The sequence below is a fragment of the Shinella sp. NM-101 genome, from assembly GCF_021401195.1.
In the GTDB taxonomy this organism is placed as follows: Bacteria; Pseudomonadota; Alphaproteobacteria; order Rhizobiales; family Rhizobiaceae; genus Shinella.
This window is the reverse complement of the sequence record NZ_JACBFT010000001.1, coordinates 732,195-786,084: the sequence shown is the minus strand read 5'-3', so window position 1 is coordinate 786,084 and position 53,890 is coordinate 732,195. Positions and strand designations below refer to the sequence as shown.

59 protein-coding genes (2 of these 59 only partly in view) are annotated in these 53,890 nt (G+C 64.6%); 27 read left to right on the top strand and 32 right to left on the bottom strand.

The features are described from left to right. The 8 genes from L0976_RS03775 to L0976_RS03740 all read left to right on the top strand — a co-directional run. Positions 1 to 687 carry the end of an ABC transporter ATP-binding protein gene (locus L0976_RS03775; protein WP_234186171.1) on the top strand. It extends 1,167 nt beyond the left edge of the window, so the window shows 687 of its 1,854 coding nt (coding positions 1,168–1,854); its start codon lies off the left edge, out of view; the stop codon is at positions 685 to 687. A gap of 104 nt (positions 688 to 791) precedes the next feature. Beyond that, entirely contained in the window at positions 792 to 1,064 is a 273-nt protein-coding gene (locus tag L0976_RS03770; RefSeq protein ID WP_203319554.1) for a type II toxin-antitoxin system ParD family antitoxin, read from the top strand. Continuing rightward, on the top strand, positions 1,061 to 1,372 hold the full coding sequence (locus tag L0976_RS03765; RefSeq protein WP_234186170.1) for a type II toxin-antitoxin system RelE/ParE family toxin: 312 nt from the start codon (positions 1,061 to 1,063) through the stop codon (positions 1,370 to 1,372). The genes L0976_RS03770 and L0976_RS03765 overlap by 4 nt, the downstream gene beginning before the upstream one ends. A 63-nt stretch (positions 1,373 to 1,435) precedes the next feature. Beyond that, positions 1,436 to 3,304 carry an ABC transporter ATP-binding protein gene (locus tag L0976_RS03760; RefSeq protein ID WP_203319552.1) on the top strand — a complete coding sequence of 623 codons (1,869 nt, stop codon included), beginning with the start codon at positions 1,436 to 1,438 and terminating at the stop codon, positions 3,302 to 3,304. A 263-nt stretch (positions 3,305 to 3,567) separates the two neighbouring features. Further along, positions 3,568 to 4,146, top strand: a complete 579-nt coding sequence (gene petA, locus L0976_RS03755) for a ubiquinol-cytochrome c reductase iron-sulfur subunit (RefSeq protein WP_203319551.1) — start codon at positions 3,568 to 3,570, stop codon at positions 4,144 to 4,146. Between the two features lie 14 nt (positions 4,147 to 4,160). Continuing rightward, a complete protein-coding gene (locus L0976_RS03750; RefSeq protein WP_203319550.1) occupies positions 4,161 to 5,429 on the top strand; it encodes a cytochrome b N-terminal domain-containing protein in 1,269 nt (422 codons plus the stop codon). Positions 5,430 to 5,455: 26 nt separating this feature from the next. Beyond that, on the top strand, positions 5,456 to 6,337 hold the full coding sequence (locus tag L0976_RS03745; protein WP_203319549.1) for a cytochrome c1: 882 nt from the start codon (positions 5,456 to 5,458) through the stop codon (positions 6,335 to 6,337). 109 nt (positions 6,338 to 6,446) lie between these two features. After that, positions 6,447 to 6,989, top strand: a complete 543-nt coding sequence (locus tag L0976_RS03740) for an adenine phosphoribosyltransferase (protein ID WP_203319548.1) — start codon at positions 6,447 to 6,449, stop codon at positions 6,987 to 6,989. Positions 6,990 to 7,122: 133 nt separating this feature from the next. Here the strand turns inward: L0976_RS03740 and L0976_RS03735 are convergent, their stop codons facing one another. Next, positions 7,123 to 7,590 (bottom strand): MaoC family dehydratase, encoded by a 468-nt coding sequence (locus L0976_RS03735; RefSeq protein ID WP_234186169.1) that lies wholly within the window; start codon positions 7,588 to 7,590, stop codon positions 7,123 to 7,125. After that, complete coding sequence (locus L0976_RS03730) at positions 7,577 to 8,047, bottom strand: MaoC family dehydratase (protein WP_234186168.1); 471 nt, start codon at positions 8,045 to 8,047, stop codon at positions 7,577 to 7,579. Before L0976_RS03730 ends, L0976_RS03735 begins: the two co-directional genes overlap by 14 nt. Positions 8,048 to 8,163: 116 nt before the next feature. Here L0976_RS03730 and L0976_RS03725 point away from each other — a divergent pair, with 116 nt between their 5' ends. Then, on the top strand, positions 8,164 to 9,282 hold the full coding sequence (locus tag L0976_RS03725) for a hypothetical protein (protein ID WP_234186167.1): 1,119 nt from the start codon (positions 8,164 to 8,166) through the stop codon (positions 9,280 to 9,282). A 37-nt stretch (positions 9,283 to 9,319) separates the two neighbouring features. Here L0976_RS03725 and ychF read toward each other — a convergent pair whose 3' ends face one another. Continuing rightward, positions 9,320 to 10,423 carry a redox-regulated ATPase YchF gene (ychF, locus tag L0976_RS03720; protein WP_203319544.1) on the bottom strand — a complete coding sequence of 368 codons (1,104 nt, stop codon included), beginning with the start codon at positions 10,421 to 10,423 and terminating at the stop codon, positions 9,320 to 9,322. A gap of 158 nt (positions 10,424 to 10,581) precedes the next feature. Between ychF and clpS the strand changes: the two genes are divergently transcribed. Beyond that, positions 10,582 to 10,893 carry an ATP-dependent Clp protease adapter ClpS gene (gene clpS / locus L0976_RS03715; protein WP_203319543.1) on the top strand — a complete coding sequence of 104 codons (312 nt, stop codon included), beginning with the start codon at positions 10,582 to 10,584 and terminating at the stop codon, positions 10,891 to 10,893. 1 nt (position 10,894) lies between these two features. On the opposite strand, the gene pth is transcribed toward clpS, so the two are convergent. The 4 genes from pth to L0976_RS03695 all read right to left on the bottom strand — a co-directional run bounded on the left by pth (position 10,895) and on the right by L0976_RS03695 (position 15,675). After that, the gene (gene pth, locus L0976_RS03710; RefSeq protein ID WP_234186166.1) at positions 10,895 to 11,608 is read right to left on the bottom strand and encodes an aminoacyl-tRNA hydrolase; all 714 of its coding nucleotides are present in this window, start codon (positions 11,606 to 11,608) and stop codon (positions 10,895 to 10,897) included. 71 nt (positions 11,609 to 11,679) lie between these two features. Further along, complete coding sequence (locus L0976_RS03705) at positions 11,680 to 12,429, bottom strand: ABC transporter substrate-binding protein (RefSeq protein WP_234186165.1); 750 nt, start codon at positions 12,427 to 12,429, stop codon at positions 11,680 to 11,682. A 22-nt stretch (positions 12,430 to 12,451) separates the two neighbouring features. Beyond that, on the bottom strand, positions 12,452 to 14,833 hold the full coding sequence (locus L0976_RS03700) for a putative bifunctional diguanylate cyclase/phosphodiesterase (RefSeq protein WP_370643559.1): 2,382 nt from the start codon (positions 14,831 to 14,833) through the stop codon (positions 12,452 to 12,454). Positions 14,834 to 15,063: 230 nt separating this feature from the next. After that, the gene (locus tag L0976_RS03695; RefSeq protein WP_203319540.1) at positions 15,064 to 15,675 is read right to left on the bottom strand and encodes a 50S ribosomal protein L25/general stress protein Ctc; all 612 of its coding nucleotides are present in this window, start codon (positions 15,673 to 15,675) and stop codon (positions 15,064 to 15,066) included. A gap of 241 nt (positions 15,676 to 15,916) precedes the next feature. Between L0976_RS03695 and L0976_RS03690 the strand changes: the two genes are divergently transcribed. After that, positions 15,917 to 17,371 (top strand): hypothetical protein, encoded by a 1,455-nt coding sequence (locus tag L0976_RS03690; protein WP_234186164.1) that lies wholly within the window; start codon positions 15,917 to 15,919, stop codon positions 17,369 to 17,371. 2 nt (positions 17,372 to 17,373) lie between these two features. On the opposite strand, the gene L0976_RS03685 is transcribed toward L0976_RS03690, so the two are convergent. Next, complete coding sequence (locus L0976_RS03685; protein ID WP_234186163.1) at positions 17,374 to 18,558, bottom strand: benzoate/H(+) symporter BenE family transporter; 1,185 nt, start codon at positions 18,556 to 18,558, stop codon at positions 17,374 to 17,376. A 264-nt stretch (positions 18,559 to 18,822) separates the two neighbouring features. Between L0976_RS03685 and L0976_RS03680 the strand changes: the two genes are divergently transcribed. The 3 genes from L0976_RS03680 (at position 18,823) to L0976_RS03670 (ending at position 21,885) form a co-directional block, all read left to right on the top strand. Next, positions 18,823 to 19,782, top strand: a complete 960-nt coding sequence (locus tag L0976_RS03680; RefSeq protein WP_234186162.1) for a helix-turn-helix domain-containing protein — start codon at positions 18,823 to 18,825, stop codon at positions 19,780 to 19,782. A 150-nt stretch (positions 19,783 to 19,932) separates the two neighbouring features. Then, positions 19,933 to 21,441, top strand: a complete 1,509-nt coding sequence (gene adh / locus L0976_RS03675; protein ID WP_203319536.1) for an aldehyde dehydrogenase — start codon at positions 19,933 to 19,935, stop codon at positions 21,439 to 21,441. A 69-nt stretch (positions 21,442 to 21,510) separates the two neighbouring features. Next, on the top strand, positions 21,511 to 21,885 hold the full coding sequence (locus tag L0976_RS03670) for a DUF779 domain-containing protein (protein WP_234186161.1): 375 nt from the start codon (positions 21,511 to 21,513) through the stop codon (positions 21,883 to 21,885). Positions 21,886 to 21,942: 57 nt separating this feature from the next. On the opposite strand, the gene L0976_RS03665 is transcribed toward L0976_RS03670, so the two are convergent. From L0976_RS03665 to lgt, 7 genes are all read right to left on the bottom strand, one after another. Then, a complete protein-coding gene (locus L0976_RS03665; RefSeq protein ID WP_203319781.1) occupies positions 21,943 to 22,527 on the bottom strand; it encodes a Kazal-type serine protease inhibitor domain-containing protein in 585 nt (194 codons plus the stop codon). 151 nt (positions 22,528 to 22,678) lie between these two features. Then, on the bottom strand, positions 22,679 to 23,611 hold the full coding sequence (locus L0976_RS03660; RefSeq protein WP_203319534.1) for a ribose-phosphate pyrophosphokinase: 933 nt from the start codon (positions 23,609 to 23,611) through the stop codon (positions 22,679 to 22,681). Positions 23,612 to 23,727: 116 nt separating this feature from the next. Next, on the bottom strand, positions 23,728 to 24,513 hold the full coding sequence (locus L0976_RS03655; protein ID WP_234186212.1) for a hypothetical protein: 786 nt from the start codon (positions 24,511 to 24,513) through the stop codon (positions 23,728 to 23,730). A 108-nt stretch (positions 24,514 to 24,621) separates the two neighbouring features. After that, on the bottom strand, positions 24,622 to 25,773 hold the full coding sequence (locus L0976_RS03650) for a Xaa-Pro peptidase family protein (RefSeq protein WP_234186160.1): 1,152 nt from the start codon (positions 25,771 to 25,773) through the stop codon (positions 24,622 to 24,624). Between the two features lie 27 nt (positions 25,774 to 25,800). After that, complete coding sequence (gene pgeF, locus L0976_RS03645; RefSeq protein WP_234186159.1) at positions 25,801 to 26,592, bottom strand: peptidoglycan editing factor PgeF; 792 nt, start codon at positions 26,590 to 26,592, stop codon at positions 25,801 to 25,803. Between the two features lie 99 nt (positions 26,593 to 26,691). Then, the gene (locus L0976_RS03640) at positions 26,692 to 27,792 is read right to left on the bottom strand and encodes a class I SAM-dependent methyltransferase (protein ID WP_234186158.1); all 1,101 of its coding nucleotides are present in this window, start codon (positions 27,790 to 27,792) and stop codon (positions 26,692 to 26,694) included. A gap of 15 nt (positions 27,793 to 27,807) precedes the next feature. Further along, positions 27,808 to 28,620, bottom strand: coding sequence for a prolipoprotein diacylglyceryl transferase (lgt, locus tag L0976_RS03635; RefSeq protein WP_370643568.1), 813 nt, complete (start codon positions 28,618 to 28,620; stop codon positions 27,808 to 27,810). A 238-nt stretch (positions 28,621 to 28,858) separates the two neighbouring features. On the opposite strand from lgt, the gene L0976_RS03630 reads away from it, so the two are divergent. The 4 genes from L0976_RS03630 (at position 28,859) to L0976_RS03615 (ending at position 31,188) form a co-directional block, all read left to right on the top strand. After that, complete coding sequence (locus L0976_RS03630; protein WP_203319529.1) at positions 28,859 to 29,116, top strand: accessory factor UbiK family protein; 258 nt, start codon at positions 28,859 to 28,861, stop codon at positions 29,114 to 29,116. A gap of 391 nt (positions 29,117 to 29,507) precedes the next feature. Continuing rightward, complete coding sequence (locus L0976_RS03625) at positions 29,508 to 30,008, top strand: YbjN domain-containing protein (RefSeq protein WP_064330750.1); 501 nt, start codon at positions 29,508 to 29,510, stop codon at positions 30,006 to 30,008. Positions 30,009 to 30,010: 2 nt separating this feature from the next. Further along, positions 30,011 to 30,829: a pyrroline-5-carboxylate reductase gene (gene proC / locus L0976_RS03620; RefSeq protein ID WP_203319528.1), complete on the top strand. Its 819-nt coding sequence runs from the start codon at positions 30,011 to 30,013 to the stop codon at positions 30,827 to 30,829. Between the two features lie 17 nt (positions 30,830 to 30,846). After that, positions 30,847 to 31,188 (top strand): tRNA-binding protein, encoded by a 342-nt coding sequence (locus tag L0976_RS03615; RefSeq protein ID WP_203319527.1) that lies wholly within the window; start codon positions 30,847 to 30,849, stop codon positions 31,186 to 31,188. On the opposite strand, the gene L0976_RS03610 is transcribed toward L0976_RS03615, so the two are convergent. From L0976_RS03610 to L0976_RS03600, 3 genes are read right to left on the bottom strand one after another with little or no spacing between them, the layout of a single operon-like run. Beyond that, on the bottom strand, positions 31,189 to 32,571 hold the full coding sequence (locus L0976_RS03610; protein ID WP_234186156.1) for an ATP-binding protein: 1,383 nt from the start codon (positions 32,569 to 32,571) through the stop codon (positions 31,189 to 31,191). 31 nt (positions 32,572 to 32,602) lie between these two features. Then, positions 32,603 to 33,310: a response regulator gene (locus L0976_RS03605; protein WP_203319525.1), complete on the bottom strand. Its 708-nt coding sequence runs from the start codon at positions 33,308 to 33,310 to the stop codon at positions 32,603 to 32,605. Between the two features lie 24 nt (positions 33,311 to 33,334). Next, positions 33,335 to 33,811, bottom strand: a complete 477-nt coding sequence (locus tag L0976_RS03600; RefSeq protein ID WP_233290803.1) for a MarR family winged helix-turn-helix transcriptional regulator — start codon at positions 33,809 to 33,811, stop codon at positions 33,335 to 33,337. Between the two features lie 269 nt (positions 33,812 to 34,080). Here L0976_RS03600 and L0976_RS03595 point away from each other — a divergent pair, with 269 nt between their 5' ends. Then, entirely contained in the window at positions 34,081 to 34,971 is an 891-nt protein-coding gene (locus tag L0976_RS03595) for a branched-chain amino acid aminotransferase (RefSeq protein ID WP_234186155.1), read from the top strand. A 61-nt stretch (positions 34,972 to 35,032) separates the two neighbouring features. On the opposite strand, the gene L0976_RS03590 is transcribed toward L0976_RS03595, so the two are convergent. Both L0976_RS03590 and hppD read right to left on the bottom strand, forming a co-directional pair. Beyond that, on the bottom strand, positions 35,033 to 35,302 hold the full coding sequence (locus L0976_RS03590; protein WP_203319523.1) for a hypothetical protein: 270 nt from the start codon (positions 35,300 to 35,302) through the stop codon (positions 35,033 to 35,035). 245 nt (positions 35,303 to 35,547) lie between these two features. Next, positions 35,548 to 36,651: a 4-hydroxyphenylpyruvate dioxygenase gene (gene hppD / locus L0976_RS03585; protein WP_234186152.1), complete on the bottom strand. Its 1,104-nt coding sequence runs from the start codon at positions 36,649 to 36,651 to the stop codon at positions 35,548 to 35,550. Positions 36,652 to 36,738: 87 nt separating this feature from the next. Between hppD and L0976_RS03580 the strand changes: the two genes are divergently transcribed. From L0976_RS03580 to L0976_RS03570, 3 genes are all read left to right on the top strand, one after another. Beyond that, positions 36,739 to 37,239 carry an Lrp/AsnC family transcriptional regulator gene (locus L0976_RS03580; protein WP_234186150.1) on the top strand — a complete coding sequence of 167 codons (501 nt, stop codon included), beginning with the start codon at positions 36,739 to 36,741 and terminating at the stop codon, positions 37,237 to 37,239. A gap of 136 nt (positions 37,240 to 37,375) precedes the next feature. Further along, a complete protein-coding gene (locus L0976_RS03575; protein ID WP_203319520.1) occupies positions 37,376 to 37,540 on the top strand; it encodes a hypothetical protein in 165 nt (54 codons plus the stop codon). Between the two features lie 74 nt (positions 37,541 to 37,614). Beyond that, positions 37,615 to 38,256, top strand: a complete 642-nt coding sequence (locus tag L0976_RS03570; RefSeq protein WP_234186211.1) for an MBL fold metallo-hydrolase — start codon at positions 37,615 to 37,617, stop codon at positions 38,254 to 38,256. 84 nt (positions 38,257 to 38,340) lie between these two features. Here the strand turns inward: L0976_RS03570 and L0976_RS03565 are convergent, their stop codons facing one another. From L0976_RS03565 to L0976_RS03540, 6 genes are all read right to left on the bottom strand, one after another. Then, the gene (locus L0976_RS03565; protein ID WP_203319519.1) at positions 38,341 to 38,760 is read right to left on the bottom strand and encodes a BA14K family protein; all 420 of its coding nucleotides are present in this window, start codon (positions 38,758 to 38,760) and stop codon (positions 38,341 to 38,343) included. Positions 38,761 to 38,896: 136 nt separating this feature from the next. After that, positions 38,897 to 39,112 (bottom strand): cold-shock protein, encoded by a 216-nt coding sequence (locus L0976_RS03560; RefSeq protein ID WP_023515606.1) that lies wholly within the window; start codon positions 39,110 to 39,112, stop codon positions 38,897 to 38,899. A 414-nt stretch (positions 39,113 to 39,526) separates the two neighbouring features. Then, on the bottom strand, positions 39,527 to 40,429 hold the full coding sequence (locus tag L0976_RS03555) for a DMT family transporter (protein ID WP_234186148.1): 903 nt from the start codon (positions 40,427 to 40,429) through the stop codon (positions 39,527 to 39,529). Positions 40,430 to 40,514: 85 nt separating this feature from the next. Continuing rightward, on the bottom strand, positions 40,515 to 41,684 hold the full coding sequence (locus L0976_RS03550) for a PQQ-dependent sugar dehydrogenase (protein WP_234186140.1): 1,170 nt from the start codon (positions 41,682 to 41,684) through the stop codon (positions 40,515 to 40,517). A gap of 82 nt (positions 41,685 to 41,766) precedes the next feature. Further along, positions 41,767 to 41,967, bottom strand: coding sequence for a hypothetical protein (locus L0976_RS03545; RefSeq protein WP_234186138.1), 201 nt, complete (start codon positions 41,965 to 41,967; stop codon positions 41,767 to 41,769). Between the two features lie 175 nt (positions 41,968 to 42,142). Next, a complete protein-coding gene (locus L0976_RS03540; protein ID WP_203319515.1) occupies positions 42,143 to 43,051 on the bottom strand; it encodes an EAL domain-containing protein in 909 nt (302 codons plus the stop codon). A 328-nt stretch (positions 43,052 to 43,379) separates the two neighbouring features. On the opposite strand from L0976_RS03540, the gene L0976_RS03535 reads away from it, so the two are divergent. Next, positions 43,380 to 44,582, top strand: a complete 1,203-nt coding sequence (locus L0976_RS03535) for a pyridoxal phosphate-dependent aminotransferase (protein WP_234186136.1) — start codon at positions 43,380 to 43,382, stop codon at positions 44,580 to 44,582. 338 nt (positions 44,583 to 44,920) lie between these two features. Further along, positions 44,921 to 45,157, top strand: a complete 237-nt coding sequence (locus L0976_RS03530; protein ID WP_234186135.1) for a hypothetical protein — start codon at positions 44,921 to 44,923, stop codon at positions 45,155 to 45,157. Here L0976_RS03530 and L0976_RS03525 read toward each other — a convergent pair. The 5 genes from L0976_RS03525 to trxB form a co-directional block, all read right to left on the bottom strand. After that, the gene (locus tag L0976_RS03525) at positions 45,152 to 46,246 is read right to left on the bottom strand and encodes a calcium:proton antiporter (protein ID WP_234186133.1); all 1,095 of its coding nucleotides are present in this window, start codon (positions 46,244 to 46,246) and stop codon (positions 45,152 to 45,154) included. The two genes, L0976_RS03530 and L0976_RS03525, sit on opposite strands and share 6 nt — an antisense overlap. Positions 46,247 to 46,377: 131 nt before the next feature. Then, entirely contained in the window at positions 46,378 to 47,499 is a 1,122-nt protein-coding gene (locus L0976_RS03520; RefSeq protein WP_203319511.1) for an alkene reductase, read from the bottom strand. Positions 47,500 to 47,535: 36 nt separating this feature from the next. Beyond that, on the bottom strand, positions 47,536 to 47,841 hold the full coding sequence (locus tag L0976_RS03515; protein WP_234186131.1) for a helix-turn-helix transcriptional regulator: 306 nt from the start codon (positions 47,839 to 47,841) through the stop codon (positions 47,536 to 47,538). A 502-nt stretch (positions 47,842 to 48,343) separates the two neighbouring features. After that, positions 48,344 to 49,240 carry a LysR family transcriptional regulator VtlR gene (locus L0976_RS03510; RefSeq protein ID WP_203319509.1) on the bottom strand — a complete coding sequence of 299 codons (897 nt, stop codon included), beginning with the start codon at positions 49,238 to 49,240 and terminating at the stop codon, positions 48,344 to 48,346. Positions 49,241 to 49,356: 116 nt separating this feature from the next. Continuing rightward, a complete protein-coding gene (gene trxB / locus L0976_RS03505; protein WP_234186129.1) occupies positions 49,357 to 50,346 on the bottom strand; it encodes a thioredoxin-disulfide reductase in 990 nt (329 codons plus the stop codon). 250 nt (positions 50,347 to 50,596) lie between these two features. Between trxB and L0976_RS03500 the strand changes: the two genes are divergently transcribed. The 3 genes from L0976_RS03500 to L0976_RS03490 all read left to right on the top strand — a co-directional run bounded on the left by L0976_RS03500 (position 50,597) and on the right by L0976_RS03490 (position 53,148). Next, positions 50,597 to 51,064: an Lrp/AsnC family transcriptional regulator gene (locus tag L0976_RS03500; protein WP_234186128.1), complete on the top strand. Its 468-nt coding sequence runs from the start codon at positions 50,597 to 50,599 to the stop codon at positions 51,062 to 51,064. A 165-nt stretch (positions 51,065 to 51,229) separates the two neighbouring features. Next, entirely contained in the window at positions 51,230 to 52,033 is an 804-nt protein-coding gene (locus L0976_RS03495) for a hypothetical protein (RefSeq protein WP_234186126.1), read from the top strand. Further along, the gene (locus tag L0976_RS03490; protein WP_234186125.1) at positions 52,030 to 53,148 is read left to right on the top strand and encodes a glycosyltransferase; all 1,119 of its coding nucleotides are present in this window, start codon (positions 52,030 to 52,032) and stop codon (positions 53,146 to 53,148) included. Before L0976_RS03495 ends, L0976_RS03490 begins: the two co-directional genes overlap by 4 nt. On the opposite strand, the gene L0976_RS03485 is transcribed toward L0976_RS03490, so the two are convergent. Then, positions 53,102 to 53,890: the 3' portion of a glycosyltransferase family 25 protein gene (locus tag L0976_RS03485; RefSeq protein WP_234186123.1), read on the bottom strand. Its footprint extends 48 nt past the window's final position; only the last 789 of its 837 coding nucleotides appear in the window; its start codon lies off the right edge, out of view; its stop codon occupies positions 53,102 to 53,104. The genes L0976_RS03490 and L0976_RS03485 overlap by 47 nt on opposite strands.

Here is a 53,890-nt window from a genome sequence, read left to right as displayed (position 1 = left end):
GTGGGCCTCGTCGGCCGCTCCGGCGCCGGCAAGACGACGCTGATGAACGTGCTGCTGCGGTTCTACGACCTGGAATCCGGCCGGATCACCATCGACGGCAAGGACATCGCGACGGTCACGCAGGACAGCCTGCGCGGGCAGATCGGCGTGGTGACGCAGGACACCTCGCTGCTCCATCGCTCGATCCGCGAAAACATCGCCTACGGCAAGCCGGAGGCGAGCGACGCGGAGATCATCGAGGCGGCGAAGCGTGCGAATGCCTGGGACTTCATCGAGGCCCTTTCCGACCAGCAGGGCCGTTCCGGCCTCGATGCCCAGGTCGGCGAGCGCGGCGTGAAGCTCTCCGGCGGCCAGCGCCAGCGCATCGCGATCGCCCGCGTCTTCCTGAAGGACGCGCCGATCCTGGTGCTGGACGAGGCGACCTCGGCGCTCGATTCGGAAGTCGAGGCGGCGATCCAGGAAAACCTCTTCGCCCTCATGGAGGGCAAGACGGTGATCGCGATCGCCCACCGCCTCTCGACGCTGACGGAGATGGACCGCCTCGTCGTGCTCGACAAGGGCCATATCCACGAGACGGGCACCCATGCCGAGCTGGTCGCCAGGGGCGGCATCTACGCCGACCTGTGGACCCGCCAGTCCGGCGGCTTCATCGCCGACGACGCCGAGGCGGAAGCGGCGGCGGAATAAGGAAACGAAGGCGCCCCGCCCATGGCGGGGCGTTTTCATAGTTGTTCTTATCTATTGGTATGTTCGCTTGGGAATGCTAATCTTGCCGGCAAAGGAGCGTTCCAATGGCGACGATCACCATTTCCCTGCCTGACAGCTTGAAATCCTTTGTCGAAAGCCAGATTGAGGCGAAGGGATACGGCAATGTCAGCGAATATTTCCGCAGTCTCTTGCGCGATGCCCAGGAAAAAGAGAACGAAGCGCGGCTCGAAGTTCTCTTGCTGGAAGGGCTGGCTTCCGGCAACGGAAACGTGCCCGATGCTGCCTTCTGGTCGGACCTGAAGTCCGAAGCGGCTCAGCTTCTTGCTGCACGCCCCCGTAAAAGCGGTGCGCGTTGAAAACCACTGTCCTCCCGTCCGCTCGTGCCGATATTCTCAAGCAGATCGGGTATCTCATCGATCTCGGACTGAATCCGGTGGCCGACCGCTTCCTCGAGGCCGTGCGCATGGCGATCGATCATGTCTCGAACACGCCGCATGCGGGGTCGCCGCGGCCCATGAAGAATCGCCGGCTGCTCGGCTTGAGGACATGGTCCATCGGTGGATTCGATGAAATAAAGCTCTATTATCTCGTAACGGACGACGAACTTGTCATCTTGCGCGTCCTTCACGGGCGCCGGGACATCGAGGGTATTCTGGAGGCGTAGTCCCTTCTGCCACCTTGCCGATCTTTAATTTGCCCGCCGTCCAAAAGAGCCTATATCGGGGGCATGATCTTCCGTCCGCTTTTCTCCTTTTTCGAGAACTGGATCCAGCCGTTCGCGCGGCGGGACGACCTGCGACCGCCGCAGGGGCTCCTTGCCTTCGTCTGGTTCTATGTCGGGCAGGCGAAGGCGCCGTTTGCGGGCCTCCTGGTGCTGGGCGGCATCACGGCGGGCATCGAGGCGGCGACCTTCTGGTTCGTCGGGCGGCTCGTCGACATGCTGGCGACGGTGAGGCCGGGCGAGGGGTGGGGCGGCCTTCTTGCCGCGCACGGCACGGAACTCCTGATGATGCTCGGGCTCATCGGCATCGTGCGTTTCGTCGTCGCGTTCCTGACGGCGCTCATCGACCAGCAGGTCATCACGCCGGGCTTCTACAACCTGGTGCGCTGGCAGTCCTATGTGCATGTGGCGCGGCAGTCGCTTTCCTTCTTCCAGAACGACTTTTCCGGCCGCATCGTCACCAAGGTCTGGTCGGCGGGGCAGGCGACGGGCGACGTCATCACCTCCTTCATGGAGAGCATCTGGTTCGTGACGATCTATACCGTCTCGACGCTGGTGCTGCTCGGCCAGCTCGACTGGCGGCTGGCGGCGGTCCTTCTCGTCTGGCTGTCGGTTTTCGCCGTGCTGGCGCGCCATTTCGTGCCGCGCATCCGCGAGCATTCGCGCCGGTCGGCCGAAGCCGCCTCGATGATCAGCGGGCGCATGGTCGATGCCTATTCCAACATCCAGACGCTGAAGCTCTTCGGCCGCGACGAGGCGAACGACCGCTACATGCGCGGCGGCTTCGACATCTTCCAGGGCACGATCCTCGCCTTCACGCGGCTGCTGACCTCGCTTCGCGCCTCTCTCGCCTTCCTCTCCGGGCTGATGATCGCGGGCATGGCGGTGCTGTGCATCCACCTGTGGCTCGGCGGCGTCATCAGCTCGGGCGCCGTCGCCTTCACCATGGCGCTGGTGCTCAGGCTCAACTTCCTGCTCAACCGCCTGATGACGCAGCTCAACAGCATCATGCGCAACATCGGTACGATCCAGAATTCCGCCGACCTCATCTCCCAGCCGATCGGCCTCGTCGACAGGCCGGGCGCGCCGGCCCTGAAGGTGACGCGCCCCGATGTCCGCTTTGAGAACGTCCGCTTCCACTATGGCCGCACGTCCGGCGTCATCGACAACCTCTCGCTGGCGATCCGGCCGGGCGAGAGGGTCGGCATCGTCGGGCGGTCGGGTGCGGGCAAGTCGACGCTCGTCAACCTGCTGCTGCGCTTCTACGACCTCGAAGGCGGGCGCATCCTCGTCGGGGGCGAGGACATCGCCGCCGTCACGCAGGAGAGCCTGCGCGCCAATATCGGCATGGTCAGCCAGGACACGGCGCTGCTGCACCGCTCGATCCGCGACAACATCCTGTTCGGCGATCCGGACGCCAGCGAAGCCCGGATGATCGAGGCGGCCAGGAAGGCCGAGGCGCACGACTTCATCCTCGCGCTGGAAGACCAGCGCGGGCGCAGGGGCTACGATGCCCATGTCGGCGAGCGCGGCGTCAAGCTATCCGGCGGTCAGCGCCAGCGCATCGCCATTGCCCGCGTCATGCTGAAGGACGCGCCGATCCTCGTGCTCGACGAGGCGACGTCGGCGCTCGATTCCGAGGTCGAGGCGGCGATCCAGTCGAACCTCGACGGGCTGATGCGCGGCAAGACCGTGCTCGCCATCGCCCATCGCCTGTCCACCATCGCCGCGCTCGACCGGCTGATCGTCATGGATCGCGGCCATATCGTGGAGGAGGGCACGCATGGCGAGCTCGTCGCCAGGGGCGGGCTCTATGCGGATCTCTGGTCACGCCAGTCCGGCGGTTTCCTCGGACACGAAGAGGCGGCGCAATAGCGCTGCCAAGCGTCGTTTTTCGTTCGCTTTTTCAGGCCGCAAGCGCCGGACGCCCGGGGCGATGCCTGCGCCTTGTCAAGATGCCCGGTTTTTCCCGCGACAATGTGCCCACCTCCCCTTGCCAAGGCTGGACATAATTTGCGATCAAGCATAGAACGCGCCGGATTGACGGGGAATCTATGGCCGTATTGTGTCCGGATATTGCCGGTTTTCAAAGGGGCGTTGCGGTTTCCGCAGACATTGCGTGAGAGGATGGTTTAGCCGTGAGCGAACACGAGACAACAAGCGAATCTCTGGGCGAGCCCACTCGCCGCGATTTTCTTTACCTGACCACCGGGATGGCTGGCGTTGTGGGCGGCGTGGCGGTCGCCTGGCCGTTCATCGACCAGATGCGCCCGGATGCATCGACGCTGGCGCTCGGCGCCATCGACGTCGACGTCTCCAGCCTGACGCCCGGCATGTCCCTGACCGTCAAGTGGCGCGGCAAGCCCGTCTTCATCCGCAACCGCACGGACCAGGAAGTCGAGGAGGCCAAGGCCGTCGCGCTCGCCGACCTCAAGGACCCGGTTGCCCGCAATGCCAATATCGCGGCCGACGCGCAGGCGACCGACCTAGACCGCTCTGCCGGGGAGAGCCGGGAGAACTGGATCATCATGGTCGGCGTGTGCACGCATCTCGGCTGTATTCCGCTCGGCCAGGCCGGCGATTTCGGCGGCTGGTTCTGTCCCTGCCACGGTTCGCACTATGACACTGCCGGTCGTATCCGCAAGGGTCCGGCCCCGCAGAACCTCGCCGTGCCGACCTTCTCGTTCATTTCCGACACAGTCATCAAGATCGGTTGAGGGGACTACTGATAATGAGTGCTGAACATTCAACCTACCAGCCGACGACTGGCATCGAGAAATGGGTCGATTCGCGCCTGCCTCTGCCGCGCATGATCCATGACAGCTTCGTTTCCTACCCGGTTCCGCGCAACCTGAACTATGCCTACACCTTCGGCGCCATGCTGTCGGTGATGCTGGTGGTGCAGATCCTCACCGGCATCGTGCTCGCCATGCACTATGCGGCCGAAACCACCGTCGCGTTCAACTCGGTCGAGAAGATCATGCGCGACGTGAACCACGGCTGGCTGCTGCGCTACATGCACGCCAACGGCGCGTCCTTCTTCTTCATCGCGGTCTATCTCCACATCGCCCGCGGCCTCTACTACGGCTCCTACAAGGCGCCGCGCGAAATCCTCTGGATCCTCGGCGTCGTCATCTACCTGCTCATGATGGCCACCGGCTTCATGGGCTACGTCCTGCCCTGGGGCCAGATGTCCTTCTGGGGCGCGACCGTCATCACCGGCTTCTTCTCGGCCTTCCCGTGGGTCGGCGAGTGGATCCAGCAGTTCCTGCTCGGCGGCTTCGCGGTCGACAACCCGACGCTGAACCGCTTCTTCTCGCTGCACTACCTGCTGCCCTTCATGATCGCCGGCGTCGTCATCCTGCACGTCTGGGCGCTGCACGTCACGGGCCAGACGAACCCGACCGGCGTCGAGGTGAAGTCCAAGACCGACACGGTCGCCTTCACGCCCTATGCGACGCTGAAGGACGCCCTCGGCGTCTCGGTCTTCCTGATCATCTTCGCCTGGTTCATCTTCTACATGCCGAACTATCTCGGCCACCCGGACAACTACATTCCGGCAGACCCGCTGAAGACCCCGGCCCACATCGTTCCGGAATGGTACTACCTGCCGTTCTACGCGATGCTGCGCGCCATCACCTTCAACATCGGCCCGATCGACTCGAAGCTCGGCGGCGTCCTCGTGATGTTCGGTGCGATCATCGTGCTGTTCTTCCTGCCGTGGCTCGATACGTCCAAGGTCCGCTCCGCCGTCTACCGTCCGTGGTACAAGCTGTTCTTCTGGATCTTCGTCGCGAATGCCATCATGCTCGGCTGGCTCGGTGCACAGCCCGCCGAAGGCATCTACGTCGTCCTCTCGCAGCTCGGCACGCTCTACTACTTCGGCTTCTTCATCGTCCTCATGCCGCTCCTCGGCCTGATCGAAACCCCGAAGCGCATTCCGAATTCGATCACGGAAGCGGTTCTGGAAAAGAAGAACGCCAAGCTGGCCAAGGCCTGAGACGAGCGACGAAAGGAACCATGACAATGAAAAAGCTTGTTGCAGGCATTCTGTCGCTCGCCCTCGTCGCCGGCCTCGGCGTCTCCCTTGCCACGGCGCAGGAAGACCATGCCGCCGCCGGGGCTGCGGAAGCGGAACATGCCACGCCGCACTACCCGATCCACCATCCCAAGCAGGAGAGCTGGACCTTCGCCGGCCCGTTCGGCAAGTACGACAAGGGCCAGCTCCAGCGCGGCCTGAAGGTCTACACCGAAGTCTGCTCGGCCTGTCACTCGATGAGCCTGGTGTCCTTCCGCACGCTGGAAGGCCTTGGCTACTCCGAGGCGCAGGTAAAGGCCTTCGCGGCGAACTACGAAGTGCAGGACGGCCCGAACGCGGACGGTGACATGTTCACCCGCAAGGCCGTCCCGTCCGACCACTTCCCGTCGCCCTATGCCAACCACGAGGCGGCCGCCGCCTCGAACAACGGCGCGGCTCCGCCGGACATGTCGCTGCTCGCCAAGGCGCGCGGCATCACCCGCGGCTTCCCGCAGTTCGTCTTCGACATCTTCACCCAGTACCAGGAAGGTGGCCCGGACTACATCTACTCGCTGCTGACGGGTTACGACGAAGAGGTGCCGGCGAATATCGAACTTGCGGAAGGCACGCACTACAACCCGTATTTCGCGGGCGCCGCCGCGCTTGCTATGGCAAAGCCGATCTCCGACGACCAGGTCACCTATGACGACGGCGCGCCGCAGACGGTCGACCAGTATGCCCGCGACGTCTCCGCCTTCCTGATGTGGGCCGCCGAGCCGCACCTGGAAGAGCGCAAGCGCACCGGCTTCATGGTCATGGTCTTCCTGGTGATCTTCACCGGCCTGATCTACCTGACGAAGAAGTCGGTCTACGCGAACAAGGAACACTGAGCGGTCTTTCCGCCCGGGTGAAAAGGCGGCCTTCGGGCCGCCTTTTTTGTTGTGGGGCCGTGCCTCACCTGCAATAACCGGACGAAGCCCCCCGCAGTCGGAAATCCCCATGTCCACACTCGAAAACGAACTCGTCGCCGCGATCCGCAATATCCCGGACTATCCCAAGCCCGGCGTCATGTTCCGCGACATCACCACGCTGCTCGGCAATCCGCGCGCCTTCCGCCGGGCGGTGGACGAGCTGGTGCATCCCTATGCGGGCATCGGCATCGCCAAGGTCGCCGGCATCGAGGCGCGCGGCTTCATCCTGGGCGGTGCCATGGCGCACCAGCTCTCGACCGGCTTCGTGCCGATCCGCAAGAAGGGCAAGCTGCCGCACGAGACCGTGCGCATCGCCTACAGCCTGGAATACGGCGTGGACGAGATGGAGATGCACAAGGACGCCATCAGGCCGGGCGAGAAGGTGATCCTCGTCGACGACCTGATCGCGACGGGCGGCACGGCGGAAGCCGCCGTCAAGCTGCTGCGCCAGATAGGCGCCGACATCGTCGCCGCCTGCTTCGTCATCGACCTGCCGGAGCTCGGCGGGCGCAGGAAACTGGAAGCGCTCGGCGTGGAAGTGCGCACGCTGGTCGCCTTCGACGGGCATTGAGCGTATCGGTCTGAATCTCTCGATTGGTTTGGGCGCCCCTCATCCGGCCTGCCGGCCACCTTCTCGCCGCGAGCGGGGAGAAGCCTGGGTGAGGGGGAACCGACGGCACGCCGGAAAAGACGGCATGCCGCGCTCAGACGAACTCCAGCACCGTGCTCTCGAAGCGGATGACCGGCTCGCCGTTCTGGTTGCGGCCGGCGCACAGGAACGTGTTGATCAGGCGATCCGGCCGGGAGGCGAGCTGGCGCGAGCCGAGCAGCGTCACCGAATAGGTGATGGTGTCGTCCGCAAAGACGGGCTTGAGCCAGGAGAGCGCGGTGAAGCCGGGCGAGGGGCCGAGCTTCGGGGGCGCGATGCCCTCGGCGGCAAGGCGCCGGCATTCCCCGGCCCAGAACGGCACGAAGCATTTCATCCAGCCGGCGCTCGAATGCCAGCCTGATGCGCACAGGCCGCCGAAGAGCGTGTGCCTTGCCAGTTCCGCGTCGAGATGGAAGGGCTGCGGGTCGAAGTCCCGCGCAAAGCGGACAATGTCCTCCGCCGTGAAGGTGAGGCTGCCGATCTCGACGGCCGTCCCGACGGGGTAGAGCTCAGCCATGCGCATGGGTGGCCTCCTTCCCGGCGAGGCGCATCATGTTGATATATTCGCAGATCGCGACGGTCTCACCGCGCTGGTTCGTCACCTCGGCGCGAAAGCGCACGATGCCGATCTGCGGCCGCGAGCGCGAGACCCGGGCATCCAGCACCGTGCAGTGCCCGCCGAGCGTATCGCCGGCCAGCACCGGGCGCTTCCATTCCATGCTGTCGACGCCGGGCGAACCTTCGGAAGTCGAGCCGTTGATATAGGCCTCGTAGAGCATGCGCATCATGACGGCGCTGGTGTGCCAGCCGGAGGCGGCGAGCCCGCCGAGGATGCTGGCGCGGCCGGCTTCCTCGTCGAGATGCATCGGCTGGGGATCGAATTCGCCTGCGAAGGCGATGATCGCGTCTGCCGTCAGCGTCCGCTTCGTGAAGTCGAAGCGGCGGCCCGGCGTGAAGTCCTCGAATGTGTAATTGGCCAAGTCCGGTCGTCCTGTTGCGGGCGAACAATGGCGAGCGCGGCGTTGTTTTGCAAGGGCTTGCCAGCCGCCGGCGCATCGGTAATGTGCGCGCAGACCGCGCAAGGAGGCGACGACACATGCAGAGCTTGAAATCCGTGCTGGACGGCGCGGCCGGCGAGGGGATCATCAGCACCGGGCAGGCCGGCGCGCTGCTGCCCTATATGGAGGCACGCGGCGTTTTCCTGCGGGAGCCGGTAGCGGCTGGCGCGCTCGACATCGCCGGCCCGGCGGAAGATCGGCCCATCGCGCCGGTCGAGGATACGGAGGCGCCGCGCTTCGTCCGCGGCTTCCACGACGTGCTGATCACCATCGGCGTCGCCATCTTCATGGCGGGCGTGTCGGGCATAGGCTCGGTCTTCGCCGCGCTGCCGGTCATCGTCATCCTGGCGGAAATCCTGGTGAAGCGGCAGCGGCTCGCCCTGCCGGCGGTGCTGCTCACCGTCCTTTATGTCCATTTCATCTTCCTGACGGCGGTGATCGTCCAGGACCAGTATCTCGACACGCAGGCGGATCCGTACCTGCGCTTCCTGCTGGTCGTGCTGCCCTTCGCCATCCTGCTGCCGCCGTTCTACTGGCGCTACCGCATTCCGCTGTCGCTGAGCCTGTGGTTCCTGTCGCTCGCGGCCGCAGCGCTCGGGATCGTCTTCCTGGCGCTGACGCGCCTTGCCGGCGGCGCCGATTTCATCGCGGACCATCCCATGATCTCCGCGGCCATCTTCCTTGCCGCCGCGCTCGCTCTCTATGCGGTGGCGATGTCCTACGACCTGTCGGACCGCTTCCGCGTCTCGCGCCGCTCCGACATCGCCTTCTGGCTGCATCTCGTCACGGCGCCTGCGCTGCTCTATTCGACGCTCGCCTTCGTGTTCCTCGGGGACCTTGCAAACAACACGCTGTTCAGCGGCAGCAAGGGGCTGCCGGAGGCGCTGGCCGTGCTTGCCGTCGTCGTGGTGCTGATGGTGATCGGGCTCATCATCGATCGCCGGGCCTTCGTCACGTCAGGCCTCCTGTCGCTGGGGCTCGCGACCGCGAGCCTGCTCAGGCAGATGGAGGCGTCGCCGGAGATCTTCGTCTTCCTGACGCTGCTGATCGTCGGCCTCGTCGTGCTGACCATCGGCATCGGCTGGCCGCATTTCCGGCGCTGGGCCGTGGCGCCGCTGCCGATCCCGCTGAAAGAAAAACTGCCGCCCCTGCGGTGAGGGACGGCAGCCATCGTCTCAAAGGCGCCCGGGCGCCTTACGTGTTGAAGCGGAAGTGGATGACGTCGCCGTCCTGGACGACATATTCCTTGCCTTCGTCGCGGCCCTTGCCGGCTTCCTTGGCGCCCACTTCGCCCTTGTAGGCGATGTAGTCGTCATAGGCGATGGTGAAGGCGCGGATGAAGCCGCGTTCGAAATCGGTGTGGATGACGCCGGCCGCCTGCGGGGCCTTGGTGCCGCGCACGATGGTCCAGGCGCGGGTTTCCTTGGGGCCGACCGTGAAATAAGTGATGAGGTCGAGCAGGTGGTAGCCGGCGCGGATGAGGCGGTCGAGGCCGGCCTCCTCAAGGCCGAGGGCCGAGAGGAATTCGGTCGCTTCCTCCTCGGGAAGCTGGGCGACCTCGGATTCGATCGCGGCCGAGATGATGACGCATTCGGCGCCCTGTTCCTTCGCCATCGCGGCGACGGCCTCGGTGTGGGCATTGCCGGTGGCGGCGTCCGCCTCGGCGACGTTGCAGACATAGAGGACAGGGTGCGACGTCAGGAGGTTGAGGCCCTTGAGGACGTCCACCTCTTCCGGCGCCAGCGTCTTCAGCAGGAGACGGGCCGGCTTGCCCTCGTTGAGGAGCTTGAGCACGGCTTCCATGACCGGAAGCTGCGCGACGGATTCCTTGTCCTTGCCGGTGGCGCGCTTGCGGGTCTGCTCGACGCGGCGCTCCAGGCTCTCGAGGTCGGCGAGCATCAGCTCGGTCTCGATGGTCTCGGCATCGGCGACGGGGTCGATGCGGCCCTCGACATGGGTGATGTCGGTGTCCTCGAAGCAGCGCAGCACATGCACGACCGCATCGACTTCACGGATATTGGCGAGGAACTTGTTGCCGAGGCCTTCGCCCTTCGAGGCACCGCGCACGAGGCCGGCAATGTCGACGAAGGAGATGCGCGTCGGGATGATCTCCTTCGAGCCCGCGACGGCGGCGAGCGCCTTCATGCGCGGATCGGGAACCGCCACCTCGCCGGTATTCGGCTCGATGGTGCAGAAGGGATAGTTCGCCGCTTGGGCGGCCGCCGTCTTGGTCAGCGCGTTGAAGAGGGTCGACTTGCCGACATTCGGCAGACCGACGATACCGCATTTGAAGCCCATGGAAGATGGTCCGTTCGTCTTGGAAAATGGTTGCCCCCGCTATGGGGGAAGGACGGGGCAGGGTCAAGGGCCTCGCGCCCGCCGGGCCTTGAAGTCGCCCGGCCTGCGGTGCACAATGGGCGCACATCGCTCGAAGCCAATGTAACGAGGAGCTTCCCATGAGCAATGGTGACACGGTCCTCAAGCCGAAAACGATCACGAAGCCGAAGCTGGCCCGGCCGCGGCTCTACAAGGTCATCCTCGTCAACGACGACTATACGCCGCGCGACTTCGTCGTCCTGGTGCTGAAGGCGATCTTCCGCATGCCGGAGACGACGAGCTACCGCGTCATGATGACGGCGCACAAGATGGGCACGTCCGTGGTGGTCGTCTGCGCGCGCGACATCGCCGAGACGAAGGCGAAGGAGGCGACGGACCTTGCCAAGGAGGCGGGATTTCCGCTGCTGTTCCAGACGGAGCCGGAAGAGTAGCTCAGTCGCCCTTGTTGCCGAAGAGCTTCTTCAGCATGTCGGCCATCGGGCCGCTCGTGGGCAGGATCTTCGGCTGGGCGTGGTTGCGGGCCTGGCGGATATGGGACTGGCCGCCGGGCTTCTTTGCCGGCGCGTCGTCTTCCGGTTTGCCGCCGGTGGCGAGCGCCAGCTTGTTCATGAGCTGGGAATCCTCGCCGCGCACCAGCATGTCGGCGTGGATGGCGAGTTCGTCGAGCAGAGGGTCGAGCCAGGTATGGTCTGCCTTGGCGAAATCGCCGAGGACGTGGTTCGTGACGAGTTCCTTGACGCCGGGATGGCCGATGCCGAGGCGCAGGCGCCGGTAGTCCTTGCCGCAATGGGCGTCGAGCGACTTGATGCCGTTGTGCCCGCCATGGCCGCCGCCGACCTTGATGCGCGCCTTGCCGGGGGCAAGGTCCAGCTCGTCGTAGATCGCCACGATGTCCTTCGGCGCCAGCTTGTAGAAGCGCATCGCCTCGCCGACGGATTCGCCGGAAAGGTTCATGAAGGTCTGCGGCTTGACGAGCAGCACCTTCTCGCCGGCAAGCTCGCCCTCGGAAATCTCCGCCTTGAACTTCTTCGACCAGGGCGAGAAGGGGTTCTTGCGGTGGATGGCGTCGAGCGCCATGAAACCGATATTGTGGCGGTTGCCCGCATATTTTGCGCCCGGATTGCCGAGCCCGGCGATGATCAGCATGAAATGGTCCGCCAAAAGAACGTGATCGGTCTTCACCACCGCGAAAGCGGGCGGAAGTCAACCGCCCGGGGTCAATTCTTCCCGCCGTTTTCCGCTGTCCGGGTGTTCGGCGGCAGGCCGTAGGCGGTGAAGATGCGGTCCTGCCCGCCGCTCAGGATCAATTTGTCCAGCTCGGCCTGCAGGCGGGCGACGAGATCGGGCGGGGTGTCCTTCTGGCAGGCGATGCCGTAGACTTGGCCGGCCATGCGCAAGGCCTTCTCGACGGGCCTTCCTTCCTTCACCAGGTTCTCGTAGGTCTTGTACGAGGTCGGCATGAGGTCGATGCGGCCGGAAAGCAGCTTGCGCAAGGAAAGGTCGATGTCGGCGGCCAGGTCGATATTGGTAAAGCCGAGTGCTTCCAGCGCCTCGACGCCGAAGTCGCCGCGCTGCGAGCCGACCTTCATGCCGAGCGCCTCGTCCATCGTCGCCGGCCCCTTGCTGCCGTCCTTGCGCTTTACGAGCACCATCTCGTCCTTCAGGAGAGGATTGACCCAGACGAACTGGCCGGCGCGCTCGCGATTGTAGCCCGTCGTGAAGACGCAGTGCATCGGCTGGCTGCGCGCCGTGGCGAAGGCGCGCGCCCAGGGCATCATTTCGAGCGTGTAGTCGATCCCTGCGGCCCTGGCGATCGCCTCGACCTGGTCCACGCCGATGCCGGTGATCCTGCCGTTCCTGGTGTAGTTGAACGGTGCGTATTCCTCGGTGATGAAGCGGAGCGTTTCGGCGTGCGCGGTCGAAAGGGAAGCGAACGACAGGCAAAGCGTCAAAAGCATGGTCTTCATCGTTCCGTTCCCCTTCGGCCGTTCAGGATGCCGCGGCCCGGCGCTCGGGCACCTCGAATTCACCGAGCTTTTCAAGAAGCGCCTCGAGCGGCAGCGGCCGGCTCAGCAGGTAGCCCTGGCCGAACTCCACATCCATCGCCTGGAGGATGTCCCATTGCTCCGCCGTCTCGATGCCTTCCGCCACCACGGCGCAACCCATCTGGTGCGAGATGGTGCGGATGCCTTCGACCAGCATGCGGCTCTTGCGGCGCACGTCCGGCTGCTCGGAGGAGAGCGACCGGGTGAAGGACTGGTCCACCTTCACGATGTCGACCGGGAAGCGGTTGAGGTAGCTCAGCGAGGAATAGCCCGTGCCGAAATCGTCGAGCGCGATGCGGCAGCCAAGGTCGGACAGCGCGTCCAGCACCTCGCGCACGACGGGATTGTCGAGCATCAGCACGGCCTCGGTGATTTCGATGACGATGCGTGACGGCGTGATGCCGTGATCGAGCAGCAGCGCGGCAAGACGGGCCGGCAGGGCGGGCTCGAACTGGAGCGGCGAGAAGTTGACCGCCAGATAGCTGTCTGCCAGCCCTTCGAGCTTCGAGATGATCGCAAGGCTTGCGAGGGATTTCGACAGGATGGTCTCGCCGATCCGGCCGATGGAGCCGTTCTCCTCGGCGATACCGACGATCTCGGCCGGCGGCAGGATGCCACGGTCGGGATGCTGGAGGCGCATCAGCGCCTCGAAGCCGGCGAGGCGGCCATCGGCGAGGCCGACGATCGGCTGGAGATGGGCCGTGAACCAGTCGTCGCGCAGGCCCTGGTCGATGAACTGCTCGATTTCCAGTCGCCTGCGGGCGATGTCGACCATGTTGTTGTCGAAGATTTGCACGCCGTTCTTGCCGCTGCGCTTGCGCGCATACATGGCCATGTCCGACTTCTGCAGGAGGCAGGCGGCGGTGGAGGCGTGGTCCGGATAGACCGCGACGCCGATGCTGGCGCTGACATTGAGCTCCGTGCCGCCGATGGCAAGCGGTGCGCGCAGGCTCGCCACCAGCCGGTCGCTGACATCGAGGGCGAGCTGGTGGGCGTCCGGCGCCGACAGGAGGATGGCGAACTCGTCGCCGCCGAGGCGGGCGATGACGTCGCCCGCGCGCAACTGGCGGCGCAGGCGCATCGCCACCTGGCAGAGCACGTCGTCGCCGGACGCATGGCCGAGATTGTCGTTGATCCACTTGAAGCGGTCGAGGTCGACGAAGAGGCAGGCAAGCGGCCGGCCGAGCTGGTCGGCCTCGCCGATGAGTTCGTCGAGCACCGCCTCGAAGCCCTGCCGGTTGAGGAGGCCGGTCAGGTGGTCGGTGATGGCCTGGCGGTGGTTGCGGTTTTCGGCTTCCTTGAGGTCGGTGACATCGGTCATGACGGAGAGGGTCAGCGCCTGCTGCCCGCTGCTCGCCGCGACGCCGGTTTCCAGGATCAGGACGTCGATCACGCTCGCGTCGGCGCAGCGGAAACGCACCGTGACCTCGCAGATGCCGTCGTCCGGTCCGTCGCCATGCCGCGTGCGGTAGACCTCGCGCCATTCCGCATCGACGAAATCAGTGAATTCCCGGCCGATCACCTGCTCGCGCCGATAGCCGGTGGCGGTGAGCCAGTAGTCGCTGACGGCGGTGATGCGGTTGCGACCGTCTATGGAAAAGAGCATGGCCGGGGTGAGATTGTAGATGTCGGTGGCGCGGGCATGGGCAAGCTTCAGCTCCGCCTCCTCGCGCTCCAGCCGGCTCTGCATCTCGTTGAAGTTCTTGGCGAGCGCGCCCATCTCGTCGTTGGCGGTCCAGTCGACGTGGTGGCGGGAGCCGAGGCGGCGCGTCGCCTCGATCGCCGCCGTCAGCCGCATCAGCGGCCGGATGATCGTGATGCGGTTGCCGATGAGGGCGGCGGTGAAGAGCGTCGCCACGGCGAAGAAGAAGATGGCGAAGATCGTCATCTCGTCCTTCGAGAAGCGTGCGAAGATGCCGTCCTTGCGAAGCCAGATCTCCGCCGTGCCGACCTTCTTGATGCCGTCGGACGCCCTGTGCAGGACATCGGCCTTCACGATGGACCGGGCTTCGCCCGGATCGGGCGCCATGGTGGGCTTGCCGATGTCGATGGCGTCGGACGTGTCGCGCACGCGCACATAGCCGATGTCGGGATCGGCCTGGAGATCGCCGACGATCTGCTCGATGCTCTCCCGGTCGAAATCCCACAGCGGCTTGCCGAGCGCCTGGACGTTGGTCCTCAGCAGGACCTCCGTGTTCTGCAGGCGCTCGCGCGCCACGCGGTCAGACGACAGGATGAGGAAGAGGACGAACAGCGGGGCGACGAAGACGAGCAGGGCGCCGATGACGATGGCGATGAAGCGGCTTTCCACCGAGTGCATTTTCATGCCGGTCGCCCCCCTGCCACGATACGAAGCCAGTCCATGGTGCCCCTCTACGGCTTTCGCTGTTTCCCCAGGGTCCAGATTTTCATCAAAGTCTTAAATGTTGCTAAAATGGCGATACGCAAAAATGTTGGTGAATCAAAGCTTCTCCCAAGGGTAATACAGGCGCGCGGGCAAAGAAAAACCCCGCGCCCTGAGGGCGCGGGGTTCTCGAACCATTCCCTCTTGGGGAATTATTCTGCGGAGTCTTCCGTCGTTTCTTCTTCCTTCACGCCGGCAGCCGGGACAGCGATCGTGGCGATCGTGAAGTCGCGGTCGGCGATGACCGGGCTCGTGCCCTTCGGCAGCTTGACGTTGGAGATGTGGATGCCGTCGCCGACCTTCAGGCCAGCGAGGTCCGCCGTGATGAATTCCGGAATGTTGCCGGCAAGGGCGTGCAGCTCGACAGCGTGGCGTACGACGTTCAGGACGCCGCCGGCCTTGATGCCCGGGGACTTCTCTTCGTTGACGAAGTGAACCGGCACTTCGACGACGACGTGGGAGTCGCCCGAAACGCGCAGGAAGTCGACATGCATCGTGAAGTCGCGGACCGGATCGAGCTGGAAGTCCTTCGGCAGGACCTTGATCTTCTCGCCGTTGACGTCGATCGTGGCGACCGTCGTCTTGAAGCCGCCGGCGTGGATGCGCTGCGTCACGTCCTTGGTCGAGATGGCGATGGCGACGGGGGCCTGCTTGTCGCCGTAGATAACTGCAGGAATAAGGCCGTTGCGGCGAAGTTCACGGGAGGACCCCTTACCAACCCGTTCGCGCGTTTCGGCCTTGAGCTCGTAGGTGTCTTGGCTCATGGCTTTACCTTTCGTGTGTTACTGGAGAGTTTTCCCCGGCCGGAATGCCTCCGGCCGCGCAAAACTTGAGGATTTCGTGAAAGCCTCATCCGCGTTGCCTCCAAGGGTGTCTACGCGGACGCGGGCTCGATAGCCGAGAATGCCCGGAAATGCAAGGCCCGGCCCGATCCACGCCCCGGATTGACATCGCGGCGCGGCGATTGGATGTTCGGCCCGAATCGGTTCGGCACAGGAGACCACCATGAGACGACAGATCCTGATGGCTTCGGCCGCACTTGCACTCGTATCTGCAAGTCCCGTCCTTGCCCAGGAAGTTTCGCCTTCCGAGGCCGAAAGCATCCAGCAGCGCCTCACGCGCTACCTGCCGCAGGACATGATCGATGCGGGGCTCATCACCGTCAAGGCGGCGACGTCCTTCTACGAGCTGCGCTTCGACCCGAAGGTCCTGCTCGACAAGGCCAGGAGCGGCGTCGTCAAGCTGGAGGGCCTGAAGCCGATGACGGCCTCTCTGCGGCCTTCGGCGGATGGCACCTACCACATCGAGTCGAACGACAGTTTCGACATCAAGGGCGACATCGACCTTCCCGAGGGCCGCAACTCGTTCTCCTATGTCATCGATTCGATGAAGCTCGACGGTATCTACGACCCGGAGATCCTCTACTTCACCTCCTCGGACTGGACCGCCCGGAAGCTTTCCTTTTCCAGCACGTCGCCCAAGGACAGCGTGACGGCGAGCTTCGGCGACATGGCGATGCACGTCTCCGCCGAGAAAAAGGATGCGAACACGCTCGACATTTCCTCGACCGGGGTGATGAACGCCTTCGCCGAGACGATCACCAGCGCGCAGTCGGGCCGGGTGGAGATCGGCGCGGACAAGCTCGACATCGACGTCAGCATGGCGGGCGCGCGCTACAAGGTGATGCAGGACCTCGTCTTCCTCGTGCTCGACAACATGCACAAGCAGCGGCTGGAAGCGCCGGATGCGGCGCGCCTCAAGGACCTGCTGCGCACGGCACTGCCGGTCTTCGACGACCTCAAGGAAACGATCAGGGCGTCCAACGTCACGGTCGGGACGGACGAGGGCACCTTCGGCGCGCAAGCCGTTAACTACAATGTCGGGATGAACGGCATCGCCCGGTCGACCCGTTTGGGCTTCGGCTTCGGCATCGAGAAGCCGGTGCCGCCGGCCGGCCTGCTGCCGCCTGCCTATGCGGGCCTCCTGCCGGAGCAGGCGACCTTCAACCTGGCGGTCGCGGACCTCGATCTTGCCGGCGCCGTCACCTATCTCGTCGACCATGCGGATTTCACCAAGCCAAAGCCGCTGACCGACGAGGAAAGCAAGGAGATCGGCCGCATCGTTCTTCCCGGCGGCGCCATGACCCTCGAATTCGAGGACGTCTCGGCCGTCTCGCCGGTCTACGACGTGCACCTCACCGGCAAGATGACGGTCTATCCCGACGACAAGGACCGCCACAGCGCCGATGTGACGATCACCATGCGCGACTTCGACAAGACCGTCACCTATCTCCAGAAGAACGCCGCCGCGGTGCCGGAATTCGGCCAGGCGTCCTTCGGGCTCCTGATGATGAAGGGCCTGGCGCGCGATGCCGGCAACGGCGCGCAGGCCTGGGACCTCACGGTCGGCGAGGACGGCAAGGTGCTGATCAACGGCCGTCCGCTGCCGTTCCAGCAGTAGGATTATTTGCGAAAGCTCGCCACGAAGCGGGAGAGCGCCAGCATCAGGCCGCCGGCGATGAGGCCCCAGAAGGCGCCGGAAATGCCGGCGAAGGAAACGCCCGAGGCGGTGACGAGGAAGGTCACCGCCGCCGCTTCCCGCCCCTCCGTCTCGCGGAAGGCGTTGAGCGCGGAGGCGGCGAAGGCGCTGATCAGCGCAAGGCCTGCGACCGCCTGGATGAGGATCGGCGGGGCGAGGGCGACGAAGGCGGTAACCGCGCCCGCGGCAAGGCCGAAGATCACGTAGAAGATGCCGGCATTGATGGCCGCCCAGTAGCGTTTCGCCGGGTCGGGGTGGGCGTCCGGGCCGGCGCACATGGCGGCGGTGATGGCGGCGAGGTTGACCGCATGGCCGCCGAAGGGGGCCGAAAGCAGCGAGAAGAGGCCGGTGACGGCGAAGAGCGGGCCGGGATTGGGCGCGTAGTCGTTGACCTTCAGCACGGCGATGCCGGGAATGTTCTGCGAGGCCATGGTGACGATGAAGAGCGGCAAAGCGATGCCGACGAGCCCGGCGACCGTGAAGGCCGGCGTCACGAGCTCCGGTTTCGGCAGCAGCGCATCGGCAAGGCCGGCGAAGGCGCCGTCGGGGATCTCGATGCCGAAGGCGAGCACCGCGACGAAAGCGGCGAGCGCGGCGGGCACGGCGTAGAGCCGGTTGATGCTGCCGACGACGACCCAGGCGAGCGCGATCGGCAGGCCGAGCAGCGGATTGAAGGCGATGGCCTTGACCGGCGCGAAGCAGAGGCCGATCAGCACGCCGGCCAGCATGGCATTGGCGAGCGTTCCGGGAATGGCGGCGACCATGCGGCCGAGCGGCTTCCACAGGCCCGCAATGACGATCAGCACCGCGCAGACGAGGAACCCGCCGACCGCCGTGGAGAACCCGCCCTCGACCGCGCCGGAACTTGCCAGCAGCGCCGCGCCCGGCGTCGACCAGGCGATCGAGACGGGCAGGCGCGTCGCGACGCTGAGCACGATGGCGCAAAGCCCCATCGACACCGACAGCGCCATCAGCCCCGAGGCGGCCTGCGCCTCCGTGGCGCCGACGCCGATGAGGCCGTGCAGCACGACGGCGAAGGAACTGGCGAAACCGACGAAGGCGGTGAGCAGGCCCATGAACAGGGCTTGGGCGGAAAAATCACGAAGCATGGCAGGATCGATAATAGAAAAGGACGTGCACTGGTAACAGGCGGCGCGGGGCTTGGGAACAGGGTTGTGGGGAGCGATCGACAAGCACGGCATGTCCCCTCCGCCCCGGTTGCGGGAGAAGGCGGTGGCAGGACGGGTGAGGGGCGGCTCGCTTCATCCTTTGAACCTTCGTCCGGCTGGACCAGCCGGTGGAAACAGGGCTATAGTCTCCGAGCGTTGTATTCTGTTGCGACGATCGGTCGGATGCCTTCGGGAGGAGAGCGGATGCCTGTGCGTTTCGATCACGCGGATCATGTGCAGACCGTGGTAGCCCATGCCTCGGCCGCGGCGAGTTCGCCGGTTGCGGCCTCGTGGCGCCGGTGCCTGACCCTTCACGGCCTCCTGCCGGAGGATGCCCGCACGCCCTGGCGCCTGAGCGAGCCGGAGTTCCGGCAGGCGCGCGTGCGTTCCAGCACGCTGATCGAGGAGGCGCGCGGCGAACTCGACAGGCTCTTCGCGACGGTCGGCAAGGCCGGCTGCTGCCTGCTGCTCACCGACGAGAACGGCATTGCGCTCGAACGGCGCGGGGCGGCGGGTGACGACCGGGATTTCCGGGGCGTCGGCCTGTGGTCCGGCACGGTCTGGAGCGAGGCGAGCGTCGGCACCAACGGCATCGGCACGGCGCTGGCCGACGAGCGGCCGGTGCTGATCCTGCGCGACCAGCATTTCCTGTCGCGCAATACCGGCCTTTCCTGCACGACGGCGCCGATCCGCGACCATACCGGCCGTATCGCCGCCGCCATCGACATTTCCACCTGCCGCGACGATGCGAACGACATGACCATGTCGATCCTCTCGCAGGCGGTGCGGGATGCCGCCGCGCGCATCGAGGCGGGGCTCTTCCGCCGTGCTTTCTCCGCCGCCCGCATCCTGCTGGTGCCCGTCGAGGGCCGCATGGCGCCGGCGCTGCTCGCCGTCGACCGCGACGACCTCGTGCTCGGCGCCACCCGCGCCGCCCGCCAGGTGCTCGGCCTCGACGACCGGCGCATCGCCACCGGCATTGCGGCATCCGATCTCCTGCACGAGGACCGGGCGGAGGACGGGCGGGACCTCGACGACGCGGAGCGCGCCGCGCTTCGCCGCGTGCTGACGCGCGCCGGCGGCAATGTCAGCCAGGCGGCGGACCTGCTCGGCATCAGCCGCGCGACGCTGTACCGCAAGATGAAGAAGCTCTCGATCAATTGATGCTGCGACGCAGCACAGGCGGTGTCCCGCGCCTGTCTCAAATCTGAAACAGTCGGGCATGCCATCGCCCGCGGCCCTCTACCGCGTATCCGCGAAGCGCCGCACCATCCTCCCGACGGCCCATCCGGGCCTCTCATGGGAGGAATTGACATGCTGCATCAGAAGATCGTCGAAAACCCGTACAAGGCGAAGTACGGCAACTTCATCGGCGGCGAATGGAAGGAGCCGGTCGCAGGCCGCTACTTCGACAACATCACGCCGATCACCGGCGGCAAGCTGTGCGAAGTCGCCCGGTCCGACGCCGCGGACATCGAGCTCGCACTCGACGCCGCCCATGCCGCCAAGGACAAGTGGGGCCGCGCCTCGACCACCGAGCGCTCCAACATCCTGATGAAGATCGCCCAGCGCATGGAGGACAACCTCGATCTCCTCGCGCGCGCGGAGACCTGGGACAACGGCAAGCCGCTGCGCGAGACGCTCGCCGCCGACATCCCGCTGGCCATCGACCACTTCCGTTACTTCGCCGCCTGCGTGCGGTCGCAGGAAGGCACGATCGGCGAGGTCGACCACGAGACCATCGCCTATCACTTCCACGAGCCGCTCGGCGTCGTCGGCCAGATCATCCCCTGGAACTTCCCGATCCTGATGGCCGCCTGGAAGCTGGCACCCGCGCTTGCCGCCGGCAACTGCGTGGTGCTGAAACCCGCCGAGCAGACGCCCTCGTCGATCCTCGTCTGGGCCGAGCTCGTCGGCGACCTGCTGCCGCCGGGCGTGCTGAACATCGTCAACGGCTTCGGCCTGGAAGCCGGCAAGCCGCTCGCCTCCAACCCGCGCATCGCCAAGATCGCCTTCACCGGCGAGACGACGACCGGCCGCCTCATCATGCAATATGCCAGCCAGAACCTCATTCCGGTCACGCTGGAGCTCGGCGGCAAGTCGCCGAACATCTTCTTCGAAGACGTCATGCGCGAGGACGACGACTATCTCGACAAGGCGCTCGAGGGCTTCGCGATGTTCGCGCTGAACCAGGGCGAGGTCTGCACATGCCCGAGCCGCGCGCTGGTGCACGAGAAGATTTACGACCGCTTCATGGAAAAGGCCATCAAGCGCGTCGAGAAGATCGTGCAGGGCAACCCGCTCGACACGGCGACGATGATCGGCGCGCAGGCGTCTTCCGAGCAGCTTGAAAAGATCCTCTCCTATATCGACATCGGCCGGCAGGAAGGCGCGGAAGTGCTGACAGGCGGCGGGCGCAACGATCTGGGCGGCGATCTTTCCGGCGGCTATTATGTCAAGCCGACCGTCTTCCGCGGCCATAACAAGATGCGCGTCTTCCAGGAGGAAATCTTCGGGCCGGTGGTCTCGGTCACGACCTTCAAGGACGACGCGGAGGCGCTCGCCATCGCCAACGATACGCTCTACGGGCTCGGCTCCGGCGTCTGGAGCCGCGATGCGAACCGCTGCTACCACTTCGGCCGCGACATCCAGGCCGGCCGCGTCTGGACGAATTGCTACCATGCCTATCCGGCGCATGCGGCCTTCGGCGGCTACAAGCAGTCCGGCATCGGCCGCGAGACGCACAAGATGATGCTCGACCACTACCAGCAGACCAAGAACATGCTGGTCAGCTACTCTCCCAAGGCGCTCGGCTTCTTCTGAGCGACCGCCTGCAAGGCTCCCTCTCCCCGCCCGCCGGGGGGAGGGACAACGCGTGAAAGGAGAGCTCGCATGTCCGAGACGAAAGGCGAGCCGCGCGTCGTGGCGACCGAAGCCGCGCTTGCGCTCATCCACGAGATCCAGAAGGATTATCCGGAAATCCTGTTCCACCAGTCCGGCGGCTGCTGCGACGGCTCCTCGCCGATGTGCTACCCGGCGGACGACTATATCGTCGGCGACCGGGACGTGAAGCTCGGCGAGATCGGCGGCGTGCCGGTCTATATCAGCGAAAGCCAGTTCGACGTGTGGAAGCACACGCAGCTCATCATCGACGTGGTGCCCGGAAGGGGCGGCATGTTTTCGCTCGACAACGGGCGCGAGAAACGCTTCCTCACCCGTTCGCGCCTCTTCGGCGGCGACGAGGCCTGCCCGCTGCCGGAGCGCTGAGCAAGCAAAAGCCCCGCTGCCGGAACAGCGGGGCCTCGTTTTTACGTGGTTGGATAATCAGTAGGCCGAGCATTCGCCCGGGCTGACGACGCGGTAGCCCTCGGCGTCGGCCGAGCATGCATTGCCGAACGTCTTGCGATCACGGCCGCGCTGGGCGCAGACCGGCCGGTATTCCATGGTGCAGGCGCGCTGGTTGTCGCGGTCGCGGCCGTTGCCCCAGTCGTTGCCGCCCGGGCGGCGGCCCTGGCATTCGCCGCGGCCGATGACGTCGTAGCCGCTACGGCGGGCTTCGCAGGCATTGGCGAAGGTCTGGCGATCACGGCCGTTCGCGCCGCAGACCGGCGCGTATTCCCGCGTGCAGGCGCGGCCTTCGTCCGGGCGCGGGCCGGGCAGGCCGCCATGGCGGCACTCGCCGCGACCGACGATGCGGTAGCCGCTCGAGCGCGCCTCGCAGGTGTTGGCGAAGGTCTGGAGGTCGTTGCCGCGTGCGCCGCAGACGGGATTATATTCCATGGTGCAGGCCTGCGGGCGCGGACGATAGCCGCCACCGCCGCTTTCCTCGACCGTGCAGGCGGCAACAAGCGTGCCGGCGGCGAGAAGAATGGCTATGCGTCCGGCCAGGCGACGGAAGAAAGGCGACATCATGGAGTCCTCCAGGTGAATCTCGTCGAACCGTAACGCAAAAGTGACGCGACCGGTATCGGGGGGAAACAAAAAAACATGGGATGGTTGCCAAACGAAAAAACCCGCGCAACCAGAGGTGCGCGGGTTTTGTGAAGGGGTCGTCGCGCGATCAGTCGAAGAGGCTGGAGACAGACTCTTCGGCGGCCGTGCGGTTGATCGCCTCGCCGAGCAGGTTGGCGGTCGAGATCACGCGGATATTGTGTGCGGACTGCACGGCCGTGGTCGGCTGGATCGTGTCGGTGATGACAAGTTCCTTGAGCTTGGAGGAGGTGACGCGCGCCACCGCGCCGCCGGACAGCACGCCGTGCGTGATGTAGGCGGTGACGCTGGTGGCGCCGTTCTTGAGCAGCGCCTCGGCCGCGTTGCAGAGCGTGCCGCCCGAATCGACGATGTCGTCGATCAAAAGGCAGTCCTTGCCCGCGACGTCGCCGATGACGTTCATGACCTCGGATTCGCCCGGGCGGTCGCGGCGCTTGTCGACGATGGCCAGCAGACAGTCGAGGCGCTTGGCGAGCGCGCGGGCGCGCACCACGCCGCCGACGTCGGGCGAGACGACCATGACGTTCTTGAGGTCGTAGTTTTCCTTCACGTCCCGGGCGAGGATCGGTATAGCGTAGAGGTTGTCGGTGGGGATGTCGAAGAAGCCCTGGATCTGGCCGGCGTGAAGGTCGAGCGTCAGCACGCGGTCGGCGCCGGCCTCGGTGATCAGGTTGGCGACCAGCTTGGCGGAGATCGGCGTGCGGGGGCCGGGCTTGCGGTCCTGGCGGGCATAGCCGAAATAGGGGATCACGGCCGTGATGCGGCGCGCCGAGGAGCGGCGCATCGCATCGATCATGATGAGCATTTCCATCAGGTGGTCGTTGGTCGGGAACGACGTCGACTGCACGACGAAAACGTCCTCGCCGCGCACATTCTCCTGGATTTCAACGAAGATTTCCTGGTCTGCGAAGCGTCGAACCGTGGCACGGCCGAGCGGAACATTCAGATAATTGCAGATCGCTTCGGCCAGAAGCCGGTTCGAATTGCCCGCGAAAACCTTCATCTATGGTCCGCCTGTGCTTATGCTGATGGGGGGCGTTTAAGGGGCCGAACCCTCGAATGCAAGGGCCTTGCCACATTGGAAAAGCGATTCTTCGCATTTCGCTGTGATTTACCGTTTCAAAGGGCCGAACCCGACGTGGAGCCGCGCCAGTCGAGGTACTGGCGGATCGTCTTCTCGGCGATGCCCTCCATCGTTCCCGCGGGCACGGCGGCCCAGGGATCGGCCGCGGTGCCGGACACGGTTTCCTGGCCCTGGATGCGGTGCAGCCGCGCGCCGCTGCCGTCGAGCACGTCCCAGACATAGACGACGGTGGTCTTGCCGCTGTCGTTCACGGCGGAGAAATAACCCTTCAGGATGTGCCGTGCGGAATTGTCCGAGGCGGAGCGGATCGTCAGCCCGCTCGAACGGGCCTCGGCGCCGAGCCGCTTGGACAGCGGCGTGACGGCCCCGACGGGCGCGCCGATGATCGGCAGGAAGCGGATCGTCTCGGCGCCCTGCGCCGTCGCGCTCGGCAGGGCGGCGACGTCCTGCGTTCCGCCGGAGGTCTCGGCGGCGAGCGACTTGCGGGCGAAATCCTCCTCCACCGGGGCAGGACGGCGGCCGCCCTGGTTGCGGGCGAGCGCGTCGGCCTGGCCTTGCAGGGTGCCGGCCGTGTCCTCGCCCGTCGAGCCGCCGGCGCCGGCCGGCGCGGTGAAGGCGGTCTGCTGCGTGGCGGTCGCGACCGGCATGGTGGCTGCGGGCCTCGTCTCGGCGCTCATCTGGTCGAGATCGCTCTGCGTCACCGGCGGCGACTCGAAGTTGCTGCCGACATCGGCGCGCGGAATGAGCGCGTCGGTGCTGTTGCAGCCGGCAAGGGTGGCAATGAGACCGATCAGTGCCAGCCGCTTCGTCAGCTCGTGCATCGTCATCGTCCGTGTCCTCAGGAGGTTTTGGCCTCCTCTGTCCCGCCACGATTTATGCGGTTCCGGCCCATGCACTGTCAACCGCAGGATCTTGCGGGTATCCTCCCGTCAGACCTCGATGAAGTCGAGGCCGTAGCGCGACAGCGCCTTCGGCGTGTCGGTCGTGGTGAGATAGGTCTGGCCGAGCGTCATGGCGGTGCCGCTGTCGGAATCCAGAATGATCGTGTGCACGAAAAGCGACATGTTCGGCTCGATCTCCTGCGGGTTGCCCATCAGGAACATCTGCGGATCCATCCAGGAGGGGGCGAAGCGCGCGCCGACGGAATAGCCGCAGGAATTCAGCCGGTTGCGGGCGAGGCCGCGCTCGTCGACGATGCGGGCGAAGGTCTCGAAGACGGTGCCGAAGGTATTGCCGGGCCGCAGCACCATTTCCATCGCCTGCATGGCTTCGCGGCAGGCGCTGTAGAGCTCGCGGTGGCGGTTGCTCGGCTCGCCGATCACGGCGGTGCGCATCATCGGCGCATGGTAGCGCGCGCTGACGCCGGCCCATTGCAGGCTGAGCTGGTCCGACGCGTCGAGCCGGCGGCGGCCGGACTTGGAGCGGCAGAGCAGGGCATCGGCGCCCGAGCCGATGACGAATTCGTTGGCGGCATAGTCGCCGCCGCCGGCCAGCACGGCATTTTGCAGCGCCGCCAGGATCGCCGCCTCGTCGCCGCCCGGCACGATCAGCGGCAGGGCGGCATCCAGCGCCTCGTCGGAAAGGGCCGCCGCGCGCTCGACATAGGCGATCTCCGCCGGGCTCTTGATCAGGCGCAGGCGGCTGACGAGCGCCGAGGCGTCGACGATCTCGCCGAAGCTCTGGAGCTGGTTGTCGAGGAGGCGGGCGTTGCGGCCGGTCAGGCCGTGCGTGTCGTATTCCACGCCAATGCGGCAGCCGAGAAGGTCGAGATCGGACAGCAGGTTCTTCAGGTCCATGGTCGGGTCCGCGTTCACGCGGTCGATCCAGACCTCGATCTTCTCGATATTGGAGGTGTGGCGCGCCTGGCGCAGGTCCGCCGAGCGCGTCATCAGCACCATGCTGCCGTCCGCCTTCACGACGAGCGTCTGGAAGAAGCAATAGCCGAACGTGTCGTAGCCCGTCAGCCAGTACATGCTCTCCTGTGCGAAGAGCAGCATCGCGTCGAGCTTCTCCTCGCGCATGCGGGCGGTCAGGCGCTGGAGGCGGTTGGCGTATTCCTCGCTGTCGAAGTGAATTGCCATGGCGGTGTCTCCTTCGCTTGCGGGGCTTCAGCCCCGTATCATGATCGCGGAAATCTGGCGGCCGTAGTCGGGCTCCTGCCGGTGGGTCGTGCGCCGGTAGGAGAAGAAGCGTTCCTCGTCCGGATAGGTGCACAGATCGAGGTTCTCGGCCGTCACGCCAGCATCGCTGAGGCGCTGCGTCGTCAGGCCCGGCAGGTCGAACATCGCATGGCCGGGCTTGCCGGACGGCGTGAAGTAGCGCTCGTAGGCCCTGTCCACGCCGAGGAAGCGCTCGACGAATTCCGGGCCGACCTCGTAGTTCCGGCGGCTGATCGAGGGGCCGAGGCTGGCGAGGATGTTGCTTCGCTTCGCGCCGAGCCTCTCCATGGCTGCGATGGTGTTTTCCAAGACGCCGTAGAGCGCGCCCTTCCAGCCGGCGTGGGCGGCGCCGGCGACGCGCGCCTCGGGGTCGCAGAACAGGATCGGGCCGCAATCGGCGGCGAGGACGCCGAGCACGACGCCCGGCGTGCCGGTCACGAGGGCGTCCGCTTCGGGGCGGGCGCCGTCGTAACGTTCATCGACCACGACCACATCGGGCGAATGGACCTGGTGCACGGTCGCCAGCCGGTCCGGCTCCACGGAGAACCAATGCGCGACGCGGGCGCGATTCTCGTGGACATCCGCACGCTCGTCCTTCGAGCCGAGGCCGACATTGAGGCCGCGATAGATGCCCTTCGAGACGCCGCCGGCGCGCGTGAAGAATCCATGGCGGGCCGCTTTTCCGGCGCGTTCCGCCAGCAGCGGGCTTTCGATGGGAGAGGGGCGCGCCTGGTCTGTCATGGTCTCTCGGCTGGCTTCGGGATGGGCCGCGCGGCAAGGATCTCGCCTGGGCACGCATGGGCAAATCGAGCCGAATGTTGTCCGGCCTTGCGGGATGTGTCAATCGGGCTGGCGGAAGGGAAAAAGTGCCAGCGGCGCGCTGCCGACTGCCAAGACCTTGAAAAGGTCGCCCATTTTTCCCGCGCCGGAACCGGCGAGGCGGTCGACGTCGGCCAGGATCGATTGCTGCGTCGTCTCGTCGCGGTTGCGGCCGAGGGCGGAGGCGCGTTCGCCGATGCCGAGGCCGACGAGGAAGTCGCCCTGGTGCAGCATGCCGTGCACATGGAGGCCCGAGGCGACGGCGGCGCCGGCCAGACGCTCGAAATCGACATGGCTCGTCAGGTCGGCCTCGCCGGGATGGGCGAGCGGCGGGTCGAAATCGTGCTTCAGGACGGCCTGCAGCGTATCGCCGAAACCGGTGACGACGTGGCCGTAGTCGATGATGATCGCCGTGCCGCCGAAACGGGCGATGCGCTCGCCGATCGTCGCCATGACGGCCTCGCGGGCCGGGGCGGTCTCGAAGATCGTGCCGTTTTCGACCGACTTGTGATGGCCCGGCAAGAGCGCCGGATCGATGCCCGCGACGCCCGCGGCGAAGGTCAGTTCGTCGTTCGCGTCGAGGCCGACCAGGCGCTCGCGGAAGCCGGAGGCCGTCTTGATGAACTGGCGGATCGGGATGGCGTCGAAGAGTTCGTTGGCGGCGAGCAGCACGAAGCCCTCGGGAAGTTCCTCGAAACTGTCGTGCCAGCTTGCGCGGGCGGCGTGCATGCCCAGCGTCTCCTGCTGGACGGCGCGCAGCTTCGGGCTCGTCTCGACGAGGTGGACCGTCGCGCTTTCGTAAAGATGCGGGGCGATGCGGGAGATGACGCGCAGCATGTCGGCCATCATCGTGCCGCGGCCGGGGCCGATCTCGGCGATGCGCACATTTTCGGGCGCGCCATGCTTCTGCCAGGCATGGACGAGGAAGACGCCGAGCATCTCGCCGAAGAGCTGGCTGACCTCCGGCGCGGTGATGAAATCGCCGGCCTCGCCGAAGGGATCGCGCGTGCGGTAATAGCCGTAGACGGGATCGGCCAGGCACAGGGCGAAGTAATCGGTGACGCTGATGGGGCCGTTGGTGCGGATCAGCGTCTTTATCTTGCGGGCGAGGGGTGTCGGCATGGGCGTCCTGTCCGCTCAGGCCTTGGCGGGTTCGGCCGGGCGGGCGCGGAAGATCGCCCACAGGCCGACGAGAAGCATGGGCAGCGACAGCAGCATGCCCATGGTGACCCAGCCGCCGAAGAGATAGCCGAGTTGCGGGTCCGGTTCGCGGAAGAACTCCACCGTAATGCGCGAGAGCGCGTAGCCGCAGACGAAGAGGCCGGTGACGAGGCCGGGGCGCTTGAGCGCACCGAAGCGGTAGATGGCGAGCGCAAGGATTGCGAGCAGCGCGATACCCTCCAGGCCGGCCTCGTAGAGCTGGCTCGGATGGCGGGCGAAGGGGCCGGCTTCCGGGAAGATAACGGCCCAGGGCGCATCGGAAAGGCGTCCCCACAGCTCGCCGTTGACGAAGTTGGCGATGCGGCCGAAGAAGAGGCCGATCGGCACCACGGCGGCGACGATGTCGAACAGGCTCCAGATCGCGATGCCGTTTCGCCGGGCGAAGAGGATCATGGCGAGCGTCGTGCCGGCAAAGCCGCCGTGGAACGACATGCCGCCGTTCCAGACCTTCAGGGCGCGCAGCGGGTCGGCGGCGACGTTCGGAAAATCGTAGAAGAGGATGTAGCCGAGGCGGCCGCCGAGGATGATGCCGACGGCGGCCCAGACGAGGAAGTCGTCGAGCTGGGCGCGCGCCATCGGCGCCTCGCCGGCCCATAGCCGCGGCGTCTCGATCAGGCTGCGGGCGTAGAGCCAGCCGAGCATGATGCCGACGACATAGGCGATGCCGTACCAGTGCACGTCGACCGGTCCGATCGAGAAGGCGACCGGATCGATCTCGGGATAGGGCATGAGGGCGAAAAGCTGCGCGATGTTCGTCAAGGCTCGGGTCTTCCTAGTTTGCGCGGAAGATGGCGAGGCCTTGCGGCAGGGTCAAGGCGGGAAATCGCGATCGGCGGCCGCGCGGCGGCCTGACGCGCCGCGATCCACCGGAATCCGCTTGCAAGCGGCCGCGCGAGACCCTACCTCAGTTGCATGACGCGGGCGGTAACGGCCCGCAAGGACCAGCGACACCCCAGGAGGGCAGGCCATGACCACCGGTGCCAACCGCATTCTCGACGACTTCGCCAAGCTGATGACCGATGCCGCCGGCGCCGCACAGGGCGTGCGCAAGGAAGCCGAGACCGTGTTCCGCGCGCAGGCCGAGCGCTTCATCAACGGCATGGACCTCGTCAAGCGCGAGGAATTCGAGGCGGTGCGCGAAATGGCCATCAAGGCGCGCGATGAAAACGACGCGCTCCTCAAGCGGATCGAGGCCCTCGAAGCCCGCCTTGCCGCCGGTAGCTGAACCGTTTCGGAACAGGTTTCGACCCTTAAGCCTCGGTTGGCGTGATTCACATCGCGCCAACCGTTTTTTTTAATAAATTTTTCACCCCTGTGGACACTTGCGAAAAGCTCTTTGCGCAGAGTCCCTTAAGCCTTCGACCTGAATCTTTTTGACAACCTCTGTCCACAACCGGGCGGAGAAAATGGGAAGGCGGGGGCTGGCGTCGTGACTCTGCCGTTATACACTGATTTTAAATGATGATTCGAGACAGGCAACGCAAGGTTCGGGCAGGGTAAGTCGTCCAGATTGCGTGTAGTGCCGAGCAATCATTCAGTGTTGTATCCGGAGTATGGTTTGCCGCGTCGCGTGTGTGAGCGTGATGGCGCATGCCTTCCGGCCTTGAAGGTGATGCATGAGCCTTATGGAATTGGATATCGGGCGCCAGTCCAACCCGGTCGACATGATCGAGTTCGTCGCAGCCAACAATGACTGGACGTTCGAGCGGTCCGGCGAGGACGAGATCGCGATGACCGTCGAGGGCAAGTGGACGGATTACCACGTCTCCTTCTCCTGGATGGAAGAATTCGAGGCGCTGCATCTGGCCTGCGCCTTCGACATCAAGGTTCCCGAAAGCCGCGTCAACGAGGTGCACTGCCTGCTCTCGCATGTGAACGGCCAGGTGCTCATGGGGCATTTCGACCTGTGGCGCCGCGAGGACGTCGTGATCTTCCGCCAGTCGCTGCTTTTGGCCGGCGGGGCCGAGCCCACCAACCGGCAGGTCGAGGTGCTGCTCTCCAGCGCGCTTGAAGCCTGCGAGGCCTATTTCCAGGCCTTCCAGTTCGTCGTCTGGTCCGGCATGGACGCCCAGTCCGCCGTCGACGCCGTGCTGTTCGAGACGGTCGGGGAGGCGTGAGCATGCCGGTCGCCGCCACGGGTCCCATCGTTCTCATCGGTGCCGGCAACATGGGCGGCGCGATGCTCGCCGGCTGGCTGAAGAGCGGCATTTCCGGCTCTTCCGTCATCGTCATCGATCCCGGCCCGCAGCCGGCCATGGCCAAGCTGATCGCCGACAACGGCGCGCGCCACGAGACGTCCGCGCCCGAGGGCGTGAAGGCGGCGGTTCTCTTCGTCGCCGTCAAGCCGCAGGTGATGGACCAGGTCCTGCCGCCGCTGAAGGGGCTTGTCGGGCCGGAGACCGTCGTGGTGTCCGTCGCCGCCGGCAAGACGATCGCCAATCTCGAAAGCCATCTCGGCGAAGCCGCCACCGTGCGCGCCATGCCGAACACGCCGGCGATGATCGGCCGCGGCGTCACCGGCGCCTTCGCCAATGCGCGCGTCACCGAAGCGCAGCGCGATCTCGTCCATTCCCTTCTCAAGGTCAGCGGCCCGGTCGAATGGGTCGCCACCGAAGGCGACATCGACGCCGTCACCGCCGTCTCGGGCAGCGGGCCGGCCTATGTCTTCTATCTCGTCGAGTGCATGGCAGAGGCGGGCCGCAAAGCCGGCCTGCCGGCGGACCTCGCCATGCGGCTTGCACGGGAAACTGTCGCGGGGGCTGGTGAACTGCTTCACCAGTCCCCCGACGACGCCAGCCGCCTGCGCCAGAACGTGACCTCGCCCGGCGGCACCACCGCCGCCGCGCTCGCCGTGCTGATGGCCGAGGACGGCATGCAGCCGCTCTTCGACAAGGCGATCGCGAGCGCCCGCAAGCGCGCCGAGGAACTGGCGGGCTGAGCCTGCAAGGACTTTCCATGACCGAGACCATCACCTACGCCGATTTCGAACGGGTCGACATCCGTGTCGGCACCATCGTGGAGGCGCTTGCCTTCCCGGAGGCGCGCAAGCCGGCCTACAAGCTGCAGATCGATTTCGGCCCCGGGATCGGCGTGAAGAAGTCGTCGGCGCAGATCACCGTGCACTATACGCTCGAAGAACTCGTCGGCCGGCAGGTGCTCGCCGTCGTCAACTTCCCGCCGCGCCAGATCGGTCCGGTGCGCTCGGAAGTGCTGACGCTCGGCTTCGAGGACGAGAACGGCGCGATCGTGCTGGCCGGCGTCGACCATCCGGTGCCGAACGGCAAGAAGATGTGCTGATCACGCGGGAACGCGGACCGTTGCCCTCAGCCCACCCATCGGACTATCCGACAGCGTGACGTCGCCGCCATGGCTGCGGGCGATGTCGCGCGCGATGGCAAGGCCGAGGCCGGTGCCGGACGCATCGAGATTGCGTGCCTCGTCGAGGCGGAAGAAGGGCTTGAACACGTCGTCGCGCGAGCGCTCGGGAATGCCCGGCCCGTCGTCGTCCACGGTGATCGTCAGCCATTTGGCATTGCGCCGGGCTTCCACGCGCACATTTTTCGCATAGCGGAAGGCGTTCGAGACCAGGTTGCCGACGAGGCGGCTGAAGGCGTTCGGCCGGGCCAGAACCTCGTCGTCGCCGTCGATGTCGCTGGTGAAGCCGCGGTCATGCAACTCGGCCTCCATGGCGAACCGCTCGAAGAGGTCGGAAAGCCGCAGTTCCCCGACGTCTTCCTCCGCATCCCCCCGCGCGAAGGAGAGATAGCCTTCGAGCATGCTCTGCATGTCCGCCACGTCCTTGTGGAGCGCCTGGAGTTCCGGGTTGTCGCCGGCAAGCGCGAGCTGCAGCTTGAAGCGGGTGAGGATGGTGCGCAGGTCGTGGCTGACGCCGGTCAGCATGGCGGTGCGCTGTTCCATCTGCCGCTCGATGCGCTCGCGCATGAGGATGAAGGCAAGGCCGGCGCGACGGACCTCGTCGGCGCCGCGCGGGGCGAAGTTCTCGGGCATCTTCTGGCCCTTGCCGAAGCTCTCGGCCGCCTGTGCCAGCGCAAGAATCGGGCGGATCTGGCCGCGCAGGAACAGGATGGAGATGCCGATCAGCACGAGCGACGTGCCGACCATCCACAGCAGGAAGATATGGGTATTCGAGGCGTAGGCCTGGTTGCGGCGGGCGTAGACGCGCAGCACCTTCTTGTCGAGCAGGATGCGGACCTCCACGACGCCGCTGTCGCCGACCGTATCGATCCAGAAGGGGCGGCGGATCTGGCGGACGATCTCGTCGCTGAGGATCTCGTCGAGGATGTTGAAGAAGGGCTTGCGGCGCGGCGGCGGCAGCTCCGTGCCGGCCTCGACCGAGACGATGAGGTCCAGCCGCTCGCGGGCGATGCGGATGACCTGGGCGTAGGTCTGGTCTTCCGGGTAGGTCTCGATGAGGTCGATGATGGCGGCGATGTCGCGGGTGACGGCCTGGGACAGGCGCTGGGTGACGAGCTGCCAGTGGCGCTCCATGAAGACGAAGGCCACCACCGCCTGGAGCAGCACCATCGGGATGATGATGATGAGCAGCGACCGGGCATAGAGGCCCGTCGGCATGCGACGGCGGAGCCAGCGGGCAAAGCGCCTCCAGCCGGCGAGCGGTGCGCGTTCGAGGTCCCGCCGCAGCGTCTCCAGGGTGTTCATCGGATCGCGCCTTCCGCCGGCCGCCGCACGGTCAGCCCTGTTCCACGCTCAGGCGGTAGCCGATGCCGCGCACCGTCTGCAGCCAGACGGGATTGGACGGATCGTCCTCGATCTTGCGGCGCAGGCGGTTGATCTGCACGTCGATCGTGCGCTCGCCGACCTCGGTCTCCTCGCCGATCAGCTCGTGGCGCGGGATGGTCTCGCCGGCGCGCAGAGAAAAGAGCAGCATGATCTCCTGCTCGCGGTCGGTAAGGCGGATCGGGTCGCTGCCGCGCTTCAGCTCCTTGCGCACGATGGAGAAGGTGTAGGGTCCGAACATGACCTGCTCGATCTTCGGCGTGGCGGGCGCGGCGTTGCGCTTGAGGATGTTGTTGATGCGCAGGACGAGTTCGCGCGGCTCGAAGGGTTTGGAGAGATAGTCGTCCGCGCCGGCCTCCAGGCCCTCGATGCGCGCATTGGATTCGGCGAGCGCCGTCAGCATCAGGATCGGCACGGGGCGGATCTCGCGCAGGCTCTTCGTCAGCGAGAGGCCGCTTTCGCCCGGCATCATCACGTCCATGACGATGAGGTCGAAATCGAGGCCGCGCAGCTTGCGCCTCGCCTCGTCGGCGTCTCCCGCGACGGTGACGCGAAAGCCTTCTGCCATCAGGTAGCGGTTCAGGAGATCGCGGATGCGGGTGTCGTCGTCGACGACGAGAAGATGGGATGCATCGTCGGAGGGTGTACCGGCCGCGGTCATCGTCTTCACCTCCAGGTCAGTTTCTCAATCGTTCCGGGCGTTCTGCATGCCGGTGAGGAAGCGGATCACCACTCTTCGGTCCCCCGCATTCATCTCCTCGAATGCACGGGCGATGCGGCGGGATTGCGGCTCGGCGAGCGCAAGGGCGAGCTCGCGTCCCGCCCGTGTCGGATAGAGCTTGCGCTGGCGGCGGTCCTCGGGGCCTGCCACCTGCTGGATATAGCCGGAATCGATGAGCTGCTTCAAGACGCGGGCGAGGCTCTGCTTGGTGATCTTCAGCGTGTCGAGCAGGTCGGCGACGGTCATGCCGGGCTCGCGGTTGACGAAGTGGACGACGCGGTGGTGGGCGCGGCCGAAGCCGCTCTTTTCCAGAATGGCGTCCGGATCGGAAATGAAGTCGCGATAGGCGAAGAACAGGCCCTCGATGATCTCGAAGTCGATGCGGCCGTCGCCCGTCATGGCGTCCTCGTGCAGCGCGGTCTCGCCGATTTTCTCCGGCATCTGTCGGGCCACGTTGTCATTTCCTTTCATGCCTTGCCGTCTCCGCGTAATTTATAGCAAAATATGTCAGCTTTGTTGACATATTTTTCCGTCCTTGTTACGGTCCCCGCGCAAATACGGTCCCCGGGCGCCGAAGATGCCGGGTGTTTTTCCCATGCCCCTTCCGGATTGCCATCCTGACCGGGTATTCCTGTCCGTCTCTGGTTAGACCGTAACAGGCGAAACAATCAACTTGAAAGAATGGCGCGAAAGCGCCGGAGGATGACACCATGGCAGTTCCCTTCGACCAACTGGACGGTCAAATCTGGTTCAACGACGAATTCGTCGACTGGAAGGATGCGAAGATCCATGTCCTGACGCACGGCCTGCACTATGCAAGCGCGGTGTTCGAGGGCGAGCGCGCCTATGGCGGGCGCATCTTCAAGCTGACGGAGCACAACCGGCGTCTGCACAATTCGGCCGAGATCCTCGGCTTCAAGATTCCCTACAGCGTGGAAGAACTGGATGCGGCGAGCGTGGAGCTTCTCAAGCGCCAGGGCTTCTCGGAAGCCTATGTGCGCCCGATCGCCTGGCGCGGCTCGGAGATGATGGGCGTTTCGGCGCAGAACAACCGGATCAACGTCGCCATCGCCATCTGGCAATGGGGCAGCTACTTCAACCCGGCCGAGAAGTTGAAGGGCATCCGCCTCGACATTGCCGAATACCGCCGCCCCGATCCGAGGACCGCGCCGTCGAAGTCCAAGGCTGCCGGCCTCTACATGATCTGCACGATCTCCAAGCACGCCGCCGAGGCCAAAGGCTATGCGGATGCGATGATGCTGGACTATCGCGGCCAGGTGGCCGAGGCGACCGGCGCCAACATCTTCTTCGTCAAGGACGGCGTCATCCACACGCCGGTTCCGGACTGCTTCCTCGACGGCATCACGCGCCGCACGGTCATCGAACTCGCCAAGCGTCGCGGCTTCGAGATCGTCGAGCGGGCGATCATGCCGGAAGAGCTGTCCGGCTTCTCCGAATGCTTCCTCACGGGCTCCGCCGCCGAAGTGACGCCGGTATCCGAAATCGGTCCTTACCGCTTCACGCCGGGCGCGATCTGCGAAACGCTGATGAACGACTACATGAAGGAAGTCTATCCGGCCGCCGCGGCCGCCGCCGAGTAAGCGCGGCCCTGCGCTTGCCCGAAAGACGGGCGGCCCTTTCGGGCCGCCTTTTTGCTTGCGCTCAGGCCGGCTTCTTGCCGAGCACCGCGCCGACGATGGCCGTCAGCACGCCGCCGCCGACAAGGCCGCCGATGCCGTTGGCGACGAGGCCGGAAAGGCCGGCTTCACCGCCGACCATCTGCAGGAGAAGGCCGCCGCCGACGCCCCCGATTGCGCCGACGATGGTCCGCACGACCACGCTCACGGCAGCCTGTTTCAGGGCGGCGCCCGCGACATTGCCGCCGACCGCGCCGGCGATGAGCTGTGTGACGATGGGCATCAATGCTTCCATGACTTCCCCTCCGAATGGTCCGCCGGACAGGAAATGCCGCGGCCGGACACGTTGTCTTGCTGCCAGAGTGCGGTCTGGAGCCCGCGACTCCGTTGCCGAAAGATTCGGCACCCGCAGCGTGCTGGCAATTTTGAAGTCTGTCAATTTGCCCGTGCAGTCCTTGCACCGGAGTTTCGCCGGACGAAAAGAGGCGGCCGCATCGCGACCGCCTCCTCCTTCCCCGCATGGCTTGGTTGCCGCGGTTGTTATTCTGCTGCGATGACGCCCCTGCGGATCTGGTCTTCCTCGATGCTCTCGAAGAGCGCGCGGAAATTGCCCTCGCCGAAGCCTTCGTCGCCCTTGCGCTGGATGAACTCGAAGAAGATCGGGCCGATCACGGTCTTGGAGAAGATCTGGAGCAGGATCTTCGTCATGCCGCCATCGACGACACCTTCGCCGTCGATCAGGATGCCGTGCTTCTTCATACGTTCGACCGGCTCCTCATGGCCGACGACGCGCACATAGGAGCGGTCATAGTAGTTGTCCGGCGGGCCGGGCATGAATTTCAGGCCGTTGTCGGCCAGCCTGTCGGTCGCGTCGTAGATCGCATCCGTGCCGACGGCGATGTGCTGGATGCCTTCGCCCTTGTACTTCTTCAGGTACTCGACAATCTGGCTCGTCTCGTCCTTGGATTCGTTCAGGGGGATGCGGATCTTGCCGCAGGGCGAGGTGATGGCGCGCGAGACGAGGCCGGTGATGCGGCCGTCGATGTCGAAGAAGTGGATCTGCCTGAAGCCGAAGAGCTCGCGGTAGAAATCCCACCACTTGTCCATGTTGCCACGATAGACGTTGTGGGTCAGGTGGTCGAGATAGTAGAAGCCGACGCCTTCCGGCATCGGATCGCGCGCGCCGGTCCATTCAAATTCGGCGTCATAGGCCGAGCCCCTGGCGCCGTATGTCTCGACGAAATAGAGCAGCGAGCCGCCGATGCCGACGATGGCGGGCACGTCGAGCGCCTTGTCGTCGCCTTCATAGGGCGTCGCGCCTCTGGAGACGGCGTGCTCGAAAGCGTGTTTCGCATCGACCACGCGCCAGGCCATGGAGGCGGCGCAGGGGCCGTGCAGCCCGGTGAACGTCATGGCATGGGAGCCGGGCTCGGCATTGACGAGGTAGTTGATGTCGCCCTGGCGCCAGACGGAGATCGCCTTGGTGCGGTGCGTGGCGACCTTGCTGTAGCCCATCCGGGCGAAGAGCGCCTCCAGCTTTTCCGGCTCGGGATGGGCGAACTCGACGAACTCGAAGCCGTCGGTGCCGGCCGGGTTTTCCGCGCTGATCTCGGCCGGCGGTGCGTCATGCGGGAAAGGGCCCATCGTTCGTCCTCCTCGACTTGATGTAAGGCAAGTATGGCGCGGTTTTCATGCAATGTGCGTGCATAGTGCTTGATCTTTGGCAAATCGATGCGATGTTCGTGCGTGAAATTACCAAATGGAGGGAAAACCGTGCATATCGACGCCTTCGACCGCAGGCTGCTCGCGCATTTGCAGGAGGATGCGCGCCTGACGAACAACGAGCTTTCGGAGCGCATCAATCTTTCGGCCTCGCAATGTTCGCGCCGGCGCATACGGCTGGAGGAGGAGGGGATCATCCGGGCCTACCGGGCCGAGCTTGACCGGGAGAAGCTCGATCTCGGCATCGTGATCGTGGTGACGGTGACGCTTTCCACGCACAATCGCGACAATGCGGTGCGCTTCGCGCGGCTGATCTCCAACCTGCCGGAAGTGCTGGAGGCCTATTCGCTGACGGGGGAGATGGACTACATCATCAAGGTCGTCGTGCCGAACCTGAAGGCGCTTTCGGCCTTCGTCAACGACGTGCTGCTGCCGCACGAATCCGTCTCGCACGTCAAGACGGCCATCGTGCTCGACACGCTGAAGGAAACCACGGCCCTGCCGCTTTGAGGCTGTTGCCGGAGGGCAACAGCGCGCGCTCCTCTTCCTTTTCGTTGGAACTGGCCGGATTCCCGCGCCGTTATAGGGGCGATCGACAACGGAACATGACGGCTGCCGCCGCGGCCGATACCATCAGGAACAGGACATGCAAGCCAACGCCTCCAAGCCGCAGAACCCGGTCGCCGCCCGCCTCCGCCCGGTCGTCTATCTCTACGCCGCCTTCAACGTCGCGGTCGCGGTGCTTCTCTTCTCCACCGTCTCCCCGACGCTCGCCACCGACGCCGCGCAGGAGATCGCGAGCCTTCGCTAGTTGGCGCTTGGTCTTCCCGCGCGCTTGCGGCTATAGGGGAGCGACGTGCGCAACCGAGCGAGGATACCATGGGCATGCTTCAGGCGGGCATCATTCCCGTCACTCCCTTCCAGCAGAACTGCACCATCCTCTTCGACACGGAGACGAAGGAAGGCGTGGTCGTCGATCCCGGCGGCGACGTCGATGTGATCCTCCAGACGGTGAAGGACAACGGCATCAGCCTGAAGGCGATCTGGCTGACGCACGGCCATATCGACCATGCCGGCGGCGCGAAGGAACTGAAGGGCGCGCTCGGCATCGACATCATCGGCCCGCACAAGGACGATCTCCCGCTGCTGCAGCGCCTTGAGGCGCAGGCCTCGATGTTCGGCGTGCCGATGAAAGTGAGCAATGTCGTGCCGGACCGCTGGCTGGAGGATGGCGACACCGTGTCCTTCGGCGATCATGAATTCGAGGTCTACCACACGCCCGGCCATGCGCCGGGGCATGTGATCTACTTCAACCGCGGCCAGGGCTTCGCCCATCTCGGCGACGTGCTCTTCCAGGGCTCGATCGGGCGCACGGACCTGCCGGGCGGCAACCACCAGCAGCTTCTGGAATCGATCCGCGACAAGGTGTTTCCGCTGGGCGACGAGGTGGGTTTCCTCTGCGGCCACGGGCCGGGCGGCAAGATCGGCGAGGAGCGCCGGACCAATCCGTTCCTGCGCGGGCTCTGAGCGTCACACAGACTTGCAGGCTTCCTGCGAAAGGAAAAGGCGGGCGCCGCGCGGCGCCCGCCTTTTTCCGTCTACACGCCGAACTCAGCCGGCCGTGCAGAAATGCTCGCGGCCGTCATAGCCGACGAAGGTGCCGCTGTTCGGGTCGAACGAGCGGTAGCGCTGCGAGCAGTAGCGATACCAGGACTGCGTCCAGGGCTCGTAGCTCGGGGCCGGGCGGTAGATCACGCGGCGCTCGGGTTCCGGATAGTAATCCGGCTCGACATAGACGCGGCGTTCCTCGTAGCGCGGCTGGGAGGCGATCGCGCCGCCGATGATCATGCCGGTGGCAAGGCCGATCGCACCGCCGACGAGGGCGTCGTTGTTGCGATGATGATGACGGGGATAGGGGCGGGGACCCCAATAGCCGTCGCGGTCGCGCGCCTGGGCGATGCCAGCGGTCGCGGTGAGCGTCGTGGCGGCGACAGCGGCGGAAAGCACGAGAGCTTTGATGACTTTGTTCATGACGTCGTTCCTTTGAACGCCGGCTTCTGCCGGTCGATGACGTCAGCAAACTAGAAGACTGCGGCTGAACGGAGGCTGAACGAAAAAACCCGGCATTGCTGCCGGGCTCCAACTTGAAAATCCTGAAAGTGCCGGATCAGCCGGCGATCTGCAGGTTGACCGCCTTCGGGCCTTTGCCGCGGCGATCGGGTTCCGTGTCGAAGCTTACCTTCTGGTTTTCGGAAAGGCCGTTCAGGCCGGAAGCCTGCACAGCGGAAATATGTACGAAGATATCCGCACCACCGTTGTCGGGCTTGATGAAGCCAAAGCCCTTCTCGGTGTTGAAGAATTTTACGATGCCAGTTTCGGCCATGCGTCAGGTCCTTTGCTCTCTGCCCGTATATTTGGCGGCGGGCAGCATATCAGTTTTGCCCCGAGGGGCGTTAGGCAGGCAGTTCTCGAGGTTGAGGAAAGGGTCCTGTTTTCACCGCAGCCAGCCAACCACAAGGTCACGAGGACCATCCAGATGTTGGCTGCCCGGAATTGTTTCGCGTCTCCGGCGCGCTTTTATTCAAGGTCTTCCCGTGTTCGCAAATTGCCCGAACGGAGCAAGAGTGATGTGTTTGCGTGAAATTGGCAAGCAAAAGTTTTGATGCGCGTTGGAGGCGCCTCACTTTGGTCAAATTCCGGGCGATTGCCGAAAAAAGCCCCAGCTTCTACGGGCTCCCGGGCGTTCCTGTACAACCTATATTGCAGAGCCGAAGAAGAACGCGGTGCAACGTCCGTTTCATGCTTCCACGGGCGTGACCGCGCGCCGCGGGCGCAGGAGTTCGGGCACGAGTTCAACCGCCAGCATGGCAAGGAAGATGATGGCGCAGCCCGCATAGCCGGCGGGACTGATCGTCTCGCCGAGCAGCAGCACGCCGAACAGCGCTGCGAACAGCGCTTCGCTCGACAGGAAGATGGCGGCCTGCGGCGCCGTCGTGTAGCGCTGGGCGACGTTCTGGAAGATGAAGGCGACCCCGCTCGAAAAGAGGCCGGCATAGAGGATTTCCGGCAGCGCGCCGCTGATTGCGGCAAGGCTGACGGGCTCGAACAGCAGGCCTGCGCCGCAGCCGACGACGGCGCAGACGAAGAATTGCACGAGCGAGAGAGCCAGCGGCCGGCCGGAGCGGCCGGAGAAGACGCCGACGCAGATCATCTGGACGGACCAGAGCACGGCGCAGAAGATCGTCAGCATGTCGCCGAGCGTCAGCGCGGCGAGCGTGCCGCCCGACAGGAGGAAAATGCCGAAGGAGGCCATGAAGGCGGCGGGCCAGACGATCCAGTGCGGCCGGCGGCGCAGCACCAGCACGGTCAGGATCGGCGTGAAGACGACGTAGAGGCCGGTGAGGAAGCCGGAATTGGTGACGGTCGTGGTCAGCAGGCCGACCTGCTGGAAGGCGGCGGCGGCGAAAAGCGCGATGCCGGTCAGCACGAAGCCGGCAAGATCGCTCCGCCGCAACGGGCTCGTCGCGCGCGCCTTCTCCCACAGCGCGAAGGGGAGGGCGACGAGCGTGGCGACGGCAAAGCGCAGGCCGATGAACCAGACGGGGCCGAGCGATTTCATCGCCGTGGACTGGGCGATGAAGCCCGCGCCCCAGATGGCGCCGGCCAGCAACAGGAGAAGGTTCGCCTGAACGCGCGTCATGTCTCAAGCCCTGATGGGAGGAAAGCGGCGCGGATGCGCCTTGCGCCCTGCTAGCAGGTGCGCGATGGCAAGGCAAGGGAGGAGGTCAGTTCGTCGTCGTGGACCGGGAGACGCGCAGGAGGGCGCCATCCGCGCCGTCCGTCAGAAGAAGCAGGGCGCCGTCCGGCGCCACGACCACGTCGCGGATACGGCCGAACTCGCCGCCGAACAGGCGTTCCTCGGACAGGATGGCGCCGCCTTCGTCGCGTTCCAGGCGGGCGACGAGCCGGTATTTCAGCGCGGCGACGATCAGGTTGCCGTCCCATTCGGGGAACATGGCGCCGCGGTAGACGGCGATGGCGCCCGGCGCGATGGACGGATCCCAGTAATAAAGCGGCGCCTCGTAGCCGGCGGCGGACGAGCCGAGGTCGAACTCCGCGCCGGAATAGTGCCGCCCGTAGGAGACGAGCGGCCAGCCGTAGTTGCGGCCGGGTTGCGGGTTGTTGATCTCGTCGCCGCCGCGCGCGCCGTGCTCGGCCGAAAGCAGCGTGCCGTCCTTCGGGTCGATGGTCAGCCCCTGCGGGTTGCGGTGGCCCTTCGACCAGATTTCCGCAAGGCCCTCGGATGTGCCGAGGAAGGGGTTGGCGGCATGGGGGCTGCCGTCCGGGTTGATATGCAGGATGGCGCCGGCATGGTCGCGCGGATCCTGCGCGCGCTCGCCCTCGCCGCGGTCGCCGATGCCGAAGAACAGGCTGCCGTCCTTTGCGATTGCGATGCGCGAGCCGAAATGCTCGCCGCGCGTGGACAGGCGGTTCATCAGGAAGATGCGGGCGGTCTCCTCGAGCGTCGTGCCGTCGTCCGACAGCCGTGCCCGGGCGACGGCCGTGCCGGCGCCGCCGTCGCCGCGGGCGCTATACGTAAGATAGAGGAGGCGGCTGGTGGCGAAGTCGGGTGCGAGCGCGATGTCGAGCAGGCCGCCCTGGCCGTTCGTCGCCACTTCCGGCACGCCGGTGATCGGCGCGGAGATCCGGCCGTTGCGCACGAGGCGGAGCGTGCCGCCCTTTTCGGAAACCAGATAGCCGCCATCCGGCAGCACTTCTACGGACCATGGCTGTTTCAGGCCGGTCACCAGCGTCTCGATGGCCAGGGTCGCCTTCTTGCTGGGGAACTCGCGGGTCTGTGCGGCCGAGGGGGCGGGAGACAGCGCGACGGCCAGGAGGATCGCTATCGCCGCGCCTTTCACAAGGCCCTTCAAATCGCTTTTTTCCCGCCGCATCGTCGTCTCCCCTTTGCCCGTTAACTGGACCACCGGCGACCGGCTTTCAAGGGGCGTTCCGGGGAGGATGCGGGGGACGGGGTCACTTTTGCGTGGTGTCGAGCTGCGAGGCCGCGGCCGGGATGCCGGAGGTCTTGATCGTGTCGATGGCGACGGCCGGCGGCGAGATCAGGCTGACGACCATGACCACGCAGGCGGCGAGCGCCGTCATGGCGATCAGGAACATGGCGCGCGATTCGCGGGCCTTCGGCGTGCCGGCGGTCTTGTCTTCGTCCAGAAACATCGTCATCCCCTGTCTTGGCTTTTTTCCTCTTGCGGGACTGAAAAGGCCTGCCGAAATCGGCGCCACAAGGACCGAATTGCGGCAAGGGCCGACATTTATTGCGGCAAAAATATGGCATGGTAAAAAAGACGGATTTTCAACATGTTCGGTCGACGGAATGGCCGTTTTTCACCGTCTAGACGCCCCGCCTGCCGAAGTGGCGCACAGGGCGCGAAGCGCGTGCCTCGGCCGGCGCGTTAACGCCCGCCGCGGGGCTTTCCGGCGGCGCCTGCAACGGCTCGGCGCCGCGTTCGGGGTAGGTGCTGTTGAAGCTGGTCGGGGCCAGTTCCGGACGGGCAAGCAGGTAGCCCTGCATCAGCGGGCCGCCCATCTCGCGGCAGCGGGCGATCATGCCGGGATCCTCGATGCCGGCGACGACGGTGCGGATGCCCTTCTGCGCGAACTGGCCGAGCACCACCCGCAGGAGCGCAAGGCCCGCGGAGTTTTCCGCAAAGCCGTGCAGCCAGGCCGTATCGAAGGTCACGTATTGCGGCTTCAGGCGCTCGAGGCGTTCGAGGTCGCGGTCCTCGCCCGTATACTCGTCTATGGCGATGGAAAAGCCGCTTTCACGAAGCCGTCCGGCGAATTGCGCGAGGACGTCGGGATCGTCGAGCGGGTGTTCGCGCAACTCACAGACGACAGCCTCGGGCGCCATGCCGGCTTCGTGCGTGCAGAGCCGCAGGCGTTCGACCTCCTGGCGCATCGCCTGGGGGGTGTCGTAGAGACCTTTCTGGAAATTCACGAGCAGCGCGATGTCCTGCCGGCCGAGCGCGCCGGTGTTGAGGATGTGGAGGCTCCGGCAAAGGCCGTCGACCGCGGCGCGCTCGTCTTCCGGCACGGTGTGGAAGAAGTCCGTCGGGGCGGCGGGGTCACCGTCGACGCTTGCGCGGATCAGCCCCTTGAAGGCGGCGATCTGCAGCCGGCCGTCCTCGCGCTCGCGAAAGATCGGCTGGAGCGCCGATTGCAGCAGGAAGGCGCCGTAGACGGCGCTGAACGCTCCATCCGGCTGGCGGACGAGATTGGAGAAGATGCTTCTTTCGCTCATGCAGCGCACCACTCGCCGGAACGATGTCGACGTCGAAGAAAGGATAGAGCCGATCCGTTAACGCCGGCTTAAGTCTTCGCGTAAAAATTTCTGTTTTTTCCTTGTTCTTCAACCTTTGGGTGCGATGGTTGCACGAGAGGAGCGCGATGCATTCGCGTTGCTGATGGCGCCCATGAAATTTTGCGCCGAGGCCCGCATTTCCCGCTTTTTTTCCCCTGCGCGCTTGCAAGACCGGCCCACATTCGACATAGACCTAACCGCTATGGAGCCCGGCGCTCCGGGTCCATGGCGCCAAGCCGTCTTTGAACCCGATGAGGACATCTCCATCATGGCCTTTCTTGCCGACGCTCTTTCCCGTGTGAAGCCTTCCGCCACCATCGCCGTTTCCCAGAAAGCGCGCGAGCTGAAAGCCAAGGGCCGCGACGTCATCGGGCTCGGTGCGGGCGAGCCGGACTTCGACACGCCTGACAACATCAAGCAGGCCGCCATCGAGGCGATCAACCGCGGCGAGACGAAGTACACGCCGGTTTCCGGCATTCCGGAACTGCGCGAGGCCATCGTCAGGAAGTTCAAGCGCGAGAACAATCTCGACTACACCGCCGCGCAGACCATCGTCGGCACGGGCGGAAAGCAGATTCTTTTCAACGCCTTCATGGCGACGATGAATCCGGGCGATGAAGTCGTTATCCCGACACCTTACTGGGTGTCCTACCCGGAAATGGTCTCGCTGTGCGGCGGCACGCCGGTCTTCGTCGCCACGACGCAGGAAAACAAGTTCAAGCTGAAGGCGGAAGACCTTGAAAAGGCGATCACGCCGAAGACCAAGTGGTTCATCTTCAATTCGCCGTCCAACCCTTCGGGCGCGGCCTACAGCCACGACGAGCTGAAGGTGCTGACGGACGTGCTGATGCGCCACCCGCATGTCTGGGTGCTGACCGACGACATGTACGAGCACCTGACCTATGGCGACTTCAAGTTCGCGACCCCGGTCGAGGTCGAGCCCGGCCTCTACGACCGCACGCTGACGATGAACGGCGTTTCCAAGGCCTATGCGATGACCGGCTGGCGTATCGGCTATGCGGCCGGCCCGCTCGCCCTCATCAAGGCCATGGACATGATCCAGGGCCAGCAGACGTCGGGCGCCTGCTCGATCGCCCAGTGGGCCGCCGTCGAGGCGCTGAACGGCACGCAGGCCTTCATCCCGGAAAACAAGAAGATCTTCGAGGGCCGCCGCGATCTCGTCGTCTCCATGCTCAACCAGGCGACCGGCATCGAGTGCCCGTCGCCGGAAGGCGCCTTCTACGTCTATCCGTCCTGCAAGGGCCTGATCGGCAAGACCGCGCCGTCGGGCAAGGTCATAGAGACGGACGAGGACTTCGTTTCGGAACTGCTGGAAGCCGAAGGCGTCGCCGTCGTGCACGGCTCGGCCTTCGGCCTTGGCCCGAACTTCCGCATCTCCTATGCGACCTCGGAAGCGCAGCTTGAAGAAGCCTGCAAGCGTATCCAGCGCTTCTGCGCGGCCTGCAAGTGAGCCATTTCGCTTCGTGAACGAGAAACCCGCCGGAGACGGCGGGTTTTTTGTGCGCGATGTGCGCCTCAAGGTTCGGGGCAGATTTGTGTCCGCAACGGCGCTTCCATTCGGCGTCATCCTCGGGCCTGATGCGAGGATCCATCCTCCAGGCGCCGCTTTCCTTTGTGGCATGGATGCTCGGGTCAGGCCGGAGGGGGCGGCAAGATGCCAAGGGGCGGAGACGCTGGGGGTAACAGACGGCTTGCGCGATTGTCGTGCGATTCTTTCCTGCCGGCCGGTGAAAATTTCGCCTTCGTTGCCGATATAATATGGCGATACGGAAACACCGGAGCAGCATCATGAAAGCCACGTCCTTTTTCCTTTCGACCCTGCTGACGCTGGGCGCCGCAACGTCGGCCCTTGCCGCCGACGGCTACGGGGACCGGAGCGGGGAAGCGCCGCGCGGAAAAATCGTCGTCGGCGAGCGTCCGGCCACGATGTCGGTCTGGGACTATTTCTTCAACAACCCCGAAAAGTACCGCTCCATGCGCAACGGGCCGGGCGAGTACCATGTCGGCGGCGCGCGCCGCTCATAGTCCAATCAGCGTCAGCATGATGAAGGTTGCGAAGAGGATGAAATGCGTCATCCCCTCGATGGCGTTCGTCTCGCCGTCGTTAAGGTTGATGGCGGCGGCGATCAGCGTGATGGCGACCATCACGGTCTGCGTCGGCGACATGGCCATGACGAAGGGCTGGCCGGTGTAGAGGGCGATGGCCTCCATGACGGGCACCGTGAGGATGACCGTCGAGAGCGATGCGCCCATGGCGATGTTGACGACGGACTGCATGCGGTTGGCGAGCGCGGCGCGCAAGGCCGTCAGGATTTCCGGCGCGGCGGAGATCGCGGCGACGACCACGGCCATCAACGCCGGCGGCGCGCCGGAGCCTTTCAGCCCGGCGCCGAGCAGCACCGACATCACTTCGGCAAGCGCGCCGATCAGCACCACGCCGATGACGATGACGAGGATCGAGAGCGTCGCCGGCTCGTTCTCGTCCGGCGCCTTGCTCGCCATGCCCTCCTTCCGCTCCGTGCGCGGATAGGCATAGCTGAAGAAATAGCTGTGCGCGCCGACCTGCATGCGCAGGAACAGCGCATAGAGGGCGATCATCGCGCCGATGGTGAAGGCGGAATAGAGATGCCAGCTTTCGCGCGGCACGAATTCCGGCACCACCATGGAGATGCCCATGGCCGTCAGGATCATCACGCCGTAGGTCTTGCCGGAATCGTCGTTGTAGGGCTGCTCGCCGTGGCGGATGCCGCCGAGGAGCGCCGCAAGGCCGAGGATGCCGTTGATGTCTAGCATCACGGCGGCATAGATCGTGTCGCGCACCAGCGTCGGCGATGTCTCGCCCTGCATCATGATGGCGAGGATCACCACCTCCACCAGTACGGCCGACAGGGTGAGGATCATCGTGCCGTAGGGATCGCCGACCTTGGAGGCGAGGATTTCCGCATGATGGGCGATGCGGGTGGAAACGAGGACGATGGCGACGACGAGGGCGAAGGCCGCCGCCAGCACCGGCAGGCGGCCCATCTCCAGCAGGCTGTGCTCGCTCGCATAGGCGAGGATGGCGGCGGCGAGGCCGACGAACAGGAAGCGTTCCTTCAGCAGGCTGGACAGCATGGGCGAGCGGCTCCGGGGTAGATTCACCTCAGGTAGATGTAGCCGAGCCGCGCAAAAAGAAAACGCCCGCGGTGGAGGAAACCGCAGGCGCCGTCTTCATATTGCGAAAGGCTCTTCGGAGCGCCGCCCGTTCAGGCGACGTTTTCGAGGGCCGGGTAGTCGGTATAGCCCCTGGCGCCGCCGCCGTATAAGGTGTCCTTGTCCAGCGGATTCAGCACCGTGTCGTTCTTCAGCCGCTCCACGAGATCAGGGTTGGCGATGAAGAGCTTGCCGAAGGCGACGAGGTCGGCCTTGCCTTCTTCCACGGCGTCGATGGCAAGCTCGCGGTTGTAGCCGTTGTTGACCATCCAGGCCGCCTTGCCGCCGGCTGCCTTGTATGCCGCGCGCAGCGCCGCATAGTCGAACGGGGCGTCGCCCTGCTGGTGATCACGGGCTCCGCCCGTCGCGCCCTCGATGATGTGGATGTAGGAAAGGTCGTAACGGGCAAGGCCCTCCACGACATAGGTGAAGAGGGGCTGCGGGTTCGGATCGAAGGCATCGTTGGCCGGCGTGACCGGCGAGATGCGGATTGCCGTGCGCCCGGCGCCGATTTCCGAGGTGATCGCATCGACGACCTCGAAGAGCAGACGCGCGCGGTTCTCGATGGAGCCGCCGTATTCGTCCGTGCGCTGGTTGCTGCCCGAGCGCAGGAACTGGTCGATCAGGTAGCCGTTGGCCGCATGGATCTCAACGCCGTCGAAACCGGCGTCCACCGCGGCGCGGGCGGCGCGGCGATAGTCTTCCACGATGCCGGGAAGCTCCTGCTTTTCCAGGGCACGGGGCTCGGATGTCTCGGCGAAGCTGCCGGTGCCGTCGGCATTGATGAGATAGGTCTTGGACTTGGCCCGGATGGCGGAGGGGGCGACCGGCTTGCCGCCGCCCGGCTGCAGCGTATCGTGCGAAATCCGGCCGACATGCCACATCTGCACGACGATCCTGCCGCCGGCCTTGTGCACGGAATCGGTGACCTGCTTCCAGCCGGCGAGCGCTTCCGGCGTGTAGAGGCCCGGCACGTCGGCGTAGCCCTGGCCCTGCTGGGTGATGGCCGTGGCCTCGGTGATCAGCAGGCCGGCGCTGGCGCGCTGCTCGTAATAGGCGGCGTTCAGGGTGTTCGGCACGGCGCCCGGGGAGCGGTTGCGCGTCAGAGGCGCCATGACGATGCGATTCTTGAGCTGGATATCGCCGATCTTGATGGGGTCGAAGAGCGAGGGCATGGAAGAGTCCTTCTTCTGGCTAGGAAAGGAGGGCGCTCAGAGGGCGCCATTGATGTGGTGGAGGAAGGCCGCGATCTTGTCTTCGTCGCGTTTGAAGAACACCCACTGGCCGACCTTGCGCGTCGTCACGAGGCCGGCGCGCTGGAGGGTGGCAAGATGGGCGGAGACGGTGGACTGCGAAAGGTCGCAGCGCTTTTCGATCTGGCCGGCGCACACGCCGAAATCCAGGGGATGCTCCTGGCCGGCGAAATGCTGCCGCGGCTCCTTCAGCCAGGCGAGAATCTCCAGCCGCTTCGGATGGGCGAGGGCCTTGAGGATTTCGTCGGTGTCGAGCGGGGTCATTGTCTATCGTGATCCGGCGATGGGTATATCGGTCTTCATCGATATTGGGTTCGTCATTTGTCGATGCAAGAGGCGCAGGCAAAAAAAAGGGCCACGAGCGAAGCCCGGGCCCTGCAAGGTTGAAGGTTCAAAACCTCCAGAGGGGAACAGCCAACGCGCGGCACTGGGAGGAGAAGACCGCAAGTGCGTCGGCTGTTCTAGATATGGGGGAGGGGGCGCTGTTCTTCAAGAGAAGCGCGTGCCAAGTTTTGCAGGAATGTTGAAAATTCCATCTTGGTTAACGGAAGGCAAAAAAAGAGGGCCGCAAGATCAACTTGGGCCCTTTGTAGTTTTGAAGGTAATAAAACCTCCAGAGGGGAACAGCTGCTGCGGTGGCACTGGGAGGAAAAAGCCACCAAAATGCATCAGCTGGGCGCGATATGGTGGTTTTTTGGGCATACATCAATCATTTAATGTGCATGCCAGCCATGCACGAGGCGCAGGCCTTGGAAATCGGCCCTGTTCAGAAGTTCCAGTTGCGCGCCTTGGCGACGATGAAATCCCTGAAAACCTTGAGCTTGGCCGAGTTCTTCATCTCGCTCGGGTAGCAGAAATAGGTATCGAAGGAGGGGATGTCGGCGCTGACGGGGAGCTGGATCAGTCCCGGGTCGCGGCCGACAATATAATCCGGCAGCATCGCGATGCCGATGCCGAGCAGGCAGGCGCGCTTGATCGAGGTCTGGCTGTTGATCTGCAGGACGGAGGGACGGGGATTGTCGGAATCGCGGCCGGCGACCTCCAGCCAGTTGACGTCCAGGAGGTAGCTCGGCGCGGGCTCGCCGAAGGTGATGATCTTGTGATTGTCGAGATCGTCGATCGACTGCGGCTCGCCGTAGCGGTTGATGTAGGAGGGGGCGGCGTAGATGTGCATGTGCACGGTGAAGAGCCGGCGCTGGATGAGGTCCGACTGCTGCGGTTCGCGCAGGCGGATGGCGCAGTCCGCATGGCGCATGTTCACGTCCAGCTCCTCGTTGTCGAGGATGAGCTGCACCTGCATGTCCGGGTAAAGCGCGAGGAATTCCTGCACCTTGTCCGTCAGCCAGCCCTGGCCGAGGCCGACCGTGGTGGTGATGCGCAGCTTGCCGCTCGGCTTCTCGGTGTTTTCCGTGAGCTGGACGCGCACGCTTTCGAGCTTCATCAGCACGTCGTGCGCGGCGCGGTAGAGGATTTCGCCCTGCTCGGTAAGGATCAGGCCGCGGGCATGGCGGTGGAAGAGCTTGATGCCGACATCCTGTTCCAGCGCGCTCACCTGGCGGCTGATGGCCGATTGAGAAAGGTGCAGCTTGTCTGCGGCGTGCGTGAACGAGCCGGCCTCGGCCGCGGCGTGAAAAATCCGCAGCTTGTCCCAATCGAGCGGCATTCTATCCCCCATATGTCTGTGAGGCGGGGAGCCTCACGCTTCCCGCCCGGTCGCTGATTTCCACTGTTCCCACTCGGCAGGTCGGACCCGAATCCGCCTCCCTTCGTTGGCGGCTTCTACTCGGCCGCAATTGCGACAGGCATATGACCTGCAAGGTATTTTTCGGTTTCGAGGGCCGCCATGCAGCCCATGCCGGCGGCCGTTACCGCCTGGCGGTAGATGTCGTCCGTGACGTCGCCTGCGGCAAAGACGCCGGGCACGTCCGTCGCGGTGGAATCGGGTGCCGTCCAGAGGTAGCCGTTCGGCTTGTGGCGCAGCTTGCCCTTGAAGAGCTCCACTGCCGGCGCATGGCCGATCGCGACGAAGACGCCGTCCGTTTCCATGTCGCGCGTCTCGCCGGTCTTCACGTTGCGCAGCTTCACGCCGTTGACGGAGGCCGGCATCGGCGGCTTTGCCTCGGAGCCGAGATATTCGACGATTTCGTGGTCCCAGACGACCCTGACGTTCTCCTTGGCGAACAGGCGCTCCTGGAGGATCCGTTCCGCGCGGAACGAATCGCGGCGGTGCACGACCGTCACGGTCTTGGCGAGGTTCGAAAGATAGAGCGCTTCCTCGACGGCCGAATTGCCGCCGCCGACAACGACGACATCCTTGCCCCGGTAGAAGAAGCCGTCGCAGGTGGCGCAGGCCGAAACGCCGAAGCCCATGAACTTATGCTCGGTGTCGATGCCGAGCCACTTGGCCTTTGCACCGGTGGCGATGATCAGCGCGTCGGCGGTCCATGCGGTGCCGCTGTCGGTGGAGATGCGGAAGGGGCGCACGTCGAGATCGACGTTCGTGACGAGGTCGTTGACGATCTCGGCGCCGACATGCTCTGCCTGCTTGAGCATCTGCTCCATCATCCACGGACCCTGCACCGGGTCGGCATAGCCCGGGTAGTTTTCCACGTCGGTGGTGATCATGAGCTGGCCGCCCTGTTCCATGCCGGCGATCAGCACGGGCTCCAGCATGGCGCGGGCGGTATAGATGGCGGCGGTGTAGCCGGCGGGGCCGGAGCCGATGATCAGCACCTTGACGTGCCTGCTGTTGCTGGACTGGCCGGACATGGTCGTTCCTTCCGGGGCCTTGCCCCAATCGGCCCGCCCGCGCGGGTCGCGCGCAGGGCACGGGCCGGCGTGTCTTCGTTCGATGCCCATTTATGAGGGGAGCGCGGACAGTTTCAAGTGCGTGCGGCGCTTTGCCAACAGACTAGCGAAGCCGCGTGACATATTTGTGCCGCTTGCGGTAACAATGTTGCGCTGATGCGGCGATTCGGGTCACTTCCGGTCGCCATCCCGAAAGGTTCCAAAAAGCCCCATGTTCCGTGCAGAACTAGACGCCATCGACATCCGCATCCTGAAGGAGCTCCAGGCCGATGGCCGGATGACCAATGTGGAGCTGGCCGCGCGCGCCGGCATTTCCGCCCCGCCGTGCCTTCGCCGCGTGCGAAAGCTGGAGGAGGCCGGCATCATCGAGGGCTACACGGCAATGCTGAACGCGCCCGCCCTCGGCTACGACCTCGTCGCCTTCTGCATGGTCGGCCTCAAGCACCAGTCCGAAGCCAACCTCAAGGCCTTCGCCGCCGCGACCGGCGAGTGGCCGATGGTCCGCCAGGCCTGGATGGTCTCCGGCGACAGCGATTTCCTCCTCCACTGCATCGCCGAAAACCTCACCCGCTTCCAGGATTTCGTCATCGAGGAACTGACCGCAAACACGCAGGTGGATACGGTGCGGACGATGCTGACGATCCGGCAGGTGAAGAAGGTGGGGCTGGTGGAGATCTAGAAATCGTCCGCAATCTGCCGTATGGACTTATTTATCGGCGATACTTCTTTGTGCGTTGGAGTAAATGGGCCAAGTGTGGGACCAGTTTTTCGCACTTTGATGTTCATGATCGTCGCAAGTCGGATTTGTGGTGCTCGGTAGGCGAAGCATAATATGGAGATATAGTTGGGCAAGAAAGCAATTATCGAAACGATTCTTCGGCCCTTGGGTTTGGGCGTCTACCGCCTGCGAACTAGTTCATACGAAAAGAATTTTCTTGATGCCGCACTAGCTTACAAGCGGCTGCTGGTTCGGGATATCTTGAAAAAGACGGGATACCGGGTTGCCAGAGGTCCTTTCGAAGGACTGTGGTTACCGGAAGAGGGCGCTTGGAGCGATTATGACGTTCTGGCTAAAATCGTGGGGTCATATGAGGCCGAGATTTTTTTTGCCCTTGAGGAGGAAGTGGCGCGCAAGCCTAGCATTATCGTTAATATCGGCGCTTCGGAGGGGTATTATGCGATCGGTATGAAGCGCCGGCTTCCCGAAGCGCGGGTATATACCTACGATATCGATGTCAAGTCATTCAAGTCGCTCGACCATTGCGCGCGTTTGAACGAAGTGGAGATTACTAGGCTCGATAGGTTCGATTACGCAAATCCGCTGGCGGGCATCGCAGACGTTGCTCCGGTCAAGCCGCTTTTCATACTCGACTGCGAAGGTTTTGAGCAATACGTGGTGGAAATGCCGCGCGGCGTTTCGGCCGTTTCCAGCTTTATCATAGAGTTGCACGATCTGTTCGTGCCAAACGTGAGCAATATCCTGATCGATTATTTCGCGGATACGCATACGATGAAGATCGTCGATCAGACTGTGCGCGACGTGAAGATGTATCCGGAACTGGCTGGCGTCCATGGCCCGATTGCTCCGCTGTTGCTGGACGAGTTTCGCGGCGGGGAAATGCAATGGCTGTATGCGGTACCGAAATGAGCTCCCAACACGCATTCTATTATGTCGTCGATGAACGGCTTGAGCCAGTCGCATTCGCTCTGGCATGTCATCTTGTGCGCACTTGGCGACTGGATGTGCACATCTTTGTTGAGGGCGGCGCAACCTCCGCGAAGCGACGGGCCGCTGTGCCTGGCGTATACTATCATGAAAACGAACTGTCCTGCTTGCTGCCCGACGGCGTGCCGTCGAGCGAGAAATGGCCAAGGATCGTTTATCTGCGGATATTTGCGCCCCGCTTTTTGAAGCAATACGAGCGGGTTATCTATCTGGACGCGGATCTGCTTCCCATCCGACGAGACGATAGAATATGGTCGCTGCCACTTCCGCACGGGTTGGCTGCGACGCACGACTTTGAAGTCACGCATGATTCTCCGCTTCCGGAGATGAGCAGAACTGAGTGGCTGGCCTCCATCGGCGTTCATGCGCCCCGATATTTAAATTCCGGTGTGCTGGTTATCGACGTGGCCGCTTGGCTGGAACTCGATTTCGCAGCATTGTTGCAAGATTATGTTGCCGCCCATGCGAATGGCATGAGGATGTTCGATCAGGATTTTCTGAATGCCGTTTTCCAGGAGCGCTGGAGCGGCCTCAGTCCGTCATGGAATTTTCAGGCCTGTCTTTTCAGCGTCGGTATAGACGATGCGTTTCCTCCGATTTTTTTACATTTCAGCAAGCCGGACAAGCCATGGATGGGGCGTTTCCGCGAGGGGGTCGATGATCTGGACAACTGGGGATACCAATATCTCTCGAAAGCCGCCCGTCGCGCCGGGGTCGATATGAATGGGCTCCTGTCGCCCAAGAAAATCAATGTCCTGTCACGCCTGAAGTATGACTTCAGGCGGCATATTTCCGGACTTGGCTATCGGCCGTCCAAGGAGAGGAAGCTTCGTGGCGAGGTTGCGCTTAGGCGGGAAAATCTGATCGCCTATCTCGCCGATGTGAAAGCCAGAGGTGGTTTTGCCGATCGCCGCGAATATGAGATTCCGTCTTCGTTCCGAGAGGCGGTCTTCGATGGCAAGACGCTGCGCTTACCTGCTGGTGGGCAGTTCAACGCTCTACTGATGATGGTTGAACTGGTGGAAGATATGGCCTGAACCCGATTTTCGTCAGCTTCTTCCGGGTGAAAGGGGACAAAAGCCGCCCGACGATAATGTCGCGTAGCTGAGAAAGCGGTCGGGACAGTTCCCTTCCGACTTTCTGAGCCAGTGCCCTGCGCCGGCTCTTTAGGTCCCACCCCCGCTCGATGTTCGTGGGTATTCCTAGGTGATTTTTCGCGATGAACTGATCTTGCACACAGAAGGCCGGCATGGCTTGATAAAGAGTAAGGTCATGGAACAGGCCGGAGGCAGGGTCGAAGAAGATCTGATCGATTGCGCGGTCCAGAGCGCCAAGATTCAGCAATGTACGGGCGCAGCCCGGCGAAATTATATAACCTGCCATGCCGAAGTGCTGGCCATGAAGCCGGGTTACAGAATATCCGTTTCCTATATCCCTGTGGCTTCTGCCGATCAAGGTTTTCCAGAAAACGGTTTCCACTTTCACGACGTCGGCATCGTCGGGAATCCAGTCATTCGTGCTGAAGAATCCCGCACATCCTTCGGCGAAGTGCAGGTCGTCTTCAAGCACTAGGCCGAAGTCGCTTTCCAGGCCGGCAATTTTTGCCCAGGCGATGCGATGACTGAGATAGCAGCCTACTTCGCTCGGAGAGAGAAAAGGGCTGCCGTCGGCATGGCTCTGCGACCAGCGGGCCTGTTCCTGCGTTGATAGACATTTGCCGTCTACCGCGTCGATTCGCTCGAATGGAAGCTGCATGTCCGAAAGCAGGGTGGACATCCG

What these genes read in the sequence shown, in the direction of transcription:
- pth (WP_234186166.1), bottom strand. Translation starts at nt 11,608, where the DNA reads ATGCTGATCATCGCCGGGCTCGGCAATCCGGGCGCAAAATATGCGGGC.
- pgeF (WP_234186159.1), bottom strand. Translation starts at nt 26,592, where the DNA reads ATGACAGACCAGGCGCGCCCCTCTCCCATCGAAAGCCCGCTGCTGGCG.
- L0976_RS03590 (WP_203319523.1), bottom strand. Translation starts at nt 35,302, where the DNA reads ATGGAAGCATTGATGCCCATCGTCACACAGCTCATCGCCGGCGCGGTC.
- L0976_RS03670 (WP_234186161.1), top strand. Translation starts at nt 21,511, where the DNA reads ATGTCCGAGACGAAAGGCGAGCCGCGCGTCGTGGCGACCGAAGCCGCG.
- L0976_RS03725 (WP_234186167.1), top strand. Translation starts at nt 8,164, where the DNA reads ATGCAGAGCTTGAAATCCGTGCTGGACGGCGCGGCCGGCGAGGGGATC.
- L0976_RS03555 (WP_234186148.1), bottom strand. Translation starts at nt 40,429, where the DNA reads ATGACGCGCGTTCAGGCGAACCTTCTCCTGTTGCTGGCCGGCGCCATC.
- L0976_RS03665 (WP_203319781.1), bottom strand. Translation starts at nt 22,527, where the DNA reads ATGTCGCCTTTCTTCCGTCGCCTGGCCGGACGCATAGCCATTCTTCTC.
- L0976_RS03760 (WP_203319552.1), top strand. Translation starts at nt 1,436, where the DNA reads ATGATCTTCCGTCCGCTTTTCTCCTTTTTCGAGAACTGGATCCAGCCG.
- L0976_RS03595 (WP_234186155.1), top strand. Translation starts at nt 34,081, where the DNA reads ATGGCAGTTCCCTTCGACCAACTGGACGGTCAAATCTGGTTCAACGAC.
- L0976_RS03520 (WP_203319511.1), bottom strand. Translation starts at nt 47,499, where the DNA reads ATGCCCTCGCTCTTCGACCCCATCAAGATCGGCGATATCCAGCTCAAG.
- L0976_RS03655 (WP_234186212.1), bottom strand. Translation starts at nt 24,513, where the DNA reads ATGCACGAGCTGACGAAGCGGCTGGCACTGATCGGTCTCATTGCCACC.
- L0976_RS03610 (WP_234186156.1), bottom strand. Translation starts at nt 32,571, where the DNA reads ATGAACACCCTGGAGACGCTGCGGCGGGACCTCGAACGCGCACCGCTC.
- hppD (WP_234186152.1), bottom strand. Translation starts at nt 36,651, where the DNA reads ATGGGCCCTTTCCCGCATGACGCACCGCCGGCCGAGATCAGCGCGGAA.
- L0976_RS03580 (WP_234186150.1), top strand. Translation starts at nt 36,739, where the DNA reads ATGCGATGTTCGTGCGTGAAATTACCAAATGGAGGGAAAACCGTGCAT.
- L0976_RS03490 (WP_234186125.1), top strand. Translation starts at nt 52,030, where the DNA reads ATGAGCTCCCAACACGCATTCTATTATGTCGTCGATGAACGGCTTGAG.
- L0976_RS03740 (WP_203319548.1), top strand. Translation starts at nt 6,447, where the DNA reads ATGTCCACACTCGAAAACGAACTCGTCGCCGCGATCCGCAATATCCCG.
- L0976_RS03650 (WP_234186160.1), bottom strand. Translation starts at nt 25,773, where the DNA reads ATGGCAATTCACTTCGACAGCGAGGAATACGCCAACCGCCTCCAGCGC.
- L0976_RS03735 (WP_234186169.1), bottom strand. Translation starts at nt 7,590, where the DNA reads ATGCGCATGGCTGAGCTCTACCCCGTCGGGACGGCCGTCGAGATCGGC.
- lgt (WP_370643568.1), bottom strand. Translation starts at nt 28,620, where the DNA reads ATGCCCTATCCCGAGATCGATCCGGTCGCCTTCTCGATCGGACCGGTC.
- ychF (WP_203319544.1), bottom strand. Translation starts at nt 10,423, where the DNA reads ATGGGCTTCAAATGCGGTATCGTCGGTCTGCCGAATGTCGGCAAGTCG.
- adh (WP_203319536.1), top strand. Translation starts at nt 19,933, where the DNA reads ATGCTGCATCAGAAGATCGTCGAAAACCCGTACAAGGCGAAGTACGGC.
- L0976_RS03685 (WP_234186163.1), bottom strand. Translation starts at nt 18,558, where the DNA reads ATGCTTCGTGATTTTTCCGCCCAAGCCCTGTTCATGGGCCTGCTCACC.
- L0976_RS03540 (WP_203319515.1), bottom strand. Translation starts at nt 43,051, where the DNA reads ATGAGCGAAAGAAGCATCTTCTCCAATCTCGTCCGCCAGCCGGATGGA.
- L0976_RS03535 (WP_234186136.1), top strand. Translation starts at nt 43,380, where the DNA reads ATGGCCTTTCTTGCCGACGCTCTTTCCCGTGTGAAGCCTTCCGCCACC.
- L0976_RS03525 (WP_234186133.1), bottom strand. Translation starts at nt 46,246, where the DNA reads ATGCTGTCCAGCCTGCTGAAGGAACGCTTCCTGTTCGTCGGCCTCGCC.
- L0976_RS03560 (WP_023515606.1), bottom strand. Translation starts at nt 39,112, where the DNA reads ATGGCCGAAACTGGCATCGTAAAATTCTTCAACACCGAGAAGGGCTTT.
- L0976_RS03625 (WP_064330750.1), top strand. Translation starts at nt 29,508, where the DNA reads ATGAGCCTTATGGAATTGGATATCGGGCGCCAGTCCAACCCGGTCGAC.
- clpS (WP_203319543.1), top strand. Translation starts at nt 10,582, where the DNA reads ATGAGCAATGGTGACACGGTCCTCAAGCCGAAAACGATCACGAAGCCG.
- L0976_RS03690 (WP_234186164.1), top strand. Translation starts at nt 15,917, where the DNA reads ATGAGACGACAGATCCTGATGGCTTCGGCCGCACTTGCACTCGTATCT.
- L0976_RS03630 (WP_203319529.1), top strand. Translation starts at nt 28,859, where the DNA reads ATGACCACCGGTGCCAACCGCATTCTCGACGACTTCGCCAAGCTGATG.
- L0976_RS03700 (WP_370643559.1), bottom strand. Translation starts at nt 14,833, where the DNA reads ATGAAAATGCACTCGGTGGAAAGCCGCTTCATCGCCATCGTCATCGGC.
- proC (WP_203319528.1), top strand. Translation starts at nt 30,011, where the DNA reads ATGCCGGTCGCCGCCACGGGTCCCATCGTTCTCATCGGTGCCGGCAAC.
- L0976_RS03530 (WP_234186135.1), top strand. Translation starts at nt 44,921, where the DNA reads ATGAAAGCCACGTCCTTTTTCCTTTCGACCCTGCTGACGCTGGGCGCC.
- L0976_RS03695 (WP_203319540.1), bottom strand. Translation starts at nt 15,675, where the DNA reads ATGAGCCAAGACACCTACGAGCTCAAGGCCGAAACGCGCGAACGGGTT.
- L0976_RS03640 (WP_234186158.1), bottom strand. Translation starts at nt 27,792, where the DNA reads ATGCCGACACCCCTCGCCCGCAAGATAAAGACGCTGATCCGCACCAAC.
- L0976_RS03550 (WP_234186140.1), bottom strand. Translation starts at nt 41,684, where the DNA reads ATGCGGCGGGAAAAAAGCGATTTGAAGGGCCTTGTGAAAGGCGCGGCG.
- L0976_RS03750 (WP_203319550.1), top strand. Translation starts at nt 4,161, where the DNA reads ATGAGTGCTGAACATTCAACCTACCAGCCGACGACTGGCATCGAGAAA.
- L0976_RS03660 (WP_203319534.1), bottom strand. Translation starts at nt 23,611, where the DNA reads ATGAAGGTTTTCGCGGGCAATTCGAACCGGCTTCTGGCCGAAGCGATC.
- L0976_RS03615 (WP_203319527.1), top strand. Translation starts at nt 30,847, where the DNA reads ATGACCGAGACCATCACCTACGCCGATTTCGAACGGGTCGACATCCGT.
- L0976_RS03605 (WP_203319525.1), bottom strand. Translation starts at nt 33,310, where the DNA reads ATGACCGCGGCCGGTACACCCTCCGACGATGCATCCCATCTTCTCGTC.
- L0976_RS03575 (WP_203319520.1), top strand. Translation starts at nt 37,376, where the DNA reads ATGCAAGCCAACGCCTCCAAGCCGCAGAACCCGGTCGCCGCCCGCCTC.
- L0976_RS03770 (WP_203319554.1), top strand. Translation starts at nt 792, where the DNA reads ATGGCGACGATCACCATTTCCCTGCCTGACAGCTTGAAATCCTTTGTC.
- L0976_RS03515 (WP_234186131.1), bottom strand. Translation starts at nt 47,841, where the DNA reads ATGACCCCGCTCGACACCGACGAAATCCTCAAGGCCCTCGCCCATCCG.
- L0976_RS03510 (WP_203319509.1), bottom strand. Translation starts at nt 49,240, where the DNA reads ATGCCGCTCGATTGGGACAAGCTGCGGATTTTTCACGCCGCGGCCGAG.
- L0976_RS03600 (WP_233290803.1), bottom strand. Translation starts at nt 33,811, where the DNA reads ATGCCGGAGAAAATCGGCGAGACCGCGCTGCACGAGGACGCCATGACG.
- trxB (WP_234186129.1), bottom strand. Translation starts at nt 50,346, where the DNA reads ATGTCCGGCCAGTCCAGCAACAGCAGGCACGTCAAGGTGCTGATCATC.
- L0976_RS03545 (WP_234186138.1), bottom strand. Translation starts at nt 41,967, where the DNA reads ATGTTTCTGGACGAAGACAAGACCGCCGGCACGCCGAAGGCCCGCGAA.
- L0976_RS03680 (WP_234186162.1), top strand. Translation starts at nt 18,823, where the DNA reads ATGCCTGTGCGTTTCGATCACGCGGATCATGTGCAGACCGTGGTAGCC.
- L0976_RS03705 (WP_234186165.1), bottom strand. Translation starts at nt 12,429, where the DNA reads ATGAAGACCATGCTTTTGACGCTTTGCCTGTCGTTCGCTTCCCTTTCG.
- L0976_RS03565 (WP_203319519.1), bottom strand. Translation starts at nt 38,760, where the DNA reads ATGAACAAAGTCATCAAAGCTCTCGTGCTTTCCGCCGCTGTCGCCGCC.
- L0976_RS03745 (WP_203319549.1), top strand. Translation starts at nt 5,456, where the DNA reads ATGAAAAAGCTTGTTGCAGGCATTCTGTCGCTCGCCCTCGTCGCCGGC.
- L0976_RS03500 (WP_234186128.1), top strand. Translation starts at nt 50,597, where the DNA reads ATGTTCCGTGCAGAACTAGACGCCATCGACATCCGCATCCTGAAGGAG.
- L0976_RS03570 (WP_234186211.1), top strand. Translation starts at nt 37,615, where the DNA reads ATGCTTCAGGCGGGCATCATTCCCGTCACTCCCTTCCAGCAGAACTGC.